This window comes from Hyphomonas sp. (genome assembly GCF_046313735.1).
GTDB lineage: Bacteria > Pseudomonadota > Alphaproteobacteria > Caulobacterales > Hyphomonadaceae > Hyphomonas.
The window spans coordinates 1-55587 of sequence record NZ_JBKBXW010000023.1 but is presented as its reverse complement, the minus strand read 5'-3'; the positions used below and the strand labels follow the sequence as shown (position 1 = coordinate 55587).

The window sequence follows — 55587 nt, the reverse complement described above, 5'->3', positions numbered from 1 at the left end:
CATAGCGTAGTTCCCTGGTTTTTCGTGTTCAGGTGACGGATGAAACCCTGCCGTACACGTATCAAAGACTTTTGGCGCACGGGCCATGCCCAAGCGTCAATTGGGCCGCAGCAGGGCGCTGTTGCGGTCACTGACCGAGGCCCATGAACGGAGAATGTTAATGGCCGATAATGCGAATGAAAGGACTGGGTCTCTGACAGGACTGACAGCGTCAGAAGCCCAGGAGTTCCACAAGATCTTCATGATGAGTTTCATACTCTTCACGTTGATCGCGATCGTGGCTCACTTCCTTGTTTGGTCATGGCGACCCTGGATCCCCGGACCCGGTGGTTATGCGATGATCGAGGACGGGCTCCGCCTTGCGGGCTCGTTCGTGAGCCTGAGACTGTAGGAGGACTGAGATATGTGGAGAATTTGGCTTCTCTTTGACCCCCGGCGCGCGCTGGTGGCACTCGCAGTTTTCCTGTTCGTGCTCGCTCTGCTGATTCACTTCATCCTGCTCAGCTCACCACGCTTCAACTGGCTCGGCACTGCGCCGACAGCTGTTGCGGAGCTGACGGTTGAAACCCCGATCCAGCAGGCCTGACCACTGGTGCAGGGCGAGCGGCCGAGTGCCGTTCGCCCTGTGCTCCCAACCGCAGGCACAGGCATGATCCCGGCCCGCTGAGAGGCTGGGACAGCCAGACGAAGGAATCCCTGAAATGGCGCTACTTAATTTTGAACGAAAGTACCGGATCCGGGGCGGCACGCTGATCGGCGGTGACCTCTTCGACTTCTGGATCGGCCCGTTTTATGTCGGGTTCTTCGGTGTGACCGCGGCTTTCTGCGCCTTCCTTGGAACGGCGCTGATTTTCCTCGGTGCATCGATGGGCGACACATGGAACCCATGGCTGATCAGTATCGATCCACCGCCCCTTGAATATGGCCTCCAGCTCGCGCCCATGGCCGAGGGAGGGATCTGGCAGATGGTGACGATCTTCGCGATCGGCGCTTTTGTCTCCTGGATCCTCCGCGAGGTCGAAATCTCCCGCAAGCTCGGAATGGGGCTGCATGTGCCCATCGCGTTCAGCGTTGCTGTGCTTGCCTATGTCACGCTCGTCGTGTTCCGCCCGATGCTGATGGGCGCCTGGGGGCATGGCTTCCCGTATGGCATCATGAGCCATCTCGATTGGGTATCCAATGTTGGCTATGCCTACGGGAACTTCCACTACAATCCGGCCCATATGATCGCGATCACGTTCTTCTTCACGACGACGCTCGCGCTCGCGCTGCATGGCGGACTTGTCCTGTCGGCGACCAATCCGGGCAAGGGCAATACGGTGAAAACGCCGGAGCATGAAAACGCCTTCTTCCGCGATTTCATCGGCTATTCGGTCGGCACACTCGGCATCCACCGCGTGGGGCTGTTCCTCGCGCTCTCCGCCGGCATCTGGAGCGCCATCTGTATCATCATCTCGGGCCCGCTCTATGACGGTTCCTGGGTCGCGTGGTGGGACGGCTGGAAAAACTTCCCCATCTGGCGCGTTTGAAAGGGGCCAATCCGATGGCTGACTATCAGAATATCTTCACTCAGGTACAGGTCCGCGGCCACACCGATTACGGCGTGGTCGAGGGGCCCGGCGACGAACCGCGCTACAAGATCACCTCGACGAGCCACCTGCTCGGCCGGATTGGCGACGCCCAGATCGGGCCGCTCTATCTCGGCTGGTCGGGGGTCGCCTCTCTGATCTGCGGCTTCATCGCCATCGAGATCATCGGCCTGAATATGTGGGCCAGTGTCGGATGGGATCCGATCAAGTTCTTCGGCCAGCTTCCCTGGCTGTCACTTGACCAGCCCCTGCCGGAGCATGGCCTCAGCCTGTTCATGCCGCTCAATGAAGGCGGCTGGTGGTTGATGGCGGGCTTCTTCCTGACCGCATCGATCATACTCTGGTGGGTGCGTTCCTACCGCCGGGCGATCCAGCTCGGTATGGGCACGCATATCTGCTGGGCGTTCGCGGCGGCAATCTGGCTCTATCTCGTCTGCGGGTTCATCCGTCCCGTGATGATGGGAAGCTGGGAGGAGGCGGTGCCCTTCGGCATCTTCTCGCACCTGGAATGGACCAATAACCTGTCATTGTGGTACGGGAACTTCTTCTACAACCCCTTCCACATGCTCTCGATCGTCTTCCTCTACGGGTCGGCGCTCCTGTTTGCGATGCACGGCGCCACGATCCTCGCGGTTGGCCGGTATGGCGGCGAACGCGAGATCGAGCAGATCACGGACCGTGGCACGGCGTCGGAGCGCGCAGCCCTGTTCTGGCGCTGGACGATGGGCTTCAATGCCTCGATGGAATCCATTCACCGCTGGGCCTGGTGGTTCGCCATCCTCTGCCCGATCACAGGCGGTATTGGCGTCCTGCTCACCGGCACCGTGGTCGATAACTGGCTGCTATGGGGCGTCGACAACGGGTTCGCACGCTTCTGAGTAGCTGGAGCCTCCCAGCTACCCTTGCCTGCCGGGCCTGCGAAAGCAGGCCCGGTCTTTTTATGGGATTTGCTTCCATACAGCGCGCAGCATCAGGATGTGGGTGACAAGGCTCGCCGCCAGCGGCAGGGCAATCACCTCACCCGCAGCCCCGGAGAGCGACAGCCGCAGCGCTCCGATCAGCAGTGCGCCGCTGAGCAGGAACCAGCCGAGCGGCGCAATCCAGCGCCCGCGCCGCAGCCGGTAGAGAATCCAGGCGAGAGCGGCAAACTCTGCCGCCACCCCGAGCATCACAAGATCGAGCATCCAGGGCGCTAGCATCACCGTTTCACCCGAACGGCCCGTTGAGCACGACAACCCGGTAGTTCAGCCAGGCCGCGAAACTCACCCAGGCGAGGTAGGGCGCGAGATACAATGCCGCCGCGCGGGAAAAGCGTACCGTCAGCACTATGAGCATCGCCACCGACAGCCACAGCATCGCAACTTCTGCCAGCGCCCAGTCGGGCCGGCGCAGGGTAAAGAATATCCCGCTCCATGCAATGTTGAGCAGCGCATTGAAAAAGAACAGCGAGATCAGCCAGGCGCGCTCCGCGCTCGTCCGCGCGGCTTTCCACCCGCTCACGGCAGCCAGGACGGCGAGCGCATAGATCACCGTCCAGGCCGGGGCGAAGGCCCAGTCCGGCGGGTTCAGCGCGGATTTTTCAAGGCCTCGGTACCAGTCATCAATGCGGGTCATCGCGCCGCCGGCAAAGGCGGTCACCAGCGCTGCGCCGGCGGCAACAATCAGAGGCCGCCGCGAGCTGCGGATACGTCCGCTCACGTCTCTTTCGGCCGGGGCGAAGCGAGGCCGAGAAGGTGCGCGGTATCCTTCAGGAAGATTCTGAGGTGCGCCATGTGATCGGGCTTGCCAAGGCGCTTGTTGAGATAGGCGTCCCAGGTCAGGCGCTGCACATCCTTGTCATTGCACATCGCCACAAACCCCTCGCGGCGCTTGTCGGAGCGGTACCAGAAATGCTGCATGATCCCGAGGATCATGAACACCTGCCCATGCGCCTTCATATAGCGTTTGCGCGTTTCGGCCAGCGCCTTCACATTCCCGGTCGCGAGCAGCGTCTCCACCGATCCGGCCGCTTCGCGTCCGCCGAGCATGGCATAATAGATGCCCTCGCCGGAGGCCGGCGCCACACACCCCGCCGCGTCCCCGGCCAGGATCACATCGCGGCCATTATCCCAGCGCTTCAGCGGTTTCAGCGGGATGGGCGCGCCCTCCTTGCGGACAAGTTCAGCGTCCGCCAGCCCTGCCTCCGCCCTCAGCGTACGGATTGCATCGCGCAGCGAGAATCCCTTCTGCGCGCTGCCGACACCGATGCTCGCCGTCTCGCCATGCGGGAAGATCCACGCATAGAAATCCGGAGACAGGCGTCCCTGATAGAATATGTCACACCGGTCCGGGTCAAATCCCTCGGTGCCGGCTTCGGGCGAGCGGATGATTTCATGATAGGCGAACACCGATTTCGTCTCGCCGCCGCCGGGGATCGCCTGCGCCGCCACGCGGGAGCGCGCGCCGTCTGCACCAATCACCGAGCGCGTACGGACGGTAACGATCTCGCCCGTCTCGTCTTTCGTCCGGTAACGGATCAGCGCCGTGCCATCTGCGTCCCTTGCAAATTCCACGAACAGCCCGTCGCGCCGCTCGGCGCCGGCTTTCGCGGCGCGCTGGCGCAGCCATTCATCAAAATGCTCTCGGTCCACCATGCCGACCGCGCCGCCTTCAACCGGCATCGTCACGCGCCGTCCGGATGGGGCGATCATCTGGGCCGCCCGTGCCTTCGCCACCAGCAGGTGGTCCGGAATGTCGAAATCCTGAATAAGGCGCGGCGGAATGGCGCCGCCGCAGGGCTTGATGCGGCCAGACTTGTCGAGCAGCAGCACGCGCCGGCCGTTTCGCGCGAGGTCATGCGCCGCCGTCGCCCCGGCCGGTCCGCCGCCCACGACGACCACATCATAAAGCTCTTCCGTATCCGGAGTTTGCATCGTCTTCACTCCCTTCGCTCTGCGGCTGCGAATTCTCCCGCCGGAAGCACCGGCAGGCGCCGGTCATCTGCTTCCGACCGCCCGACATGCAGGGCCAGCCCTGCCGCGATCAGGAACAGCGCGCCTTCGGCTGCAAATACCAGCGCAAAGGCCGTGGTCGGATCGGCGAGCGCAAAGCGCGCAGCGTCGGCCGCCACCGCGCCCAGCAATCCGCCGAGCCCGAAGGCAATCGCCTGCGATGCGCCCCACAGGCCCATCCGCGTACCCTCGCGCGAAGCGCGGCCCGAACTTGCCAGCGTCATCATCGATCCGATGGCAGCAACCGCAAAGGCGCCGTTCGCTGCTCCCAGCGCCAGCACATTCGGAACCAGTGCCCAGTCAGACCCGAACGCCCGCGTACCGGCGGCCAGCGTGATCAGCGCTGTCGCCGAAGCAATACATCCGCCCACGGTCCATGCCCGCATGAATCCGGCGCGCGATTTTCCGATCAGGGTACAGACGAGCGCCGTCACCAGCATACCCGCCAGTGTGCCCATGTTCTGCACGCCTGCCAGCTGGGTTGAGGCGCCCACGCTGTAGCCATAAACGATGCCCGCGAAAGGCTCCATGATCAGGTCCTGCGCGCTGTAAGCCAGCATCGACACGAACACGAAAACTGTGAACCGGCGCGCCTGGGTCTCGCCCCAGATTTCCAGGATAGCCGCCTTGAAGGCGCCGGGCTCGGGCTTCGGCGCGGCCTGTGCTGGCGCCGCGCTCGCAGCGCCTTCGAGCCGGTAAAGCGCCAGCGCCGCCAGCGTGACCGCGATCAGGCTCACCCCCGCCGTCACCAGGATCAGCCGCTCGAAGGTGAAAGGCTTCAGCAGCTGCCCGCCAATGCCGGCCGTCAGCACAAAGCCGAATATCATCATGATCCAGACGATTGCCGCAGCCGCCGCCTTGCGCGAAGGCTCGGTGCGGATCGCCAGCAGCGCCAGGAGGTTCGTGCCCGCCGCTCCCGCACCTGCGCCGATCAGCGTGAAGGCGGCCATGGCCAGGATCAGCCCCGGCACGAGCGACGCGGTCATCAATGCCGCCGAGGCTGCCGCCAGGATCGCCCCTGCCGCCAGCACGGTCATCCCGCCTAGAATCCAGGGCGTGCGCTTGCCTCCGGTATCGGCGCCATAGCCCCAGCGCGGCCGCGACATCTGCACGGCGTAATGCAGGCCCACAAGCAGGCCGGGGATCGCGGCCACAAGGCCCAACTCTACGACCATCACTCGGTTCAGTGTGGATGTCATCAGGATGATGATTGCGCCCAGCGCGGTCTGGACGAGGCCAAGCCGGACGATGCCCGCCCAGCCAAAGCCCGCGCCGCGTGCTGCGCCGCTCATGCCGCGCTCCAGGGGGCGACCGCAAAGGCAGAAATCAGCATACCGAGCACATAAAGGGTCACGCCCGTCGCGCTGTACCAGATCGCCTTGGCGCGCGGATCGGCCAGCAGGGGCCTCATCAGCCAGACCTGCGCCCCCAGCAAGGCAAGCACGCCGGCCGCGTGCAGCGGCTTGCCGATAATGATCAGCATCAGGATGACCGCCATCTGCGGCAGGGCCATCACGATGCACGCAAGCCGCGCCGCCCGGTCCGGGCCCAGCTGGACGGGCAGGGAGCGCACGCCCATCTTTGTGTCGCCCTCGATGGATTTGAAGTCGTTCAGCGTCATGATGCCATGCGCGCCGATGGAATAGGCAATCGCGAGGAAGAAGATCAGCCCATTCGGCAACGCGCCGAGCATCACCGCCGCCCCGGTCAGCCAGGCAATGCCCTCATAGGAAAAGCCGACCGCCGCATTGCCCCACCAGCCATTCAGCTTCAGCCGCAGCGGCGGCGCGCTGTAGGCCCAGGCGAGGAACACCGCCGCCAGCGTCGCACAGAATGCCCAGAAGCCAAGCGCCAGCCCGAGCAATAACGAGAGCCCGGACCACAGGATCGCAAGGTAAAGCCCCCACTGCCCGGGAATCCGCCCGGAAGGAATAGGACGGTTCGGCTCGTTGATCGCATCGACATGCCGGTCGTACCAGTCATTCACTGCCTGGCTGGAGGCGCACACCATCGGCCCGGCGAGCAGCATTCCGCCGAGCACAAGATGCCAGTTTCCAATGAAAGGCTGGCCGCTCGACACCGCTCCGCACATGAACGCCCACATCGCAGCAAACCATGTGACCGGCTTGAAAAGTTCGAGAACCGCCGAAGGCTCAGGCAGGCCGCGGGACGCGGCGGGTGCGGGCGTCTGGATCATGCCTGACGCTAGGATTGACAGATGAAAGTGTCAATCCAAATTGACGTAAAGCGCGGGTGAAATCGCTATTCCTTGTCCTCAAATCCGAAGCGGTTGAGCTTCGAATAGAGGCCCTGACGGCTCAGCCCGAGAATCTCGGCGGCCGAAGCGCGGTTGTCATCGGTCAGGCGCAGCGCCGCCTCGATACACAGCCGCTCGATCAGCGCTGTGGAATCGCGCACGATATCCTTCAGCGGCATCCGCCCGACCAGATTGGTCAGATGCTCGACCGAGCGCGGCAATTCCTCCGAGATCGGAGGATCAGCGCTCATCCGGCGCGCCACATTGCGGATCGAGAAGCCATAAAGCGCGCCCGCCGCATCCTCGGTGACCACGCCGGAGATTTCGACGTCTTCCTCTGCGCCAAACCGGTCATGCAGCACGGTGGCGAAATTGCGCGCGGCGCCATTCGTCCGGATCGCGGAGAGGAGCACGTTGAGATCGGTCTGCGACCGGCCGATGAAATCGGCGAGGCGTGCCCCGGCCAGCGCTGCAGGGTTTGAAACATGCACGATCTCGGCAAAGGCGCGGTTTGCGGTCACGATCCGCAGGTCGCGGTCCGCAATCACCAGCCCGTCGGGCAGGTTCTCGAGCGCCAGCAGCAGAGGCTGCGAGGTGCGCGCGGCCGCTTGCCCGCTGCGTCCGCCATTCAGGCGAAGGATGAGGCGCAGGTCCTTGCCTTGCCCGAATGTGCTGGCGGTCAGGGCAAAGCTCTGTCCGGCCTTTCCCTGAATTTCCTTGCCCGGAATAGTGTCCGGTCCTGCGCGGCCCTGCGCGATGGCGGATGCCGCCAGCCGTTCCAGAGGCCGCAGCGCGCCCGGCGCAAACAGGTCCGCAAGATCCGATCCGGCAAGGCTGTCAAACGGAAGGCCCAGCTCTTCCGATGCAGCGGGGTTTGCCGCGTCGACCCGCAGCGTATCGCCGTCCACGATCAGCAGGGGCTCGCTCACCGCTTCGAAGATGACCTTGTAGCGGGCCTCGGCCTGGCGCATCATCGCGTAATCGCGCTCCAGATCCTGCTGGGCCTTGATCAGCCGCTGCTGCAGTTCCGACGCCGCCCGAAGGTCCCGGCCGAGCGCAATCACGCCGCCCTTGCCGTCCACATGCACGGTCCGGTAGGCGACCGGCACATCCCGCAGGGCGCCCGAAGGATGGTTCACCTGCCGCGCGCGGGGGGGATTGTCCGGCCCTGTGCGTGTCAGCAGGGCTTCGATCTTGGCCCGGCTTTCGGGCGAGACCGTGTCGATCCAGGGCTTGCCGACCCAGCCGCTGCCAAATCCCGACTTGCTGAGTTCGTCCGAGGCGATGGAGATGTCCCGCACCTTGCCGTCCTCGATCACCAGGGCGATGTCGGCCGCGCTTTCGACCAGGGCAGCAATCGTCTTCGGATCCAGTCCCGAAAAGTTGGCTTCTGCGTTGCGGAACGCCAGATGCGAAGACTTCGGATTGGAAGAAGCGTCCATGTCTGTTCCAGATTTAAGGGCCCCCGACCGTACGCCCCTAGCAGTCAACCTATGGCATTGCCAACATATTCCTTGCGAGTTCGGGGGCCGTGCGGCCATCGTTCGCAATCAAGTCTGCCCCGATTTCCGCCGCCAGCGCCTGATTTTCGGCGAAAACCGGCCCGCCTGCCATCACCCGGACATCCGCATTGCGCGATGCGGCGCGTAGGTTGCCGATCAGGCTGACGAGTTCGGCGCGCGCCGAATCAGTGGAGGCTGACAATCCGATCACGTCGAATTCCTGTTCGCCTGCGAGGCGGCAGAGCGCATCCGGGCCGGAGCCCGGTTCGCAGTAAACGGTCCAGCCATCGCGCCGGAAGAATTCTGCGACCATGACGGCCCCGAAGACGTGCTGCTCGCCCGGCGCATTGCCGATCAGGATGCGCCGCTCGCCAGCCGTGCGCCGGGGCGCGGGCCGGGTCTCGGCTGACTGCAGATGGTGCATGGTCTCGTGCAGCCGGCACAGTCCGATGGTCACGTCGGTAAAGCTGCACAGGTCTTCTTCCCAGTATTCGCCCAGCCGCCGGGCGGACCAGGCCAGCAGGTCCACGAACACTGATTCCAGCGGAACACCCCGCCCGACAATGCTTTGCGCCTGCGCCTGAGCATCAATCGCGCTGTCATTCAGCAGGCTTTTGAGGAAGGCGGAACGCTCCGCCTCGGTCACATCCGCCGGTGTGTCCGCAACCGGCATCTTGCGCATCGCCACCGGTTCGCTCGCCAATACCAGGCGCGGCACGATCTCGGTCTCGATCGCGGCGAAAATCCAGTCGGCATTGCGCGGGGCGGCGTCAGGGGGCTGTTGCAGGGTCCAGAAATTGAGAACCGCAGCGAGGTGGCGCGCCGCCTCATTGCCTTCGGACGAGATGTTCCGGTCCCTGTCTGCCTCGAATGACACCGCTGCCTCCCTGCAAGCGGATTTGGTGTCCGCCTGCCATTACAGGCCGGACCCCTGATCCCTCAAACCACCGCCGGCACCATATCCGGAGGCTATATCACGCTACCTGTGCCGCAGACCGGGAAGGTCCAGGCACTATTCCAGTCAGGCAGGGCAGCCTTCTGGCCGCGCTGTCGGGAGAACGGGCCTCCGGGCACTGGCCCGCGCAGACGTCAAACAAGGTCGCGGGCGGCCGGAAGCTGGCTTATGCGGCAAGTTAGCACAGCTTTTACGCGGACGCCAACCCCGATGGTTGTATTCATCCAAGCCTTACACTCGCAAGTCTAGTTTTGTAAATTACATTAGACGTAAATCTACATTGACACTTTGCCCCTCGCAGCTATCCTGCCTGTCAGGAAACGAATGGGAGCAAAGCGGTAAACCGCATGTCAGGACGGCCCATCATCCAAGGGGAGAAGCAGCCGCTTTACACGCCGGACCAGCGCCGGCGCCGCGACGCATCTCCCTGGACCCTGGTGCAGGGCATCCTCGCGCCGCTGCAGTTCGTGGTCTTCCTCGTCAGCCTGGTTCTGGTGATCCGCTATTTCGCCACCGGTGACGGGCTTGGCCTCGCGACCGCCTCCATCGTGCTGAAAACCTTCTGCCTCTACGCCATCATGATCACCGGCGCGATCTGGGAGAAGGATGTCTTCGGCCAGCACCTCTTCGCGCCTGCCTTCTTCTGGGAAGATGCGGTCTCAATGATCGTGATCGCTCTGCACACGGCCTATCTCGTCATGCTCGTCGGCAAGCTCGGCTCGCCCGAATCGCAGCTGGCCGTCGCGCTCGCCGGGTACGCTGTCTACGTCCTCAACGCCGCCCAGTTCCTCTGGAAGCTGCGCATGGCCCGCCTCGAATCATCCCCGCTTCAGGAGGCGTCCGCATGACCACACTTCTCCCCCGCGTGAAGGATGACAGCCGGCCGGCCACAGCCCAGCCGGGCGGAATCCTCCGGGAGCGCGGGCAGCGGGAGGTGTTCTGCGGCCTCACCTCGATCATGTGGCTCCACCGCAAGATCCAGGACGCCTTCTTCCTGATCGTTGGCTCGCGCACCTGCGCGCATCTCATGCAGTCGGCTGCCGGCGTCATGATCTTTGCCGAACCGCGATTCGCCACTGCCATCATCGAGGAACGCGACCTCGCCGGCATGGCCGACATGAATGACGAGCTGCGCCGCACGGTCCTGCGCCTTATCGAGCGCCGCCCGGAGATCAAGCTCCTTTTCCTCGTCGGCTCGTGCCCTTCTGAAGTCATCAAGCTCGACCTCGGCCGCGCGGCAGAGCGCCTCTCCGGCGAGCTCTCACCGAATGTCCGGGTCCTGAACTATACCGGCAGCGGCATCGAGACGACCTTTACCCAGGGCGAAGATTCCTGCCTCACCGCGCTCGTCCCGGAACTGCCGGAAGACAGCGCCGCCGATCCCTCCCTGATGGTCGTCGGAACGCTCTCCGATGTCGCCGAAGACCAGTTCGCCCGCCTGTTCGAGCAGATCGGCATTCGCCGCGTCAGCTTCCTGCCGGGCCGGCGCGCCAATGCGATGCCAGCGGTGGGCCCGAACACCCGGTTCCTCCTCGCCCAGCCCTGGCTGCGCGATACCGCCCGTGCGCTCGAAGCCCGCGGCGCGCGCCATCTGCCCGCTCCGTTCCCGCTCGGCGCCGAGGGCACGACCGCCTGGCTGAAGGCCGCCGCCGACGCCTTCGGCATCTCGCCCGCCGCCTTCGCTTCCGCCACCGACATGCCGCGCGCCCGCGCCACCCGGGCCCTCCAGCGCTACCGCGAACAGCTCACCGGCAAGTCGCTCTTCTGCTTCCCGGATTCCCAGCTCGAAGTGCCGCTCGCCCGTTTCCTCTCGCGCGAGCTGGGTATGGACCTCCTCGAAATCGGCACGCCCTATCTCCACAGCCAGCACATGGCGCCGGAGCTCGCGCTCCTCGGCCCCGATGTCCGCCTCAGCGAAGGCCAGGATGTCGACCGCCAGCTGGACCGCTGCCGCGCCGAACGGCCGGACATTTCCCTCTGCGGCCTCGGTCTTGCCAATCCGCTGGAGCAGGAGGGCCTGACGACCAAATGGTCCATCGAACTCGTTTTCACCCCCATCCACGGATACGAGCAGGCCGGCGATCTCGCTGAGCTTTTTGCCCGTCCCGTCCTGCGCAAGCGGAGGCTCGCTGTCTGATGCAGCTCACCGTCTGGACCTATGAAGGCCCGCCCCATATCGGCGCCATGCGCATTGCCACCGCGATGGAGGGGTTGCATTACGTGCTCCACGCCCCGCAGGGCGATACGTATGCGGACCTTCTCTTCACGATGATCGAGCGGCGCGGCAAGCGCCCGCCCGTCACCTACACCACCTTCGAGGCCCGCGACCTCGGCTCGGACACCGCCGAAATCTTTATCCGCGCCCTCACTGACGCTGCCGAACGCTTCCAGCCCGAAGCGATCATTGTCGGCGCGTCCTGCACCGCCGAGCTGATCCAGGATGATCCGGGCGGCCTTGCAAAAACGATGGACCTCGGCATCCCGGTGATCCCGCTGGAGCTTCCGTCTTACTCCAAGAAGGAAAACTGGGGCGCCTCGGAAACCTTCTACCGCCTCGTGCGCGGCCTCGCCGCGCCGGAGCGGCGCCCGAACACGGGCCGCCTCGCGCGCCCGGTCTGCAACATCCTCGGGCCCACCGCGCTCGGCTTCCGCCACCGCGATGATGTGCGCGAGATCACCGGTCTTCTGGCCCATTGCGGCATTGGCGTGAACGTCATCGCCCCGCTCGGTGCCACCCCGACAGACCTTACCCGCCTGCCGGCGGCAGACTTCAACGTCGTGCTTTATCCCGAGATCGCCGAGGCCGCCGCCCGCTATCTCGAGAAACAGTTCGGCCAGCGCTACACGCGCACCGTGCCCATCGGCGTCGGCGCGACGATGGATTTCGTCGCCGAAGTCTGCGAACTCGCCGGCGTCGCCATGCCGGACCTGTCGGATTATCAGAGCAATCTTCCCTGGTGGTCGCGCTCGGTCGATTCCAACTACCTAACTGGCAAGCGCGTCTTCATCTTCGGCGACGCGACCCATGCCATCGCAGCGGCCCGCGTGGCTTCCGAGGAGCTTGCCTTCACCGTCGCCGGCCTTGGCTGCTACAACCGCGAATATGCCCGGCCCCTGCGCGAGGCCGCAGCGAAATACGGCGTCGAGCCGCTGATCACTGAAGATTATCTCGAAGTCGAAGCCGCCATCGCCGCAGCCCAGCCAGAGCTGATCCTCGGCACGCAGATGGAACGCCACATCGCCAAGCGCCTCGGCATTCCGTGTGCGGTCATTTCTGCGCCGGTGCACGTGCAGGATTTCCCCGCGCGCTACGCCCCGCAGATGGGCTTTGAGGGCGCCAATGTCCTCTTCGACACATGGGTCCATCCGCTTCTGATGGGCCTCGAAGAACACCTCCTCGGCATGTTCCGCGAGGATTTCGAATTCCATGACGAGGCCGGCGCCTCCCATCTCGGCGGCCACGGGGCAGTGGCCCAGCTGGAAACAGCCCCCGCCGCCGAAGCCGGCGAGGGGCTCCACTGGATGCCCGAGGCCGAGAACGAGCTCAAAAAGATTCCCTTCTTCGTGCGCGGCAAGGCCCGGCGCAACACGGAAGCCTTCGCCCGCGACCAGCACCTCGAAACCATCACCCTCGAAACTCTCTATGACGCAAAGGCCCGCTATGGCCGCTAAAGCCGCCCGCTCCGATCCGGCTGAAATCCGTGTGGTCATCCTCTCGCTGGATTCCCATCTCGGCACCGCGATCGATTCGGCTGGCGCAAAGCTGCGCAAGGTGCTGCCGGGCCTGAAGCTGAACTTCCATGCGGCGTCTGAATGGGACCGCACCCCCGGCCGGCTCGAAGCGGCCCGCACCGATATCGGCAAGGCCGACTTCATCATCGCCTCGATGCTCTTCCTCGAGGACCATATCCGCGCCGTCCTGCCCGCCCTCGAAGCGCGCCGCGACAGCTGTGATGCCATCGTCGGCTGCATGTCCGCCTCCGAAGTTGTCCAGCTCACCCGGCTCGACCGGTTCGACATGTCGAAGCCCGCCAGCGGCCCCATCGCGCTGATGAAACGCCTGCGCGGTTCCGGCGACAAGGCAAAGGCCGGCGAGAAGCAGATGCGCACCCTGCGCCGACTGCCGAAGATCCTCCGCTTCGTGCCCGGCGTCGCCCAGGATGTCCGCGCCTATTTCCTCACCATGCAATACTGGCTGGCGGGCTCGGAAACGAACATCGTCAATGCGGTGAAATTCCTGATCGACCGCTACGCCGCTGGCCCGCGCGCCCATCTTCGCGGCACGCTCAGCCCTCAGCCCCCGGAAGAATATCCCGAGACCGGGCTCTACCACCCGCAGATGTCCCCGCAGGTCACCGACCGGGCCGAGGCGCTGCCAAAGAGCCCTGCCGGCCAGCCCACCGTCGGCCTGCTCGTCATGCGCTCCTACATCACGGCGGGCGACACCGGCCATTATGACGGCGTGATCGCCGCGCTGGAGGCAAAAGGCCTGCGCGTCATCCCCGCCTTCGCCAGCGGCCTTGATGCGCGCGCCGCCATCCGGCGCTATTTCATGAAGGGCGAGCGCCCGGCGATCGACGCCCTCGTCTCGCTGACCGGCTTCTCCCTCGTCGGCGGCCCCGCCTTCAACGATGCAGACGGCGCGGTGGAAATGCTCACCAGCCTCGGCGTGCCCTACATCTGTGCGCTCGCCTCCGAATTCCAGTCCCTGTCAGACTGGGGTGCGAACGAGCGCGGCCTGACGCCTGTCGAAGCCACCATGATGGTCGCCCTGCCGGAGCTTGACGGCGCCACCGGCTCCATCGTCATCGGCGGGCGCGCCGATCATGGCACCGAATGCACCGGCTGTTCGCGCAATTGCAAGTTCACGGAGGATGCCCGCCGGATGCGCGCCTGCCCGGAACGGGCTGAAACCCTCGCCGCCCGCGTTGACAAGCTGATCCGCCTGCGCCGCAGCGCGCGCGCCAGCCGCCGCCTTGCCGTCACCCTGTTCAATTTCCCGCCCAATTCCGGCGCCGCCGGCAGCGCGGCCCACCTCGCCGTGTTCGAATCGCTGCACAACCTGCTGAAGCGCCTCGCCGCTGAAGGCTACGGCGCGGACGTGCCGGAAAGCGTCGAAGCCCTCAAGGCCGCGCTGCTGGAAGGCAACCGCGAGCGCTATGGCACTGAAGCCAACGTCGCTGCCCTCGTGCCGGTCGCCGAACATGTCCGCCGCGCCCCGCGCCTCAAGGCCATCGAAGCCCAGTGGGGCCCGGCGCCCGGCCGTCAGCTCACGGATGGCCGCTCGCTCTTCGTGCTGGGCGCAGAGTTCGGCAATGTCTTCGTCGGCCTCCAGCCGGGCTTCGGCTATGAGGGCGACCCGATGCGGCTCCTGTTCGAGAAGTCCTTCGCGCCGACCCATGCCTTCGCCGCCTACTACACCTGGCTGCGCGAGAGCTTCAGCGCCGACGCCGTCCTGCATTTCGGCACGCATGGCGCCCTCGAATTCATGCCCGGCAAGCAGGCCGGCCTCTCCGGCGATTGCTGGCCCGATCATCTGATCGGCGACCTGCCGAACATCTATTTCTACGCCGCCAACAACCCGTCCGAAGCCGCCATCGCCAAGCGCCGCGGCAATGCAACCACGGTCAGCTACCTCACCCCGCCGGTGACAGAAGCGGGTCTCTACAAAGGCCTCGCGGATCTCTCGGCCACCATCGGCCGCTGGCGCAGCCTCGGCCCGGACCAGGCCGCCGAGCGGGCTGACCTCGCCGCCCTCATCGAAGGCCTCGCCGCCGAACTCGACCTCTCGCCCCCCGACCATGCCGGCGGCCCCGAAGCCCGGATCGACGTCATCCGCGCCCGCCTCGCCGAGCTCGAATCAAGCCTCATCCCCAGCGGCCTTCATATTGCCGGAACCCCTCCGTCCAATGAGGATCTCGCCGGCCTCCTCGCGGCCATGCCGCCGGAAGAGGGCGAAGCCGCCCTGCCGCACGCTGCAATCCTCGCGCTCGCCGAAGGCCAGACCCCAGCGATCATCGCGCGCCGTCTCGGCCTCGAGGCCGCGCTGCCCGCGCTCCAGCGCCTCGCCCGCGCCCGCCAGCTCATCACCGGCGACCATGAACTCGCGGCCCTCATTCATGCCCTCGATGCCGGCTACACCCCGCCCGTGCCCGGCGGCGACCTGATCCGCGCGCCGGATATCCTGCCCGCAGGCCGCAACATCCATGGCTTCGACCCGTTCCGCCTGCCGAGCGCCTATGCCCTCGCCGATGGCCGCCGCCAGGCCGAGCGCGTCATTGCCCGCCACCTCGCCGACACCGGCGCTTTCCCGCAGGCCATGGCCATCGTCCTCTGGGGCACCGACAATCTGAAGAGCGAAGGCGCCCAGATCGCGCAGGCGATGGCCCTGATGGGCGCCGCCCCGCGTTTCGACTCCTATGGCCGCCTTGCAGGCGCAGACCTTGTGCCCCTGTCGCTGCTCGGCCGCCCGCGCATTGATGTGATGGTCACGCTGTCTGGCATCTTCCGCGATCTCCTGCCGCTGCAGGTGAAGATGCTCGCCGCCGCCGCGCTCGCCGCCGCCAGCGCCGATGAACCCGCGGAGATGAACTTCGTCCGCGCCCATGCGCTCGCCTGCCGGGACAAGCACGGCGTGGACCTCGCCACCGCCGCCCTGCGCGTCTTCTCGAATGCCGAAGGGGCCTACGGCGCCAACGTCAACATGCTCGTCGCTTCCGGCGCGTGGAACGAGGAAGACGAACTCGGCGACGCCTTCTCCCGCCGCAAATGCTTCGCCTACGGAGTTGATGGGCGGCCCACGGCCCAGCCGGTCATCCTCGCGAGCCTCCTGGCGGATGTGGAGATCGCCTACCAGAACCTCGAATCGGTCGAGACGGGCCTGACGACCATCGACCATTATTTCGACACCCTCGGCGGCATCACCCGCGCGGCCGCAAAGGTCCGCGGGCAGGGACCGGCGGTCTATATCGGCGACCAGACACGCGGCGACGGCATCGTCCGCACCCTGTCGGAACAGGTGGCCCTCGAAACCCGCACCCGCACCCTCAATCCCAAATGGTATGAGGGGATGCTGCGCCACGGCTATGAAGGCGTGCGCCAGATCGAAAGCCAGATCACCAACACGATGGGCTGGTCGGCCACGACCGGCCAGGTCGCCCCCTGGGTCTACCAGGAAATGACGGAAACCTTCGTCCTCGATGCGGCGCTCCGCCAGCGCCTGATGGACCTCAATCCCGCCGCCACCGCCAAGGTCGCCGGCCGCCTCATCGAGGCTTCCGAGCGCCGCTACTGGACGCCGGACCCCGAAACCCTCGCTGCGCTGCATGCTGCCAGCGCCGAGATCGAAGACCGCCTCGAAGGCGTCACCCCGCTGCAAGGAGCTGCCGCATGACGACACTCGCCCTCAATCGCCCCGGCGCCCGCCAGCCTGATGGCGAGGGAAGTGTCCAGGTCAAGCTGGACGCCCGCTTCGATGCTGGCACCGCCAAGGTCTTCGCCGTCTATGGCAAGGGCGGCATCGGCAAGTCGACCACCTCGTCAAACCTCTCCGCTGCCTTCTCCAAGATCGGCAAGCGCGTCCTCCAGATCGGCTGCGACCCGAAGCACGATTCCACCTTCACGCTCACCAAGCGCCTGATGCCCACCGTCATCGACGTGCTGGAATCGGTCGAGTTCCACTCCGAAGAACTGCGCACGGAAGATTTCGTCTTCGAGGGCTATAATGGCGTGATGTGCGTCGAGGCCGGTGGCCCGCCCGCCGGCACGGGCTGCGGCGGCTATGTCGTCGGCCAGACCGTCAAGCTCCTCAAGGAACACCGCCTGCTCGAGGACAGCGATGTCGTCATCTTCGACGTGCTCGGCGATGTCGTCTGCGGCGGCTTCGCCTCGCCCCTCCAGCATGCCGAGCGCGGCCTGATCGTCACGGCGAATGATTTCGACTCCATCTTCGCGATGAACCGCATCATGGCCGCCGTCCGCGCCAAGTCCCAGAACTATGCCGTCCGCCTCGGCGGCGTCATCGCCAACCGCTCGAAAGCCACCGACGAGATCGACCGCTATTGCGACGCCACCGGCATGAAGCGCATCGCGCATTTCCCCGACCTCGACGTCATCCGCCGCTCGCGCCTGAAGAAGTCGACCATCTTCGAGATGGAATCCTCGCCGGAGCTGACCGCCGTGCAGGAAGAATACCTCCGCCTCGCCGCCGCTCTCTGGCTCGGCAGCGATCCCGTCGACGCCGTCCCGATGAAGGACCGCGAGATCTTCGATTTCCTGGGGTTCGATTGATGGAAGCGGCCTACCACAACCGCCGGGCAGAGCTGCAGGCCTATTTCGGCGACACCGCCGCAGGGGCCTGGGACGCGCTCACCTCGTCCGCCCCGGTCAGCGGCATCCGCGCGGCCGTTCGGGCGGGCCGCGCCAACATGCACGACACGATCCTGTCCTGGCTGCCGGAGGACCTCTCCAGCCGCCGCATCCTCGATGCCGGCTGCGGCACGGGCACTTTCGCGATCGCCGCCGCCCGGCGGGGCGCCGAAGTCCTCGCCATCGACATTGCCGGCCCGCTGGTCGAGATCGCCGCCGAGCGCCTTACCGATCCCGCCCTGATTTCCCGCATCACCTGGCGCGTCGGCGACATGACCGCTGACGAACTCGGCGTCTTCGACCACGGCGTCGCGATGGATTCCATCATCCATTATGAAGAGGCCGACATGGCCGCGATGCTCGCGCGCATCCTTCCGCGCATCCGCCGCTCCCTCATCGTCACCCACGCCCCGCGCACCGCGCTCCTCAGCACGATGCACGCCGCAGGCAAGCTCTTCCCCCGCGCAGACCGCGCCCCCGCCATCATACCGGTCTCCGGCCCCAGCCTTGCCCGCCGCATCGAGGCGCTGACAGACGGCGCCTTCCATGTCGCGCGCACGCGCCGCGTCCATTCCGGCTTCTACTTCTCCGAAGCGATGGAGGTCGTGCGCAGATGAGCCAGCGCCCTCGCAGCTTCGCCGAAATCTGGATGACGGTCGGCACGCGCTTCCTGCCTTTTGCCGATGCGGCGAGCGACACGCTCCCGCTCGGCCGGCTCCTGCGCCTGTCGCTCTTCCAGGTCTCGGTCGGCATGGCGATGGTCCTGCTCACGGGCACGCTGAACCGCGTGATGATCGTGGAGCTGGGCGTTCCCGCCTGGCTCGTCGCGCTGATGGTGGCCCTGCCGCTCGTCTTTGCGCCGCTGCGTGCCCTCATCGGCCACAAGTCCGATATGCACAGGTCCGTCCTCGGATGGCGCCGCGGCCCGTATATCTGGTTCGGCTCGATGTTCCAGTTCGGCGGCCTCGCGATGATGCCCTTCGCGCTGATCCTGCTCTCGGGCGACACGACCGGCCCCGCCTGGATCGGCCCGGCAGGCGCCGCGCTCGCCTTCCTCTTCGTCGGCGCCGGTATCCACATCACCCAGACCGCCGGCCTCGCCCTCGCCAGCGACCTCGCCACCGACGACACCCGCCCCCGCGTCGTCGCGCTCCTCTACATCATGCTGCTCGCCGGGATGCTCGTCTCGTCCATCGTCTTCGGCTGGCTGCTGCGCGACTTCAACACGATGACCCTGATCCAGGTGATCCAGGGCGCCGCTGTCGTCACGATGGCGCTGAACCTCATCGCCCTGTGGAAACAGGAAACGCGCAACCGCGCCCTGACCGATCCCGCCCGCGCCCGCCCGGCCTTCCGCGACACCTGGCGCCGCCTGATGGCCGACGGGCCGACCGGCCGGCTGCTCGCCGCTTCCGGTCTCGGCGTCGCCGCCTTCAGTATGCAGGATGTGCTGCTCGAACCCTATGGCGCCGAAATGCTCGGCCTCAGCGTCTCGGCCACCACGCGCCTCACCGCGCTCTGGGCCTTCGGCGCGCTTCTCGGCTTTGCCCTCTGCTCGCGCCAGCTCAGCCGGGGCGGGGAGCCCCACCGCCTCGCCGGCATCGGCGCGGTCGCCGGCGCCGCTGCCTTCGCCCTCATCATCCTCGCCCACCCGGCCGGCTTCCTGCCCGCCTTCCTCCTGGGCACCTTCCTCATCGGTTTCGGCGGCGGCCTCTTTTCCGTCGGTACACTGACGGCCATGATGGCCATTGCCCGGCGCCATGATGGCGGCATCGCCCTCGGCGCCTGGGGCGCGGTTACGGCTACGGCCACCGGCATCGCGGTCGCTGTCGGCGGCGCGCTGCGCGACATCGTCTCCCGCTTCGGCGAAGCCGGCCATCTCGGCCCGGCCTTTTCCGGCCCCGCCGCAGGCTACACCACCGTGTATAGTCTCGAAATCCTCCTGCTCTTCGCAACACTCGCTGTGATCGGGCCGCTCGCCCGTCACTCTCTCGCTACTACCCACCCCCAAGCCACAAAGTTCGGTCTGGCAGCATATCCAGGCTGACCTGACCTCTGAAGGAGACCGGTCATGTTATTCAGTGGTGAATTCGTCAACGGCGTAGACCTCGTGGATGTCTGCCTATGGGCGTTCACGATCTTCTTCGTCATCCTGATCTATTACCTGCTGCGCGAGGGCGCCCGCGAGGGCTACCCGCTGGAAGAAGACACAACGGGCCGTTCCGAAGGCGAGGGGATCTTCTTCTTCCCGCCGAAGAAGACGTTCAACCTGCCCAACGGCCGCGGCACGATCGACATGAGCTACGGCCCTGCCGATACCCGCCAACATGCCCTGAAGCGCACCGCCCCCTGGCCCGGCGCGCCGATGGAGCCGGATGGCGACCCGATGACCGCCGGTGTCGGCCCCGGTTCCTATGCCGAACGCCTTGACGAGCCAGACCTGAACTGGGACGGCAGTGTCCGGATCGAGCCCTATCGTCTGAACCCGGACTATACGGTGTCGAAGAAAGACCTTGACCCGCGCGGCCTCCCGGTCGTCGGCGTCGATGGTGTTTCCGCCGGCAAGGTTGTCGATCTCTGGGTCGACAAGGCCGAGGCGATCATCCGCTATTTCGAGGTCGAGCTGACCGGCTCGGGCGCCCGCGTGCTCCTGCCGGTGCCGTTCGCCACCCTGTCGAAATCGAAGAAGCAGGTGGATGTCTGGGCGGTGAAGGCCGCGCATTTCGCCAATGTGCCGCGCACCAAATCGCCCGATCAGGTCACCCGTCTCGAGGAAGACAAGATCAGCGGTTATTACGGCGCCGGCACGCTGTATGCGACGCCTGAGCGTGTGGAGCCGCTGCTATGATCGGCTTCCATGACGAGGAAGATGGCGGGGGTGAGCCGGTTCGCGGCTTGCCCCAGGCCCTGCCGGAAGGCGAACGCCTGATCTGGCAGGGACGCCCGGATGCGCTCGCCTTTGCGGTGCATGTCTTCCACATCCGTTTCGTGCTGGCCTATTTCGTCATCGCTGCTGCCTGGCGGATGGCCCATGCCGCCTCCATCGGCGAAACGGCGGCCCTTGGCGGCATCGCGGCCAATACGGTGCTCAGCGCCGTGATCGGCCTCGGACTTGTCTTCCTCATCGCCTGGGCCATGGCCCGCGCGGCGATCTACACGATCACCTCCAAACGCATCGTGCTGCGGTATGGCGTTGCCCTGCCGAAATATGTCAGCCTTCCCTTCGCCCAGCTCGCCAGCGCCGACATGCGCACCTATGGCAGCGGCAAGGGCGATATCCGGCTGACGCTCTCCACCGGGGGCGGCCTCAGCTATATGAAGCTCTGGCCCTTCGTCCGTCCGCTGCACATCTCCCGGCCACAGCCGATGTTGCGCGGCCTGAAGGATGCAGCCAGCGTCTCGGTGGTTCTCGCCCGGGCGATCTCCGCCCATGCGCCCGACAAGGTCCGCGTCAAGGCGGCGCCCGCGCCCGCGCCGGCCGCCAATCCCGCCCTCCCGGGCATCACGCCCAGCCTGACCTGAAGAACTCAAGGAAGGATGCCTGCCATGCCCGCCCGCGCCCAGCCTGCCCCGCCCCCCGCGAAGGCACATACCCACAATCATGATGCATCCCCCCCCAAGGCGCTGCTGATTGCCTGTGCGGCGCTGGTGGTCTTTGCCCTGATGGGTGTATCAGTCGTCCGCCTCACCGGCACGACCCACACCTCCGACTGGCGGCCGATGACCGTCGAGACGCTGACCTTCCGCTTCGCCGATGCGGAAAACGGCGCCATCCTCGCCATCAATGACGCGACCGGCGCGCTGGTGCACCGCTGGGACCCGGCCACGGGCGGCTTCGTGCGCACATCGCTGCGCTCGCTGGCGCAGAAGCGCGACCGCAACGGCGTGGGGCAGGAGCCTGCCTTCGCGCTGCACCTGACCGCGAACGGCAACTACATCCTAGAAGACCCCTCGACCGGCCAGTGGGTCGCGCTCGATGCCTTCGGCAAGGACAATGTCAGCGAGTTCGACAAACTCTTCCACGAAGCGAGGATCCTGCATTGAGCCGCCGCACCTTCACCGTACCCTGCACCATCCGTATCCGGCACACGTTCGAGTCGCTGGAAGCGCATGTCGAACTTGACGGGGGCATCGAGCCCGGCATCGGTGACCGTGTCATCGTGCACGGCGCCCCGGTTTCCGTTCCCTTCGGCCAGGGCCTGACGCTTCGCCGCGAGGCGACCGTCACCCGCGCCAATTTCATAGAGCGGGCCTTCACCCGCCTTCACGCCATGTTCCTGCTCACCGAACTCTATGAGGTGAGTTTTTCTGATGGGAGGGTCTGACCCATGACCGCCGCTGCTGCCACACTCACGCCGGATGAAATGCGCGTTCTCGAAGCGCCTTCGAAAGCCTTCGACACAAACCGCATCGCGATGCAGGAAACCATGCTCGCGCCGCGCTTCTACACCACCGATTTTGCCGCCGTCGACAAGATTGATGTCTCCGGCGTGCGCGAGGAATGGGATGCGCTCCTCGCCGAGATGAATTCCGATCCCAACCGCACCCACTTCAAGCGCACCGATGAATTCGACAATATCCTCGACACGCTGCCCGAAGACCTTCGCGCCGAGTTCGTCGATTTCCTCGTCAGTTCCCTGACATCGGAATTCTCCGGCTGTGTCCTCTACCGCGAGATCACCCGCCAGGTTCAGAACCCGGACATGGCCGCCCTGTTCAAATATATGAGCCGCGACGAGGCCCGCCATGCCGGCTTCATCAACTTCGTGCTGAAGGATTTCGGCATCGGCGTCGATCTCGGCTTCCTGACGAAGAAAAAGAAATACACTTACTTCAAGCCCAAATATATCTGGTACTCGGTCTATCTCTCCGAGAAGATCGGATATGCGCGCTACATCACCATCTTCCGCCAGCTGGAGCGCCACCCCGAATACCGCTTTCACCCGATCTTCAAATGGTTCCAGCAATGGTGCAATGACGAGTTCCGCCATGGCGAGGCCTTCGCCATGATCATGCGCGCCAATCCGGACCTCCTGAAAGGCGGTAACCTCTACTGGATCCGCTTCTTCCTGCTGGCCGTCTACGCTACCATGTATGTGCGCGACCATCGCCGCCCGGCCTTCCATGCCGCCCTCGGCGTTGATCCGACGGAGTATGATTACGAAGTCTTCCGCGTCACCAACGAGATCGCCCGCCAGGTCTTCCCGGTGGAACTCGACATCGACGCGCCGGCCTTCCGCAAGGGCCTTGAAAAGCTCCGCCAGACAGCCGACAGGATGGACGAGGTAAAGGGCAAGGGCCCCATCGCCTGGCTCCGCCGCAAGGCGCTGGCCGCCTCTGCGGGCATGACTTTCATCGGGCTCTATTTCCTCCCGGTGCGTAAGAACAAGCTGCCGGAGACCGTCCGTCTCCAGCCGGTCTGGTAAGCGGGGGCGGGGCAGGGCGAGAGATATGCTGGATTACGCGCCCCCTGTGGTCTTTGCCGCGCTGGCCTGGTGGCTCAGCACGGGCGCAATCCTGTTTCTCATCGGCCTGCCGCGCGCCACCTTCCGCTGGACGGCGCTTGGCGCAACGGCACTCCTAGCGCTCGCCACGATGCTCGTCATTGCCCTGCGCAATGATACCAGCGTCACCGCCGCCTATGCCGGCTTCGCCGCCGGTCTCATGCTCTGGGCCTGGCACGAAGTCATGTTCCTCACAGGCTTCCTCGCCGGCACAACACGTGCGCCGTGCCCGGAAGGTCTCAGCCCCTTCGCCCGCTTCCGCGCCGGCGTCGCCGTCATTCTCCATCATGAGCTGGCTATAACGGCCCATGCCATCCTCCTGGTGGCGATCAGCTGGGGCGCGACCAACCAGTTTGCACTATGGACCTTCCTGATCCTCTGGATCATGCGCATCAGCGCCAAGCTCGTCGTCTTCTCCGGCGCGCCCAACATCGCAGACGGCTTCCTGCCGGGCCATCTCGACTACCTCAAATCCTATTTCAGCCGCTCCCGCCCGGGCCGCATCTTCGTGCTTGCCATCCTCGGCGTCACCAGCCTCTCGGTGCTCCTTGCGCTGACGGCTTTCGGCCACGCGCCCGGCACCTATGAATCCGCCGGCTTCCTGCTGCTCACCGCCATCGTGATGCTCGCCCTGATCGAGCACTGGGCGCTGGTGCTGCCGGTGCCGGACCCCTCGCTCTGGGGCTGGGCCATCAAGCCCGCCGCTCAGGACCCCGCCCTTCCGAAACCACAAGATAGCAGAAATACAATATAGATGGCATACAACTCCGACAACAGAGGGAGCATCCCCATGGACTTCGAAACCTATTTCCGCGACTCGCTGGATGCGCTCCGCAAGGAAGGCAACTACCGCGTCTTCGCCGATATCGAGCGGGAGCAGGGCGCCTTCCCGAAGGCCGTCTTCCACGGGCCGGACGGGCAGAAGCCTGTGAAAGTCTGGTGCTCGAACGACTATCTCGGCATGGGCCAGCATCCCGATGTTCTCGCTGCCATGCACGGCGTCCTCGACAGCTGCGGGGCCGGGGCAGGGGGCACACGGAACATCTCCGGCACCAACCACCACCACGTCCTGCTGGAACAGGAATTGGCCGACCTTCACCAGAAGGAAGCCGCCCTCCTCTTCACCTCCGGCTATGTTTCCAACTGGGCGACGCTCGGCACGCTCGGCGCAAAGATCCCGGGGCTGATCATCCTGTCGGACGCGCTGAACCATGCCTCGATGATCGAAGGCATCCGCCACAGCCGCGCCAGATGCGTCGTCTTCCGCCATAATGATCCGGCGGACCTGCGCGAAAAGATTGCCGCGCTCGACCCTGCCGCGCCCAAGCTCATCGCCTTCGAGAGCGTCTATTCCATGGACGGCGACATCGCCCCCATCAAGGAGTTCTGCGACATCGCCGACGAGTTCGGCGCGATGACCTATCTCGATGAGGTTCACGCCGTCGGCCTCTATGGCCCGCGCGGCGGCGGTATCGCAGAGCGTGAAGGCCTGATGCACCGCATCAGCATCATCGAAGGCACGCTCGGCAAGGCTTACGGCGTCGTTGGTGGCTACATCACCGGCTCATCCGCCCTCGTTGATTTCGTCCGCAGCTTCGCCTCCGGCTTCATCTTTACCACTGCCCTGCCGCCGCACATTGCCGCTGGCGCCCGCGCGTCCATCCGTCATCTGAAGGTCTCGGACTGGGAACGCCGCCAGCAGCGCGACCGGGTGGAAAAAGTCCGTGCACGCCTGCGCGCCATCGGCATCCCGACGCTGGAAAACCCCAGCCACATCGTTCCCGTCATGGTCGGCGATCCGGTGAAGTGCAAGATGATCTCGGACTGGCTGATGGAGCGCTACGGCATCTACGTCCAGCCGATCAACTATCCGACGGTCCCCAAAGGCACAGAGCGCCTGCGCATCACCCCCAGCCCCGTCCACACCGACGCCGACATCGACGCCCTCGTCAGCGCTCTGTGCGATCTCTGGTCCCACTGCGCGCTGGCACGGGCGGTGGCGTAGTCCCCTTCGCCGCTCTCCCGCGCGGAGCACTTGTCCTCCCCCGCTAGCGGGGGAGGTGGCAGTCGGCTTGGCCGGCTGACGGAGGGGGGAGCCCCAACCCCTACCGGTCAAACAGCTTCGAAACGCTCTCTTCATTCGCAATCCGGCGGATCGCTTCGCCCAGCAGCGGCGAGATCGGCAGCACACGGATTGTCTTGGATTTCCGCGCCGCCTCCGAAGGCTGGATTGTGTCGGTCATCACGAACTCATCCAGCACCGATTTTTCGATCCGCTCCACTGCCGAGCCTGACAGCACCCCGTGCGTCACATAGGCCGAGACAGACGCCGCGCCATTCTCCTTCAGCGCCGCGGCCGCATTCGCCAGCGTGCCGCCGCTGTCGCAGATATCATCCAGCATGATGCAGCGCGCGCCCTTCACGTCGCCGATGATGTTCATGACTTCCGACTTGCCCGCCTCCGGCCGCCGCTTGTCGACAATCGCGAGGTCAGCATCGTTCAGCCGCTTGGCCAGCGAGCGTGCGCGCACCACCCCGCCCACATCCGGCGAGACGATCACGATCTTGTCGCGCCCATAGCGCTCCTTGATATCGTCCACCATCACCGGCCCGCCGAACAGATTGTCGGTCGGGATATCGAAGAAGCCCTGGATCTGCCCGGCATGGAGGTCCACCGTCAGCACGCGGTCGGCGCCAGCGGTAGAGATCAGGTTCGCCACCAGCTTGGCGGAGATCGGCGTGCGCCCATCGGTCTTCCGGTCCTGCCGCGCATACCCGAAATAGGGGATCACCGCCGTGATCCGCCTTGCCGAGGCGCGCCGCAGCGCGTCCATCATGATCAGCAGCTGCATCAGATTGTCATTGGCAGGGTAGGAGGTCGACTGGATGACGAACACATCCTCGCCGCGCACATTCTCGTCGATGCGTACGAAAATCTCCTGGTCGGCGAAGGTTTTCACCTCCGAGCGCGTCAGGCGCATGTCCAGGTAATCGGCAATCGCTTCTGAAAGCGGCCGGTTCGCATTGCAGGAAATAAGTTTCATGACCCTAGCCCTTGTCTGCCCGCCCGGTTCGCGACGCTTTTGTAACAGCCTCGGCTGACTCGCAAGTCACAGGAAACTGGAATCCCGGGCGCTTCAGCAGCCCTCATGCAAGAATCGTGACCACCGAGGCATTGCGGCCATAGTCGGCCTCCCCGCGCAGGTGGCGACGGCGGTTCGAGAAGTAGGCCGCCTCCATCCCGCAGGTATCATGGCCAAGATTGAAGATCGCGCCCACGCCCGCCCGCTCCAGCTGCCTCTGGCAGAAGCCCGGCAGGTCAAAGTGCAGCCGGTCGCCCCGGCCCGGCCGGAACAGGCCTTCGCAGCTCGAATCCCCGGCGAGGAACGCCTCGCGGAATTCCGGGCCCACCTCATAGCTCTCCTGCTGGATCGCCGGGCCGATGGCCGCCCGGATGCGCTCCGGCTGTGCCCCCAGCACCGCCATCTCGCGTACCGTGTTGACCAGCACGCCCGCCAGCGCCCCTTTCCAGCCCGCATGTGCCGCCCCGATCACGCCTGCCTCGGGATCAGCGAACAAAACCGGCGTACAATCAGCCGACAGCACGCACAGCGCGATGCCCGCCACATCCGTCACCATCGCGTCCGCCTTCGGCCCGGTCTCCCATGGCGCCGTCACGCGCACCACATCCGGCGAATGCACCTGATAGCACGAGACGAGCGCGGCCGCGCCCGCAATGGCCGCAATCCGCGCCCTGTTTTCCTTGATGTTTTCCGGCGCATCAGCTGAACCCGGCCCGGTATTGAGGCTCTCATACAGCCCTTCCGAAACCCCGCCCCGGCGCCCGAAAAAGCCATGGAACAGGCCCGGAAAGCCGGTCAGGATCGGGGCAGACTCATAAGGCGGATGCATCCCCACCAGAGCTGCCCCCCGGCCCCCGCCGCGTCAAGGGGCAGGGGCCCGGCCACCTGCCTGCCGCTTCGGCATGGTCAAACGCCCGTGTCTCTGCTAGGCGGGCGCCAAATCCACCTCACAGCGCCTGTTTCCTCCCCAGCCGCCCGCCCGCCGGAAAGCCTTTTCTTATGACCACCGCCCTCGAAAAGATGCGCAACATCGCCATCATCGCCCACGTTGACCATGGCAAAACGACCCTCGTCGACGAGCTCCTGAAACAGTCGGGCACCTTCCGCGCCAATGAAAAGACGGCCGAGCGGATGATGGACTCCAACGATCTCGAGAAAGAGCGCGGCATCACCATCCTCGCCAAGACCACCTCGGTCGAATGGAACGGCTACCGCGTCAATATCGTCGACACCCCCGGCCACGCCGATTTCGGCGGGGAAGTCGAGCGCATCCTCGATATGGTGGACGGCGTGATCGTCCTCGTCGATTCGGCCGAAGGCCCGATGCCGCAGACCAAATTCGTCGTCTCGAAAGCGCTGAAACTCGGCCTGCGCCCCATCGTCGCGATCAACAAGATCGACAAGGCCGAGCGCCGCGTCGATGAAGTGCTGAACGAAGTCTTCGACCTGTTCGCAAATCTCGACGCCACCGACGACCAGCTCGATTTCCCCGTCCTCTATGGCTCGGGCAAGATGGGCTGGATGTCGAAACAGTATGAGACGCCCACCGCCAACATGGACGAGCTGTTCCAGCTGGTCGTTGACCATGTGCCGGTGCCGAAAGTCGCCGAAGGCCCGTTCCGCTTCCTGGCGACCACGATTTCCGCCGATCCCTTCCTCGGCCGCATCCTGACAGGCCGCATCGCGTCGGGCACAGTCAAGCCGAACCAGACCATCAAGGTGCTGAACCGCGAGGGCGAACTGGTCGAACAGGGCCGCGTCTCGAAAGTCCTCGCCTTCCGCGGGCTGGAACGCGTGCCGGTGGACGAGGCCTCCGCCGGTGACATCGTGTCCCTCGCCGGCATGACCAAGGCGAACGTCGCCGACACCTTCTGCGATCCGTCCGTGAGCGAACCACTCGCCGCCCAGCCAATCGACCCGCCGACCATCTCGATGACCTTCCGCGTCAACGATTCCCCGCTCGCGGGCACCGAAGGCACGAAAGTCACGAGCCGGATGATCTGGGACCGCCTCCTGAAAGAAGCCGAAGGCAACGTCGCCCTGAAGGTCGAGCGCGCCACCGATGCCGAAGCCTTCACCGTCTCCGGCCGGGGCGAGCTTCAGCTCTCCGTCCTCATCGAAACCATGCGCCGCGAAGGCTTCGAGCTCGGCGTCTCGCGCCCGCAGGTCGTCATGCAGGAAGGCCCGAATGGCGAGAGGCTCGAGCCGATCGAGGAAGTCATCATCGATGTCGATGACGAACATTCCGGCATCGTCGTCCAGAAACTGTCAGAGCGCAAAGCCGACATGCTCGACATGCGCCCCTCGGGCGTCGGCCGTACACGGCTTATTTTCCATGCGCCGACGCGCGGCCTGATCGGCTATCAGGGCGAACTCCTGTCCGACACGCGCGGCACCGCCATCATGAACCGCATCTTCCACGAATACGCCCCCCACAAGGGCAAGATCCAGGGCCGCCATACCGGCGTGCTGATCGCGATGGAGCAGGGCGAGGCGGTTGCCTTCGCGCTTTGGAACCTTGAAGATCGCGGGCCCATGATGATCCATCCGGGCGACAAGGTGTATGGCGGCATGATCGTCGGCGAGCATAACCGCGACAACGATCTCGAAGTGAACGTCCTCAAGGGCAAGAAGCTCACCAACATGCGCGCTTCGGGTTCTGACGAGGCTGTCCGCCTCACCCCGCCGCTGATGATGACGCTGGAAAAGTCGCTTGCCTATATCGCGGACGACGAACTCGTCGAGGTTACGCCGAAAAACATCCGCCTGCGGAAAATCCACCTCGACCCCAACGTCCGCAAGCGCTTCTCCAAGCAAAGCGCCGACGCCTGATCGGCCGGCAACCGGGCAGTGAGGCCGGCGCAGCCTGCGGGCGGCGCCGGCCCGATGCTCACTGCACCTTGAACTCCAGCGGATAGATTGCCCCGGTCTGCGCCACGGGCCGGCCCTCGCGGATCGCGGGCAGGAATTCGGAGCGGCGCACCGCGCGTTCCGCCTCGGACCGGAAGATTTCATCCGTACACAGCGCGCTCACATTCTGCGGCCGCCCGGACACGTCCACATCGAAGCGCACCTCGCAACTGCCGGACACGCCCCGCCGCAGCGCCGCCTCCGGCATCACCGGGGCCGGCGCGCGCACCGGCGTCAGATTGCGCACCTGCACAGGGCTGACCGGGCCGATCATTGGCTGCAGCCCGCCCGGCAGGGGCGTCGGCGGCGCCTCGCCGCGCCAGCCCGTGTCGAAGATCAGCCCGCCCGTCTGCGGCGGCGCGGTGCGCTCCATCGGCGGCGGCTTGGGGACCACATGCGCCACCGGCGGCGGTTGCTTCGTCCGGCCGCTGAGCTTGTCCGGCATCTGCGGCGTGATGATGCCCAGCGCGCGCTGCTCGCCCTTGGCAAGCTCGATCTCGCGCACCTTGATCAGCGCATTCGCGGCCAGGAACAGCCCATAGACCAGCGGCGCCGCCAGCATCGCGGCCAGCGCCAGGCGTCTCGAACCCGTGTCAAAGGGGCCCCTGCTGAAAGGTGCGGTGCTGAGTGCGGGGGTGTGGGCAGTCATGTGGCGTCTCCTCCAGCCTGCGGCAGCGCGCCGGTTGCCGGCCTCTGACTGCCTTGCAGTTTACGCTAGGGAAGGTGCCGCGCCTGTCAAGCGAAAAGAGACTGCTTCTCAATTTCAGCGTGCTGCAGCGCAGAAATGCAAACGAAGCGAGGGGCCATTACTGGCCGGGAATGGCCCCTCCAGCGCCGCGGACCGGGAGGAAACGTGGTCTGGCGCTGTTTCGTAAAGGTCAGAGGCGGGAGATCAGTTCGCCTCGGCGTAGTTGACCGTCACGAGGCTTTTGAAAGCCGGCGACAGCGCGCGCCCAGCCGCGGACTGGTCCGCATGGATCTGCTGGATCGCTTCCTTGACGAGCGAATCGGCGCAGGCCTGATCCACCATCGGCGCACCGATGACCAGCAGGCGGTGCGTGCACAGCTTGCGGGCTTCCCGGCGCAGTTCGCTGACGATCTCGGCCGTTCCGGCCTCGGTCTCCAGCTTTTCTGCGTCGTAATTCATCGTCAGGGTCACTTGGGTCAGGCCGCTTGCGGCCGCGACCGGTGAAAGGATCAGGGCGGCCGCCAGGATCGTTGCAACAGGTTTGAACATAGGTCAGGTCCTTCAGAGTTAGCGCCGGGGTGAACCGGCCGGAAACTCCTCCCGCAGCTGTCCGGGATTGGTGCCTTCTGCGGATCGGGGCCGTGCGGGTGTCCCCGCCCGCGCGCCCCCGTGGCCTCTCCGCAGCGGCCCGGCTCGTGCTGCACCGCAGCAATTATCTCGCATGTGCAACACGGCAATGACGGAGTGCGCCGGGCGGGCGAATAGCAGCCATGCGCGGCCTGCATGCCTCCCCCGCGGGCAGGGGTGCCTGAACTTTGAACAGGTGTTGAAACCTGTCCCCGGAACCGGGGGCCGGAACAGGACCCCGGAACAGGGGATGGACGAGCCGTCCGCAGACTGTAATTTCAAAGGGTTAGCTTTCCCGGGAGTCCTCCGATGCCGATTCGCGCCACTCTTCTCGCCGCCGCTGCGCTGATATGCGGCCTCAGCGCGCAGGCAGAAACGCCCCCCGCCTGTCCGGCAGAGGCGGCCCAGATACTCATCAATATTCAGTATGCGGCGCTTACCGGCCAGATGACGAACTCGAAGGACATCTATGACAATGCCGTCCTCGCGCATCGGCTGTGCCCGGACGATCCGGATGTGCAGGGTCTGTCCGCGCAGCTCTTCGGCCTTCTGGGGCAGGGCATCGAGGATCCTGAGCTGAAAACCGCGCTCTTCGGCCATGCCTATACGGCGGCCATCCAGCAGGATCACGTCTTCCACAATGGTACCGGTACGGAGGTTACCCTGCCGGACGGGACACGGAAAAAGATCTACCCCTTCAGCGACACCTGGAACCTGCTGGAAAAGACTGCCTTCCCGGCCCTGATGGACCTGCTCAATCAGGGCCAGTCGTCCCCGATCTATCAGGACGCGCCGATGGAGGCCTGCCCCTACCAGCGCAATTACAGCCGCGGGATGGAGTATGAAGTCCGCGCCATCCGTGAACGGATGCCCTCCCAGCTCAGCAAGCCGGACACCGTCGCCGCCATCTCCGGCCGGCTCACCCGCCTGCGCGAAGCCTGCCCCGATCAGGCCGGCTATCTCAGCCATGCGCTCGCCTTCCTGCACAACCGCGCCGTCTACGGAATGCTGGCGAGCGAGCCTGCCGAAGCGCGCGAAAACGCCCGCCGCGCGCTCGCCTATGCTGCAGAATACGGCCGCTCGGACCCCGACACGCGCGGCGCCTATCCCGCTGCCGATGCCGACTGGCTCACCCGCATGCGCAATGAACTGCTCAATCGCTATCCGGATCTCGCCGGCGGCTGACCCGCCCCAGCCCTCAGAACAGGAACCGCTCGCGCAGGCCCAGCCCCGACGGCCGGGCGAGCGACACTTCGCCGTCCGCGCTCCGGTTCAGCCGGAAGCGTGCCTGCTCGAACACCCGGTATTGCTCCGCCTGCACCGTATCGACCGCAATGAACCGCGCCTCGCCTGCCTCCGGCGTCAGCGTCAGCTCCAGGTATCCATGCGTCTGCCCACTGACATATCTCACCGCCTTGTTGTCGCGGTTCACCAGCAACGCAAAATCCCGCCCCCGGTCGCCCAGCAGCGCCGGCGAGAAGGGCGAGGGCGAGGTCACCGAGCTCCCGCCGAGTTCCACGCCCGCCTTGCGCACCTCTGCCGTGTAAAGATCATTCGCCCACCAGGCATGGGTGTCCCCGGTCAGCACCACCAGCCCGCGCGCGCCTGCTTCCTCTGCCAGCGCAAACAGCCGCTCGCGCTCAGCCGGATAACCGTCCCACGCGTCCAGCATGACCGGGAGGCGCGCTTCCGCAGCCGCCAGGAACCCCTCCGCCCCGTCCCAGCGCGCGCGCAGCTCGGCAAGGTTCTCCTCTGAAAGATAAGGCGAAATATCCGGCGTGATCACTTGCCCCATCATCGTCTGGTTCGCCAGCAGCGCCCAGCGCCCGCCCGCGCCGGCCAGCGCCGCTTTAAGATGCGCCCGCTGCGCCGCGCCCAACTTCTCCCGCGCGGGGTCTGAAATCCTCGCCCTCAGCGCGTCAATATTATCCGCATACGCAGCAATATCCTCAAAGCCGATGCTGGCGTCCCGCGCCGATACCCGCGTCTCCAGAACGCACAGCCGCGCCACGCGGCCAAGGTCCATCGCCTTGAACCGGTCCGTCCACGGTGCATTCTCCGGCCGGCGCACAGGCATCCATTCATACCAGGCGCGCAGCCCCGCCTCCCGCCGCGCCGCCCAGTCCTCCGCGCTGCCCGCATGGTCCGGTGCGCCGTTGCGGGAGGCGTTGTTCGCAAACTCATGATCGTCCCAGCTCGCAATCATTGCATGGGCCGCGTGCAGCGCCTGCAGCGCCCCGTCCATGCGGTACTGGCCGTAGCGCCGGCGATAGTCCTCAAGGCTCACGGCGTCGCGCGGCGGATCATGCCGCCGCCCGGCCAGTTCCTGCGGCCCGCCTTCATAGCCGCCCGGCGCCGTCTCATAGATGTAATCGCCAAGGTGCAGAACGAGGTCGATATCCTCCCGCCGCGCCAGATGGTCATAGGCATTGAAATAGCCGAGGCTGAAATTCGCGCAGGATAGCGCCGCGATCCGCACCGCGTCCGCTTCCGCTGCCGGCAAGGTCCGTGCACGTCCCGTGGGCGAAACATGGCGCCCCGCAAGGAAGCGATAAAAATACCGGCGTCCCGGCGCGAGCCCGCCCGCATCCACATGCACCGTCCAGTCGCAGGATGCATCGGTCAGCGCGCCGCCCTCGCTGACAACCACCGCAAAATCCGGCCGCTCCGACACCTGCCAGTGAACCTCGACCGGGCCTTCTGTGCCCGCCTGCGGGGTGATCCGTGTCCAGAGGATGATGCGGTCCTCTCGCGGGTCGCCGCTCGCCACGCCATGCGCGAAGGGCAGGGGCGCGGGTGCGCGCGCCGAGGAAAACACCTGCCCGGCGGGCATGTTCGCGCACGCCGCCGGCGCCAGGCCGAGGGCGGTTAAAAGTCCGCGTCTTGAAAGTGAAAGCGCCATCCTGAAGCCGATAGGCACAGGAAACTGAACCTCTGGCAACCCCGTTCTCCGGCGGGTCTATCCACGTTTTTTGGGCGCTCGCCTGAGGCCAATTCTCTGAAAAATATGGAAATAAAAATTTCTTCCGGAAAACTTATCCTCCCCCTCTCCGGCGGGTGCATACTGCGTTCATGAGTTTCGCCCTGTCCGCCGCGGCCCGCAGCCTTCTCATCTTCGCCCAGGTCGCGGCGGAGATGCTGGCCCTCGGCCTTGCGCGCCGCCTTGGCTTCGGCCGATTCGGTGCGGCGGTCTTCCTGCCGCGCGGGCAGCACCGCGCCCTCTCGCGCGAGCTTGCCGATCTGGAAGCCCTCACGCGCCGCACGCTTTACATGATCGCCGCAAATGCGGGCCCCCTTCCGCCCACGGAGCAACCGGCAGCACGCGCACCGCGCCCTGTTCCGGCGGCAACCCGCCCGGAGTCACACGCGCCGCGCGCCGCCCGGCTTCCAAAGTTCCGCCTCACAGAGCCCCAGCCCCGGCAACCCGCGAACACCCCGCCAGCGCCAACTCCGCTCGCGCGCCGGGAAGATCCCATCCGCGCCACCGACCTCATCCCTGCCGCCCGTCTCGTGCGCCGCTTCCGCGCGCTGACCGGCGTGTTCGAGGCGCCGGAGCACCACATCCTCCGTATGCGGCACCTGATCTCCGCTGCGCCCTGCGCCGTCCTGAACCTTCCCGCGCCGCAAAGGCCGCCCGCCCGCACAAAGCCCGGCACAGCGGCGCATCTCGCCCGCCTCCTCGAAGCGCCATGTGCGCATCTGGAACGGCTCGTGCTGAGCGAAGCCGAAGCACGCGCCGGGACCAGTGACGGCCCTGAGCCGCCCATCCTCCGCCTTCGCTCGGGATGAGCGCGGGAAACTCTCCCCGCTGCCCGCAATAAAACCTAGACACCTCGCCGGGCGCGCAGCGCTGCGGCCAGCGTGCCGTCGTCCAGATGGTCGAGCTCGCCGCCCACGGGCACCCCATGCGCCAGCCGCGTCACCTCAACGCCCTTGCCGGCCAGAAGGTCTGCCACATAATGCGCCGTGGTCTGACCATCGACGGTGGCGTTCAGCGCCAGGATCACCTCGCGCACACCGCCCGCATCAATCCGTGCAAGGAGGGACGCGATCCCAAGATCCTCGGGCCCCACGCCATCGATGGCCGAGAGCACGCCGCCCAGCACATGATAGCGCCCGCGAAACGCGCCCCCGCGCTCCAGCGCCCAGAGGTCTGGCACATCCTCGACCACGCAGATCAGCCCGTCATCGCGTCCCGGCATCTGGCAGACGGCGCAGGGCTCGACCGTGTCATAATTCCCGCAGATGCTGCACTTGCCGATTTTCGCGCCCGCCTCCGCCAGCGCCTCGGCCAGCGGCTTCAGGAGCTGCTCATTGCGTTTGAGGAGGTGCAGCGCCACGCGCCGCGCCGACCGCGGCCCGAGCCCCGGCAGCTTGGCGATCAGGTCAATCAGCCTCAGAAGTTCAGGACCAGCAGAGCGTTGCGACATGGCCGCGCTATCTGCCTGAGTCTGGGGCCCGTGTCATCGCCTTTGCCCATCTGTGCCCGGGCGTGACGAACCATCAAGGTCGAAGCGCGACCTGCCCCCCTCTCCCAAGGGAGAGGGGGCTCGGTGACAGGTCACATCGGCTCGGTCCGCACGGGCGCGAGATCCGGGAACACCGGTTCGCGCTTCTCCGCCCGGGCCGCAAAGGCTTCGGCCATGTGCGGGGGCGGGAACATTGCGGCGTTCCATAGGCCGATATAGTCCAGCGTCTCGGCCGTCGTATGGTCGCGGCCATAATTGATGAGCACCTTCGATCCCGTCACTGCCAGTGGGTTCTTCGAGGCGATCTCGCGCGCCGTTTCCATCACATAAGCGAGCAGCTCTTCCTGCGTGTCGAACACATCATTGACGAGGCCGATTTCCTTCGCCTTGGCCGCATCGATGCGCCGGCCGGTATAGGCAAGCTCCTTCGCCCAGCCCTCGGGGATGTAGCGTTGCAGGCGCGGGAAAGTGCCGACATCGGCGGTCATCGCGATGTTGATTTCCATGACGCAGAAGAACGCATCTTTCGTGCACCAGCGGATGTCGCCGGCGGTAATCATGTCGATCGCCCCGCCGATCACGCCGCCATGGCAGGCGAACAGCACCGGCATCCGCGCCTCCTCGAGGCAGTTGAAGCTCTCCTGGATCGCCTTCACCGTGCCGCGAAAGGCCTCGGCCAGCACATAGCGGTCATGGCTCGCTTCGGCGCGGGGGCTGGTGAACACGCTCGTATCCATGCCGGCGGAGAAATGCTTGCCGGTGGAGGAAATGACGATCACGCGGGCGAGGGCATTATTGTCGATGGTGCGCACGATCTCCGGAAGCTCGTTCCAGAACGCCTTGTTCATCGTGTTCATCGCCTCGGGGCGGTTCATCTGGATATGGGCGATCTTGTTCTCGATCGTCACATGGAAGGCTTCATAGGACGGGCGCAGCATGGGGGGATCCTCCGTTTGGGGCGGAGTGTAGCAGGCGGGCGCAGCGCGGGGAGGGGTGACGCTGGGGGAGGGCGGTGTGACCGCCCATCCTTCGACTTCGCTCAGGATGAGCTCCGAAGCGCGGTGTCAGAGAAGCTCATCCTGAGCGAAGTCGAAGGATGAGCGGGCCTCGCTGCACCCTACCGCGCTTCCGCCTTCACCGGGCGCAGCAGCAGGCCGAGGATGGCTTCATCCACGCTCGTCTCGCCTTCGATGACCGTGGCGACAGCCTCGCAGATCGGCATTTCGATGCCTTTGGCGCGGGCAAGCTCGCGCAGCACGGGCGCGGTGGCGACGCCTTCGGCTACCGTGTGGCGCGCGCCGAGGATGGTTTCGAGCGCTTCGCCGCGCCCGAGCGCGAGGCCGAGCGACATGTTTCGGCTCGTTTCCGACGAACAAGTGAGCACAAGATCGCCCAGGCCCGAGAGCCCGGTCAGCGTTTCTGCCTCCGCCCCCAGCGCCAGCGCGAGGCGTGTCATCTCCGCATAGCCGCGCGCGATCAGCGCGGCATGGGCCGAGCGCCCGAGCCCCTTGCCGAGCGCGATGCCGCAGGCAATCGCCAGCACATTCTTCACCGATCCGCCAATCTCCGTACCCAGAAGGTCCGTGCCCAGATAAGGCCGGAACGTAGGGGTCGAGATCGCCTGGATCAGCTCCGCGCCGACGCCCGCATCGGCCACCGCCAGCGTCACCGCCGTCGGCAGGCCGCGCGCCACATCAATCGCAAAGCTCGGGCCGGACATCACCGCCGGCAGCGCGCCGGGCAGTTCCTCGGCGAGCACATCGGTCATGAATTTCCGGCTGGAAAGCTCGATCCCCTTGGAGCAGAGCACGACCGGCGTTCCGGGCCTCAGCGCAGGCGCGAGCGCGCGCAGCGTTGCGCGGGTGTGCTGCGCCGGGGCGACGGCAAAGATCGCATCCGCCGCGCCGAGATCATCGAGGCGCGTCGTCGCGCGGATTTCCGGCTTCAGCGCCACGCCGGAAAGGAAAACGGTATTCTCCCGCTGCGCATTGATGGCGTCTGCCACTTCGGGCTCGCGCGCCCAGAGCAGCACGGACTGCCCCTCCCGCGCCAGCATCTGCGCAATCGCCGTGCCCCAGGCGCCCGCGCCAATCACCCCGAATGTCTTGAAATGCATTGTCATGCGCGCGTTGTGGCCGAAGCCGGGGAATGGGGCAAGCGGGGGCTGCCGGTAAGGCCCTCACCTCCCGCCGCCTGCGGCGGCGGGCCCCTCCTCTCCCACAAGTGGGAGAGGGGTTAAGGGGCGCACCTGACCCCTCTCCCTCTGGGAGAGGAGGGGCCCATCGCAAAGCGATGGGAGGTGAGGGCCTCTGCCCTGTCAGACGAAAACAAACGTCCCGTTTTCGTCCTTTACGATCACGCGCACTTTCCGGCCCACAGGGCTTGCCTCTTCGCGCAGCACGGCGAGTTCATCTGGTCCCGCATTGTTCGCAAGGATGCGGCGGCCATCGGGAAGGCGGGCGAAGATGATGCCGCGTTCGGGGCCGGTCTTGCCGTGGGTGACGGTGAAGGTTTCCAGCGCGCCCTCGCAGTCTTCGGCGGCGAGGGTGACCTGCTCCTTCGGTTTGGCGGGGGCTTCTGCGGGGGTGAAGGATTTGGGCGCGGTGGTTGAATAGACGCCGGCGGATTCCTTCGTCATCCAGCCGCCATTGGCGAGGATGAGGCCGAAATCGCCGGGGTTTCTGCGAAGCGTGGCCGCCATCTCCGCAATTCCGTGCAGGGAGTAATTATTGCCGGGGCCGCCGAAGAAGGGCAGGCCGCCGGTCAGCGTCAGGGCGCGCTTGTCCGTCTTCGGATCAATGCCGAGGGCGGCGGCGCCGGAGAACACGGCGCAGGGAAAGCAGGAATAAAGGTCGAGATGTTTCATCTCCGCTGCGCGCCGGCCAGCCTGCTGAAGCGCGCGGGAGACGGCGACATCCATCGCCCAGGACCGGTCGAGCACGGGCCGAACGGAGATATGGTCGTCGCCTGCATCGCCGCCGCCATGCAGGTAGACGCGCTTGCCTTCCGGAATGCCGAGCGCATCGGCCTTGGAGGAGGATACGAGGATCGCGGCGGCGCCCTGGTTGACGGCGTCCTGCGCGATGAACCATTTCAGGAACGGATCGGCATATTCGTAATTCTCGCGCGAGGGCGCCGCGAGGAACTCCACCGAATGTTCCTGCGGAAACTGCGCATACGGATTATTCGCCGCCACCGCCGAAAAGGGCTGGAACAGCTCTGCCATCGCGCGGCGCTGGCCGGAGCGGGTGCGGCCCTCGCGGGCGGCAATGGCGTTTTCGAACAGGCCGTAGAAGTAAGCGGGCGTGACAAGGCCGTGCTTGATCTCCGGCCGCGAGAGCAGCATCGGGCCGAGGCCGCGATCCTCGAAGGCGCGGGCGTCGCCATCAGCCCAGTTGATCTCCACGCCATGCTTGCGCGCGCCCTTGGAGGCGCGGTTGGCTTCCGAGCCGGAGATGAGGACAGCCTCGAACTCGCCCTCATGGATGCGGCGGGCAAACTCGTTGACGAGGGCCTGCGGGCTTTGTCCGCCTACGGATTCGTAAAGCAGGTAGGCCGGGTTCGTGCCGGTCTCGCGGGCGAGCGTGCCGGGAAGGTTTGTGTTGTGGCCATGGGGATGGCGGTCGCCGGGCACCGAATCCTCGAAGATGCGCACGACGGCGAGCGCGTCGATGGCCGCCGCAATGCCGCTGGCGCCGGTGTCGGCGAGGGTCGCTTTCGAGGCATCCGCCATCAGGGAGAGGGGCGAGGGCGCGCCGGCCGCACCGCCTTTGCCATCCCATTGGCTCATCGCCTGGCCGACGCCGACCAGAACCGGAAGATCACCCTTTGCCATGGCCGCATTCCTCTTGAGTTACCGCAGTTTCCGGCGGTGTAACGCGCGCGCGCCGCAGCGGCGAGGGGGGACGTTGGGGAAAGAGATGCGTCCCCTTTTCCGCGAACCTGAACCGTTTCCCGGCCGCCTCACGCCTTGTCTGGTATGAGGCGGCACCGGGCTGGTCCGGGTGAGGCCGCCGCCATACGGAAAGGTGCTGTCATGAAATCCAGGTTTGCTTGCTCCCTAATTGCCATGATGTTTGCCCTTGCAGGGGGCACAGGGCTTTCCGCTGCGGCCGATGGGGCGACAAAGGGCGAAGCGCATTACGAGAACTGGCGGGCGGCCTGGGACGGGGGCGACATTCCCGGCGCGATGGGCGTGCTGAAGACGTCCTGCGAGGCTGGCTATGCCGATGGCTGCACGATGATGGGCTTCCTGAACCAGTCCGGCCTTGCCGGCGAAGTGGATGAGGTTGCCGCGTTCGGCGCGTTTTCGCGGGGCTGTGTTCTTGGGGATATGAACGGCTGCGATTCGGCAGGCACTCTGCTCCTCATCGGCGGGGCGAGTGTGCGCAACTATGCCCGCGCACGCGAGTTGCTCCGCGCCCGATGCGAGCAAGGCTCAGCGGTCGCGTGCAGTGATTATGGGCTGAGCTTTCATCTCGGACTGGGCGTTCCGGCAGAGCCCGCCAAGGCTGCGTTCCTCTACGGGGCGGCCTGCGAGGGTGGCCTTGCGGCCGCCTGTTCCAATCTTGGCCTTCTGTATGCGGAAGGAAACGGTGTTGAGGTTGATCTGCAGCGTGCGTCAGAGCTTTTCACCCGCGGATGTGAAGGCGGGGAAATGGCGGGCTGCTCCAGCCTCGGCCACATGCTGCTGAACGGCATCGGCGGTCCTGAGGACCGGGACGAAGCGATCCGCCTGTTCCAGATGAGCTGCGATGGCGGCAACGAGCACGGGTGCAACAATCTCAACTTTGCCCTTCGCGCCAGTGGCGTGCCCGGAAAGCCGCATTGAAAAATTCCTGACCCGTTCCGGCCCCGATCTGCGCCGGAGAAAGTGAGGGCAGGGCCTGCCCGGTGACAGGAAGGGATCAGGAAGATGCGCAGGATGATCAGGGCTGGGCGCGTGGCAGCGGTGATCGCGGCCGGGATGGCGGGGCTTGCGCCGGCCGCTTCGGCGGTGCCGCCCCCCAACAACGGGGCCCGCGAATTCAAGGAAGCGGAATTCTGGTTGCAGATGGGCCGCACAGATGTCGGGATCCCGTTGCTGGACCGGTCCTGCACCCTGGGCCATGGGCTGGCCTGCACCTATCTTGGGCTGATCTATCTTCAGGAATTCTATCCGACTTACGGCGCCTATGAATCTTACCTGATGATCGTGCCGAATTACGATGGCGCGATCCGGACGCTCGAGCGGGGCTGTGAGCTGGGCCAGGCCTATGCCTGCGCGCGGCGGGGACATATGCTCCGTACCGGGACGGGAGGCGCCACGGACCGGGAAGGCGCGCTGGGCTTCTATGAACGCGCCTGCGCGCTGAATCACGCCGAGAGTTGTCAGGTGGCAGACGAGCTGCGCTGAGCAGCGGCGAGGTCTTCAAGGATCGCTTCCGGTAGGGCGGGGTCCATCACGGCGGTCAGGTGGTTGCCGGTGAGGGCTTTATAGCGCGCGCCGGGGATCTTTGCGGCGAGGCCAGGGCCGGAGCCATTGTCGAGATCATCCGTGCCCGTCACGACAAGGGTGGGCACATCGAATGTCGCCAGCAGGTCTGCGGGCGTATAGACACGGGCAGAGAGCGCGCCGAGATAGCCTGTCAGGCTGCCGCCAGTGGATTTTGCGCGTGCGCGGATGGTTTTGGCGGCGGGCGTGTCCTTGCCTTCAATGGCCTCCTCGATGGCGGCGCGGAAGGCGGTGTTGCGTGCGGCGTTCCATTCATCGGCCACCGCGTCGCCAATGCCGCCGAGGATGAGGCGCCCGGTGTTGCGGCTGAGGAGGTGGAAGCGCAGGGCCGAGATGGCGCCCATCGAATAGCCGAGGGTGGCGAGGGGTGTTTCGCCGAGATGAGCGAGGAGCGCGATCTGGTCGCGGGCGACGGCGTCTGCGGGCCAGCGCTCGGGCGGAGCCTCGAAGGGCGAGGCGCCATGGCCGCGCAGGTCCGGCGCGATGACGCGGTAGCCGGCCGCGGCGATCTTCTGTGCGATGCCGGGCTGCAGCCAGTTGATCTCTGCATTGCCGGAAAAGCCGTGCAGCATCAGCACAATCGGGCCGCTGCCGAGGTCGTAATAGGCGATCTGGGTGCCGTCGAAGGAGGGATAGGTGTGCATTCGCCAAGGGTGGGCGAGGCAGGCAGGGGCCGTCAAGCCGGGCGCTTCACAGGGGCGCGGGGCCCCGCTAAGCTGGCGGCGTGCCCGCAGGTGCCGGGCCGGGGGCGCGCTTGGCCAGGATCTTCATTTCGTACCGCCGGGAGGACTGCCAGTATCAGGCAGACAAGCTGCACGGCGCGCTGAAACCTTATGTCGCCGATCCGCGCGCGGACATTTTCATCGATGTCGACAATATCCCGCTGGGGGTCGATTTTGCCGATTATCTCGACAGCAAGGTCGGGCAGACGGATGTTCTGCTGGCGCTGATCGGCCATGGCTGGCTGAGCGCGCGGGACACCAAGACCGGGGGCCGGCGGCTGGACGATCCGCAGGATTTCGTGCGGCTGGAGATTGCCTCAGCGCTGCGGCGGGGGATTCCGGTGGTGCCGGTGCTGTTTGATGGCGCGCCGGTGCCGGAGGCGGCCGAGCTGCCGGAGGATCTGAAACCGCTGGCGCGGCGCAATGGTATCCCGGTCAACCGCGCGAGTTTCGAGGCCGATGTCGCCCGCCTCGTGCGCGGCCTGCCGGTGGATTTGAAGGGGAGGCTGGCGGCCAAGCCGGAGAAGCCGCGCCGGGGTGTGGGTGTTCGGCTCGGCCTGTTCGGATTGATTGCCGCAGTGTTCCTGGGGATGGTGCTCGTGCCGAGGCTGTTTCCGGCGGACGAGGCGCCGCCCCTTGATAGGGGGGAAGTCCCTCAGGAAAGTCCGGGCTCCGTGCCGGTTGTACCACCGGAGCGCGCTGCGGCAGACGACACCGCGATGGACACGGGCGCGCTGCAGGCTGCAGCTGATGCGGCGGCGATGGATTGCCCGCCGGTGGAGCTGGTTGTTTATTTCGAGTGGGACAGGCCGTCGCTGACCTCGGACGGATTGCGGGCCATCGAGGCGGCGGTGGAGGATGCGCGCGGCTGCCGGACGCGCGAGGTGCGGATTGTGGCGCACACGGACACGACCCATTCGGGCGCCTATGCGGTGGGCCTCAGCCAACGGATGGCGGATTCAGTGGCTTCGGCGTTCACCGGTTTCGGGGTCCCTGCGGAGCGGATCGTGACAGAAGGCAGGGGGGCAAGCCAGCTGGCCGTTCAGACCGGCCCGATGGTGCGTGAACCGATGAACCGGCGCGCCCGGATAGAGTGGACGTTCGAACCTTGAATGTTCCTGCCCGGATCATGAATGCGGCCCGGACCGGATCGGTGAAATTTCACCGACAACGCGAACCTTGATTTTGTCTGTATCGGCTAGTTTCGGCGAAATTTCCATTTGCCGGAGAGCCCTGCGCCGTGCTGTCTGTGAAACGCGCCCTTGCCACGCTGGTCAGCCAGTACCGGCTGAATACGGACGATAAGGACCTGTGCCGTGCGCAGTTCCGCGAATTCGTGCACCAGGTTCCGCTGATGTACTTCATCGTGTCGTGGAATGCGGTGGCGCTGGCGTTTACGTTCCGCGATCTTGCGGGAGTCCTGCTGAGCTGCGGCCTGGCGATCGTACTCTGCGCTGTGTCGGCTGTCCGTGGCATCTGGTGGATTCGCAACGGGCGGCGCAGCTTCACCGATGCGGAAATCATCCGGACGATCCGCATGACGGGTATACTGGCGATCCTGCTGACGGGCTTGTTTACGGCCTGGGGCGTAACGCTTTATCCGTACGGGGACCTTCAGGCCAAGGCGCATTTGACCTTTTTCCTGGCGCTGACCCAGATCAGCGCCGTGTTTTGTCTTTTTCCCCTACGTTCGGCGGCCCTTTCGGTGGCGACGGTTGCAACGGTTCCGTTTTTTCTGTTCTTCTCGCAGGTTGATGACGGGATGATGCTGCCTGTGGCGATCATGCAGACGCTGGTATCTGCCGGGATGGTCGTGAACCTATACAAATACAATATTACGTTCTCCAAACTGATCACCTCGCGAAAGGTGCTGCGCCATCGGCAGCTGGAGGCGCAGAGGCTGAGCGATGAGAACCGCAAGATTGCCTTCAGCGATCCGCTGACGGGGATGCCCAACCGCCGCGCGCTGCTCTCGCGGCTCGAGGAGATTACCGCTGCGCCGCGCGAATGCGCCGGCCGGCTGGCGATGGCGTTCATTGACCTGGATGGCTTCAAGGAGATCAATGATGTCCATGGCCACCAGCTGGGCGATGAGCTGATTACCGAAGTGGGCCGGCGGCTGTGTGCGCTGCGCGACGAGGGGGCGATGCTGGCGCGGATGGGCGGGGACGAGTTTGCGGTCCTGTTCGAAGGCGAGGCGGCCGATGCCCAAGCGGCGCGGTTCTCCGATGAAGCGCTTCGCCAGCTGGCGGAGCCGGTGCGGATCGCGGACCGGCTGTTCCAGATCGGCGCGAGCATCGGCATTGCGGTGGATACGGACGGTGTGACCGGCCCGTTCGAGCTGCTGCGCCGCGCGGATACGGCGATGTACGCCGTCAAGGCGAATGGCAAGCGCGGGGTACAGGTTTATGAGCCCGGCCTCGATGAAGGCAGCATCTGGCGCCGGCGGATCGAGCAGGAAATCGCCGAAGGCCTCGGCCGCAGCGAGTTTGATGTGGTTTACCAGCCGATTGTCGATGCGCGCACGCAGACAGCGGTGTGTGTCGAGGCGCTGGTGCGCTGGCCGGGGCGGCCGGATGGTCCTCTGAGCCCGGATGAATTCATCGGCATTGCCGAGGGCAGCGGATCAATCCAGGCGCTGGGCATGTATGTGCTGGAACGCGCCTGCCGGGAGACGCGCGGCATTCCGGGCCTGCGCCTCAGCGTGAACGTTGCCCCGACGCAGTTCAAGGATCCGGATTTCTGCAATCATGTGCGCGAGATTCTGGACCGCACGGGGTTTGATCCGGAGCGGCTCCAGCTTGAGATCACCGAGCGCCACCTTATTGACTATCCCGAGCGCGCCTCGGCGGCGATTGATGCGCTGCGCGCAATCGGCGTGCGCTTTGCGCTGGATGATTTCGGCACGGGCTTTACCAGTATCGCTTACCTGCAATCCTTCGGTTTCGGCTGTGTGAAGATCGACCGCTCCCTGACGAGCCGGCTTGAAAGCGACCCCAAGGCCGGGTTCCTGATCGCCGGGCTGATCCAGATGGCGCGCGGGCTGGATGTCAGCGTGGTGGTGGAAGGCGTCGAGACGGCGCGCACGGCGGCGCTTCTGAAGACGGCCGGATGCCGGGAGCTGCAGGGCTATTATTTCGGCCGTCCGGGGCCGCTGGAAGGCGTGCTGGAGACGCAGGTCCTGATGGGCGACAGCGCGGTGGTGGCCTGAGTTTCCTGGCACCCCGGCGGATGCCGGGGCTCAGGGATGTGTTCCGTTGGCTGAGGGCTGGTTCCCGGCTTTTGCCGGGATGACATGGGGCGGCGTTGCGGCCCCTCATCCCCAACCCCTTCTCCCGAGGGAGAAGGGGCTTTTCGGGGGTGTCAGAGAACGTCGAGCATTTCTGCGACGAGCGGGTGTCTGACCACGTCTGCCGCTTCCAGCTTGATGACGGCGGCGCCGGAGAGGGCGCCGAGTTTTTCGGCGGCTTTGGCGAGGCCGGAGAATTCGGGCAGCAGGTCCGACTGGTTCGGGTCGCCCGTGATCACCATGGTCGAATGCCAGCCGAGGCGGGTCAGCAGCATTTTCAGCTGGGTGTAGGTGCAGTTCTGCGCCTCGTCGATCACGATGAAGGCATTGTTGAGCGTGCGCCCGCGCATGAAGCCGATGGGGGCGATCTCGATGATGCCTTCGGCGAGCATGTGCTTCAGCTGGCCGGGCGAGAGCCGGTCGGACAGGGCGTCGTAAAGCGGGCGCAGATAGGGCGCGAGCTTGTCTTCCATGCCGCCGGGCAGGAAGCCGATCTGCTCGCCGGCCTCGACCGCAGGTCGGGAGAGGACGATCTTGGAGACGCGGCCTTTCTGGAGGGCTTCGACCGCCTTGCAGATGGCGAGGTAGGTCTTGCCGGTGCCCGCCGGGCCGAGGGCGCAGACGAGGGCATGGCTGTCCATGGCGTTCATCAGCTGGGCCTGGTTTTCCGAGCGCGGCTTCACCGTCTTCTGGTAGCGCTGGGTGCGTTCCGGCGCCCGGGTGTTGGTGATCGTCTCGCCATCATCGGGATGCCAGGCGCGGCCCCCCTCGATGGCGTGGAGATGGGGACCCTTGCCGCGTGCCGGTTCATCGAACCAGCCGGAAGGCCGCACGTCTGATGCGGACTTCATACGCTTGGCGGCGTTGCGTTTACCCATGGGAGGCCTCCTTGCTTGCAGGCATTAAAAAAGCCGCTGGCAAAATTGCGCAGCGGCCCGGTGGAAAGGAAGAAAGAGGGGAAGGGCGCCCTGACAGGGGCGGGCTGCCCGTATCCGGACGGCGAACCTCCGGCGGTGAGGGGAAAATGGATGCCACTCCGGCCATTGCCTCTCCGAATCTGGAATGACTATAGAATAGCAGTCTTATCGGACGGTTAAGTGACATTCCGCAGGCGTAATGATCTGGCGGGCATAGAGGGCAAGAGGCAGGGGAAACACGCATGGCCATTTACGAGATCGACGGGGTGCGCCCCAGCCTGCCGGGGGACGGCAAATACTGGATTGCCCCCAGCGCGGAGGTGATGGGCCGGGTGATCCTGAAGGCGAACGCCTCGGTCTGGTATGGCTGCGTGCTGCGCGGCGACAATGACCCGATCACGATCGGCGAGAACACCAATATCCAGGATTTGAGCGTCATTCACACGGACATTGGCGCGCCGGTGACCATCGGGGCGAATGTGACGGTGGGCCACCGGGTGATCCTGCATGGCTGCGAGATCGGGGACGATACGCTGATCGGCATGGGCTCGACCATCCTCAACCGGGTGAAGATCGGCCGGAACTGCATCATCGGCGCCAACACGCTGATTGCCGAGGGCAAGGAGATCCCCGACAACTCCCTCGTGATGGGCGCGCCGGGCAAGGTGGTGAAGGAAGTCTCGGAGGTTCAGCGCCAGGTGATCGCCATGTCCGCGCATCATTATGTCGAGAACTGGCAGCGCCATGCGCGCCAGCTGAAGCGGATCGATTAGCTTTCCGCGGCTTCGCCCGGCCGGGTGAGGGCGGCGTTCCAGACGGTGCGGACGGTATCGTCCAGCTCGTCGCCGAGGCCGGACCAGCCGAGGCGGCCCTCGCGGGCTTCCATCAGCACATACTGGACATGACGCGGCAGGCCTTCGTCCAGCGCGGCGCGGACCGAGGCCATGGAGCGGCAGGTGCGCAGCAGCCAGGCGCCGGGCATCAGCATCACCGACTTGCCGAGCGGCGACAGGCAGCCGGGCATCTGGGCGGCGAGGGCGGCTTCGGCGGGAAGCGGCGCGCGGGCCATGATGAGGTAGTTGGAGGCTTCGGCGCGGCGGCGGGCGCGCTCGGCGAAGGCGTCCGAAAGGGTCTGGTAGAGGCGCGGGATCTCGGCAACGGCGCGGAAGGTGTCGGTCTCGCCCTGCGCCACGCGCGAGCGCGGCGAGATGCGGCCCTCTATGGCGAATTGCTGCAGCTGGCCGATTGTGTAGGGGCCGAAAGTCTTGCGGCCCGAAAGAAGGTGCCAGACGGCCGGGTCCACCCGGGCGAGATCCACCACCGCAAGGCCGGCAGCGGCGTGTTTGCCGCGGGCAGGCTGGGGGGAAAGGCCGGGCGCGAGGGGCATGTGGGTCAGCTCCGGGACGGTTGCGCTTCTGTCCCGTGCAAGTAGCGTACCGCGAATTTGTTACCGGTGACCCGGACCACTTCTGCGGTGAGATTGCCGACCGTGACTTTCTCCCCCACGAAGGGCGGCTTGCCGAGCGCCTCGAAGGCCGCGCCGGTCAGGGAGATGTCGGTGACGCTGCATTGAAGCATACGGCCACCGGAGAGGGTGAGGATGGCTTCGCCGCTGGCGCGGTAGCGGTCGGAGGCGCGGTCTTCCTCCTCCTCCAGGCCGAGGGCTTCGCGGTTGAGCAGCCAGGTCAGGCGGTCGGCGAGCTTGTCGCGCTTGTGCGGCGAGGTGTGGAAGCGCACGGCAAAGCCGTCGCCGGTATGGCGCACGACATTGGCGACGACGCGGCCGACCTCATCGAAATAGCAGATGACCTGCTGGTCGATGCCGGGCTGTTCCCTGGAGACGATGAAGGCGCCGTCGCAGGAGACGTCCGAGGTGCGCAGCTCATGGTCTTCATTCTCGCCGGTCAGGAAACGGCCGGTGAGTTTCAGCTCGATGCGCTTGAAGCTGCGCCGGTCGCGGCCGGTGCGGCGGCCCGGCTCCGGGCCGGGATTGGAGGTCAAGGGTCGCGTCATCGGCGGGTCCTGATTGCCTGTCCTGCCGCGCGTGCGTCAGGTCCGGGCAAAATGTCACGCCTCTGCGATAGCGCAGGAAGATTTAGAATTGGTTGCCCGAACGGTGGAAGGCGTTAGGCTCTGCACAAGGCAAACATGCCGGCAGAAGCCCGGTATCTGGAGGAAATGCAGCGTGATGCAGGATTTTGACTTCATCATCGTCGGGGCGGGCAGTGCCGGCTGTGTGCTGGCCAACCGGCTCTCGGCGGACCCTTCCGTTAAGGTATGCCTGATCGAGGCGGGCAAGAAGGACACGTCCCTGCTGATCCGGATGCCGGCGGGCGTGGGCGGGCTGATCAAGCAGGCGAATGACCAGAACTGGGGTTTCTGGACTGCACCGCAGCAGCATATGGATGGGCGGAGGCTCTACTGGCCGCGCGGCAAGGGCTGGGGCGGCTCGTCCTCGATCAACGGGATGGTCTATATCCGCGGCCATGCCGGGGACTTCGACCAGTGGGGCCAGATGGGCCTCAAAGGCTGGAGCTTTGCCGATGTGCTGCCTTATTTCCGGCGCTCGGAGCGCTATGAGGGCGGGGCCAATGATTTCCATGGCGGCGAGGGGCCGCTGAACGTGACCGAGAGCCCGCTGGACGGGGCGGTTTTCCGGGCCTTCCTTGAGGCCGGCAAGAGCGCCGGTCATCCGTCTACAGAGGATTTTAATGGGGCGCAGCAGGAAGGCTTCGGCCGCTATCAGCGCACGATCTACAAGGGCGAGCGGTGGAGCGCGTCGTTTGCCTACCTCCGGCCCATCGAAGGCACGCGGCCGAACCTGACGATCGTGTCGGCGGGCTATGTGACGAAAGTGCTGATCGAAGGCGGGCGGGCGACCGGCGTGGAGGTGGCCGATGCGAAGGGCGGGGCAACGCGCACGATCCGGGCCGCGCGGGAGGTGATCCTGTCGGCCGGGGCGGTGCAGTCTCCGCAGCTGCTCATGCTGTCGGGCGTTGGCGATCCGGAGGAGCTTAAACGCCACGGCATCGAGACCAAGGTGAAGGCGCCGGGCGTCGGCAAGAATCTGCAGGACCATCTCGATGTGTCGGTGATCCATGAGATGACTGAGCCGCTGTCGGCCTATTCGCAGCAGAAGGGGCTGAAGAAGCTGGGTGTGGGTATCCGCTACCTCGTCAGCAAGACAGGTCCGGGGGCGGACAATTTCCTGCAGGCGGGCGCCTTCCTCAATTCGCGCTCCGGCCTCGCGATGCCGGACCTGCAGCTGCATATCGTCAATGCCATCATGATCGATCATGGCAATCATGATCCGGGTAAGGACGGTTTCACGATCCATGGCTGCCAGCTGCGCCCGGAAAGCCGGGGCGAGATCAGGCTGGCTTCAGGCGATCCGTCAGCGGCGCCGGTGATTGATCCGAATTACCTGGCCGCCGAGGAAGACCGCCGGGCGATGCGCGAGGCGGTGAAGATCATGCGGGACCTGTGCGCGCAGCCGGCGCTGAGGGCGCTGGCGGGGCCGGAAATCCTGCCGGGCGAAAGCGTGCGCACGGACGCCGAGATCGACGCCTTCATCCGCCAGCGCGGGGAGACGATCTATCATCCGGTCGGCACGGTCGCGATGGGCGCCGGCGAGGCGAGCCCGCTGGATGACCAGCTGCGCGTGCGCGGCGTGGAGGGGCTGCGCGTGGTGGACGCCTCGGTGATGCCGACGCTGATCGGGGGCAACACCAATGCGCCGACCATCATGATCGCCGAGAAGGCCGCCGACCTGATGCTGGGCAAGGCGCCGCTGGCGCGCGAGGAGCCGCGCGCCGCAGCAATGGCGGGTTAGCGCGAGGCGACGAGGCGGAGTTTGGGGCCGGCGCGGCGGGTGTCGGGCGGCACGATCATCGAGACGCGGTGACGGAAGAGGGGCTGGCCGGCGAGCGCGGCTTCGCTGCCGAGCGGCTGGTAGAGGCCGAGCATCCGCGTGCGCGGGGCCTGGGCGGCGCCGGCATCGAGCGGCATCAGGGTGATCTCGATTTCCGCGCGCTGGCCGTTCAGGGTCTCGCCGACGCCGCGCACCACGCCGGGGCCGCCATCCAGGCGCACGGCCTCAAGGAAGGCGCCGGTCATCGTGCGGTCGGGGCCGGACCAGAGATCGAGGAAATTATGGTTGACGAGGCGGCGGCCGATCAGCGCGTCAAGGCGGCTGCCGGCCGAGCGGACGAGCCAGGTGCGGTCCTGCATCAGCTCGAGCACGAAGATGCGCTCGATCAATTCTTCGTTACCGGCGACGCGCGGGCCGGAGGCGCCATGGCCTTTCGGATCGGCCTGCATACGGCGCCAGGCGTCCAGCAGGACGCGGGTATTCGGATGGATCGACTGATCGATCATGGGGCGGGGTAACTCCTGCAGGTCTCGAGGGGACCCGCAGGGCGGGCCGTCTGGCCCCTACAGTCGCAAGGCCCATACCAGAGTCTGCCATTCGCGCAGCAGGCGAGCCGGAACGCGATTTCGTTCGGTTTTGGCCGGTTATTGCCTCTGTCGCGGTATGTAAAACTTTCCTGCCGGGCGAGTTGTGTCCCGTGTCTGCGGTGTCAGTCCGGAACATTCCGGGCATGTTTCTCGAGGGGATGACGTGGCGTGGGGGGCTTGTCATCCGCAGAATCACTGGTTTCTATGGGAAATCATAACAAGAAAATGGCGCATCCGGAGCCTGCCAGGGTTACCGTCTGCGACCGTTTCACCGTGAAACCCGCCTCCCAGGAAGGAAACACCCGTGTTGAAATTCGAAGTTACTGCCGCCGGCCACAAGGCCTGGCGGACCGCTCTTACTTTTGGCGTCAGCCTTGGGGCCATGGCCGCGATGTCGGCGCCCGCCCTCGCGCAGGAACAGGCCCAGGACCAGGAAGCTGAATCGACCCGCACGCTGCAGACGATCACCATTACCGCCACCAAGCGGGAACAGACGCTGCAGGATGTGCCGATCGCGGTGTCGGTCGTCGATGATGCGACGATCGAGCGGGCGGTGATCGTTGACCTCAACGACCTGCAATCGCTCGTGCCCTCGCTGCGCGTCGGCCAGCTGCAATCTTCTGCGAACACCAACTTCATTATCCGGGGCTTCGGCAACGGGGCCAACAATGCCGGCATCGAGCCGTCGGTCGGCGTGTTCATCGACGGCGTTTACCGCTCGCGCTCGGCGGCGCAGATCTCCGACCTGCCGAACATCCAGCGGGTCGAAGTGCTGCGCGGGCCGCAATCGACGCTGTTCGGCAAGAATGCTTCGGCCGGCGTCATCTCGGTCGTCACCCAGCGTCCCGACTTCGAGTTCGGCGGCTCGGCGGACCTGACGATCAGCAATGAGAATGGTTACCGGGCGAATGCCTATGTGACCGGGCCGCTGGCGGAGAACCTCGCCGGTGCCTTCAGCGCTACCTGGAACACGCGTGACGGCTATGTCGATGATGTCGGCTCCGGTCTCAAGACGAATGAGCGTGACCGCTGGGGCCTGCGCGGCGACCTGCTGTTCGAGCCGACGACGGACACGACCTTCCGCCTGCTGGCCGATTATGACCGGATTGACGAGCTGTGCTGCGCGGCCGGGAATATCGTGGATGGCCCGACGGGCGACATCGTCCGCGCGCTGGGCGGCAATATCATCTCGCAGGCGCCGTTCGCTTACCGGGTGGCATATAACTACGGCTCGACCAACAAGATCGACAATGGCGGGATCTCGCTTCAGGCCGATCACGAGTTCTCGAACATGCGGCTGACCTCGATCACCGCCTACCGGGAATCGAAGCTGCGCACGAACCAGGATTCGGACTTCACGAGCGCCGACCTCCTGTCTGAAAACTCCAACCGCACGGATATCGAGACCTTCACCCAGGAGATCCGCCTCGCCTCCACGGGCGGCGACCGGCTCGACTGGATGGTCGGCGGCTTCTATTTCGATGAGAAGGTGACGATCGAGAACGCACTGCTCTATGGCACGGATTTCCGGGGCTATGCGGACATTCTCAGCCTCGTCCTGTCGGGCGCGCCGGGAACGCCGCAGCAGCTCCTGCAGGCGATCAATGCGGGCCTCGTCGCGCCGCCCTTCGCGCAGGTCGAGGGCGCTCTGGGCCTGCCGGTCGGCACGACGTTCGGCCAGGCCGGGCAGGGCATGCGCGAGCAGTTCGGCCAGGACAACGAGTCCTGGTCGATCTTCGGCACGGTCGACTACCGCGTGACGGACCGGCTGACGGCGACGGTGGGCCTGAACTATACCGAGGACAAGAAGGCGGCCTATGGCAACATTGCCAATACCGACCTGTTCTCGTCGCTGGACTTCGTGGCGATCGGCTTTGCCCAGACGCTCGCAGGCTTTGGCGTGAATGCGCAGGACCCGGCCCAGGTGGCAGCGTTTGCGCAGGCAAACCCGGCGGCCTTTGGCGCGATCCAGGCGGCGGTGCAGGATCCGGCGCAGAACCCGCTGCTGGCGCTGCGCCCGCTGCAATTCCTGCCGCCTTTCCTCGGCTTCCCGAATGCGGTCGAGAGCGGCCGGACGAAGGACACCAACACGACCTACACGCTGCGCCTTGCCTATGACATCAACGACAACCTGAACGCCTATGTGTCGTATGCCACCGGCTTCAAGGCGACGTCGTGGAACCTGTCGCGCGACGCGCGGCCCTTCGCGAGCGACTTCATCCCCGGCTCGCCGGTGACCAGCCCGCCGGGCTCGCCCATCCGCAATGCCGGGCTCGCCCTGCCGAACCTCGGCAACGGTACCCGGTTTGCCGGGCCGGAAGAGGCGGCGGTGTTCGAGATCGGCCTGAAGGCGGCGTATTCCAACGTGGCGTTCAATGTGGCGGTGTTCGACCAGCAGATCGAAGGCTTCCAGCAGAACGTGTTCACGGGCACGGGCTTCGCGCTCGCCAATGCGGGCAAGCAGTCCAATCGCGGCCTTGAATTCGATGTGAACTGGTCGCCGGTGGATTCGCTGCGCCTTGTCTATGCCGGCACGTGGCAGGACCCGAAATATGACAGCTTCCCGGACTCGCCGAGCGGCGACCTGTCGGGCCGCAAGCCGTCGGGCATTCCGGAATATACGAGCTCGCTGATGGCGACGTATTTCTACACGCTGAATGGCTGGGACGGCTTCGTGCAGGGCGACTGGCAGTATGAGAGCCCGGCCGACTTCTTCGACAGCCCTGTCGATCAGGCCGGTGTCGGCATCCGCAAGGAGGTGAACACCTTCAATGCCTCGACCGGGCTGAATTTCGGCAATGGCCTCGGCGCAACCCTGTGGGCACGCAACCTGTTCAATGACGAATACATCACGACGGCCTTCGTCGGCGTCGCGCAGCAAGGCACGTATCTGGGCTATCCGGTCCAGCCGCGCAGCTATGGCATCACGCTGCGCAAGACGTTCTGATCCGCAGGCAGAGCACATAAAACGGAAAGCCCCGCCCTCACCGGCGGGGCTTTTTTCCGGGCGGCGTGCTCAGTTGTTGCGGCGGGCAAACAGGCAGAGCGCGGCGCCGAAGAGGACGGCCGCCTCGAAGGCGATGAAGCCGGTATAGGCCGAGGTCGGCGCCGGGCCCATCAGCAGGGCGGCGGCGCGGGCGAAGATGTAGCCGCCCATATAGGTGACGAGGAACCAGAGCGCCGGGGCGCGCAGGCCGGCGCGCAGCACGCCGCCAAGGCAGAGGAGGCCCGCGCCGAGGCTGACCCCGCCATAGATGCCGCGCAGCTCATAGGCGCCGTTGGGGCCTGAGACCTCGACACCAAGGCTTGCGGCCATGCCGATCGGGTTCAGGAAGGAGACCGCCGCAAAGGCGAGGAAGAGAAGGCCTGTGAGGCCAAGGAAGGCACGTGTCAGCATGACCCTCACATAGAGGGAGAGATAAAGGGAGGCAAATGCCTGCCGGAATGCCTAGATGGACGGGGTAACATGAACCTCGCCGCGCGCCCGCTGCTGGCAGGCGCGCCGGAGAGGCAGCAGGAGACAGTATGACCGAACCTGGCATGACGCCGCCGGGAGGGCGCGCGCCCCTCATCAACGCCCCCTTGCCGCTGACGGTGTTTGCCGTGCTGCTGATCGCGCTGCACGGGGTGCGCGAGTTTGCGCCGCAGGGCTTCCAGAACGAGATCCTCTATCATGGCGCGCTGATCCCGGAGCGGTTCTGGGGCTGGCTGACCGGGGCGTTTCCCGGGCCTATCGGCGTGCCGGCCTATGGCAATGCGCTGGAGGCGGCGGCGCCGTTGGCGCTCAGCGCGCTCATCCATGGCGACTGGTTCCATGTGGTGCTGAATGCGGCCTTCTGGGTGGCGGTCGGCAAGCCGGTGCTGGAGATGATCTCCGGCCTGCGCGGGCGCGGCGGGGCAGGGGCGGCAGCGGTTCTGTTCATCCTGTTCTTCCTGTCACAGGCGGCCGGCGGCGCGGTCTATTATCTCGTGCACAATCCCTATGGGCCGGTTGCGGTCGGCGCCTCGGGCGGGGTCAGCGGCGTGCTGGGGGCGCTGTTCCTGATGCGGGACGGGGCGCGGGCACGCATCCTGTCGCGCAATTTCATCTCGGTGGCTGTGATCTTCACCATCGCGAACGCGCTGCTGGCTTTCATGGGCCCGGCGATGCTGGGCGCGGGGATTGCCTGGGAGGTGCACCTTGGCGGATTTGCAGCGGGCGCGCTGATCGGGCGGTTCCTGATCTGGGACGCGCTGCGCCGGGCGGGGCCGTGAGGGCTGGCGGCCCCCGATTCGCTTTCCCGGTCGCCTTCGCGCGGCGCGTGTGATAGCTTCGCGTAAGGTGAGATGGCCCCTGAAGGCTGCCGCCGGAACGGGAGGATGGAATGATCATAGAGCAGATTCTGAAAGACAAGGGCCGGGAAGTCGTGACCCTGAAGGCTGGCCAGAGCCTGCGCGCCGCTGCGCAGCTCCTCGATGAGCGCCGGATCGGCGCAGTTGTGGTGGTCGGCGAGGATGACGGCATTGTCGGCGTGCTTTCAGAGCGGGACATTGTGCGCCAAGTGGCGCGCCTCGGCGCGGAGGCGCTGGACATGGAAGTGGGCAGCGCGATGACGCGCGCGGTCGTGACCGTGGAAGCAGAAGAGCCGATCCGCAGCGCCCTGCAGCTGATGACCGACCGCCGGATCCGCCATTTGCCGGTCGTGCGCAATGCGCGCCTGACCGGATTTGTCTCCATTGGCGACCTGGTGAAATGGAAGATCGCGGAGACCGAAGCCGAGGCCGAAGCGATGAAATCCTACCTTTCAGCCCAGTTCTGAAAGGCTTTTTTAGTCGAATCTCCGGGTTGCAGGCTCCGGTACAGGGCTGATCCCGCTGGCGCGCCGCCGCAAGAAAATGCGGTGAAGCTGTGAAATTCGATGATTCAGCTCTTGCGGTGCGAAGAAGGGGTGGCTACATCGCGCACTTCGCTGAAGCAGCCCACGGGCCGCCGACGCGATGACCCCCAGATGGTCGCTCGATGCAAGAAAGGGCTTGCCCTTTACGCCGAACAGCGGCTATATGTGCGGTTCCTCTGAATGCCTGAACGTTTGGGCCGAGACATCGGCTTAAGGGTTCTTTTGGCCCCAAAATCCAGCTCTCCGATGGTAAATCGGAAAACTGCAGAAGGGTCAAAAAAGTCGGTTGACGGGGAAAAACGCGGCTGTATAAGCCGCCACTTCCGGACGGGGCCGCGGGCTTCTGAAGGGCACCAAAGGGACCTCGGTTCCGGCTGTTTGACATCGTAAGAGATAGGAAGAGAAACGCAGGCGGCGTAATTGCTTGCGGACCTCGCAAGAGGTCCAAAAGATTACGACGATTTGTGTTTCTTGAGAATTCTTTTTCCATCGGCCAGGTCTTCGGATCTGTCCTTTGTGACAAAGGGTTCTCGTCAAAGAACGCAATACTTATGCTTTTAGCAAAGTGACCGTCCCATTTTCCTGGGATGGTATCGTCAGATCAACTCAACTTGAGAGTTTGATTCTGGCTCAGAACGAACGCTGGCGGCAGGCCTAACACATGCAAGTCGAACGATATAGTGGCAGACGGGTGAGTAACGCGTGGGAACGTACCTTTCGCTACGGAATAGCACCGGGAAACTGGTGGTAATACCGTATACGCCCTCCGGGGGAAAGATTTATCGGCGAAAGATCGGCCCGCGTTGGATTAGCTAGTTGGTGAGGTAATGGCTCACAAAGGCGACGATCCATAGCTGGTCTGAGAGGATGATCAGCCACACTGGGACTG

53 protein-coding genes and 1 rRNA gene (1 of these 54 only partly in view) are annotated in these 55587 nt (G+C 65.5%); 32 read left to right on the top strand and 22 right to left on the bottom strand.

The features are described from left to right. The 5 genes from ACK4SV_RS12170 to pufM all read left to right on the top strand — a co-directional run. A protein-coding gene (locus tag ACK4SV_RS12170) for a hypothetical protein (protein ID WP_409918104.1) crosses the window boundary here: on the top strand, positions 1–36 show its end. It extends 192 nt beyond the left edge of the window; 36 of the gene's 228 nt are visible here — the last part of the coding sequence; its start codon lies off the left edge, out of view; the stop codon is at positions 34–36. A gap of 49 nt (positions 37–85) precedes the next feature. Continuing rightward, a complete protein-coding gene (gene pufB / locus ACK4SV_RS12165; RefSeq protein WP_409918103.1) occupies positions 86–391 on the top strand; it encodes a light-harvesting antenna LH1, beta subunit in 306 nt (101 codons plus the stop codon). Between the two features lie 12 nt (positions 392–403). Continuing rightward, positions 404–586 carry a light-harvesting antenna LH1, alpha subunit gene (pufA, locus tag ACK4SV_RS12160; RefSeq protein WP_409918102.1) on the top strand — a complete coding sequence of 61 codons (183 nt, stop codon included), beginning with the start codon at positions 404–406 and terminating at the stop codon, positions 584–586. A gap of 115 nt (positions 587–701) precedes the next feature. After that, complete coding sequence (gene pufL / locus ACK4SV_RS12155; protein ID WP_409918101.1) at positions 702–1529, top strand: photosynthetic reaction center subunit L; 828 nt, start codon at positions 702–704, stop codon at positions 1527–1529. A gap of 14 nt (positions 1530–1543) precedes the next feature. Then, positions 1544–2467, top strand: coding sequence for a photosynthetic reaction center subunit M (gene pufM, locus ACK4SV_RS12150; RefSeq protein ID WP_409918100.1), 924 nt, complete (start codon positions 1544–1546; stop codon positions 2465–2467). Between the two features lie 60 nt (positions 2468–2527). On the opposite strand, the gene ACK4SV_RS12145 is transcribed toward pufM, so the two are convergent. The 7 genes from ACK4SV_RS12145 to ACK4SV_RS12115 form a co-directional block, all read right to left on the bottom strand. After that, a complete protein-coding gene (locus tag ACK4SV_RS12145; protein WP_409918099.1) occupies positions 2528–2788 on the bottom strand; it encodes a hypothetical protein in 261 nt (86 codons plus the stop codon). Between the two features lie 7 nt (positions 2789–2795). Continuing rightward, a complete protein-coding gene (locus ACK4SV_RS12140; RefSeq protein WP_409918098.1) occupies positions 2796–3287 on the bottom strand; it encodes a TspO/MBR family protein in 492 nt (163 codons plus the stop codon). Then, on the bottom strand, positions 3284–4501 hold the full coding sequence (locus tag ACK4SV_RS12135) for a geranylgeranyl diphosphate reductase (RefSeq protein WP_409918097.1): 1218 nt from the start codon (positions 4499–4501) through the stop codon (positions 3284–3286). Before ACK4SV_RS12135 ends, ACK4SV_RS12140 begins: the two co-directional genes overlap by 4 nt. A gap of 5 nt (positions 4502–4506) precedes the next feature. Further along, positions 4507–5871 (bottom strand): BCD family MFS transporter, encoded by a 1365-nt coding sequence (locus ACK4SV_RS12130; protein ID WP_409918096.1) that lies wholly within the window; start codon positions 5869–5871, stop codon positions 4507–4509. Beyond that, positions 5868–6776, bottom strand: a complete 909-nt coding sequence (gene chlG / locus ACK4SV_RS12125; protein ID WP_409918095.1) for a chlorophyll synthase ChlG — start codon at positions 6774–6776, stop codon at positions 5868–5870. The genes ACK4SV_RS12130 and chlG overlap by 4 nt, the downstream gene beginning before the upstream one ends. Before the next feature lie 65 nt (positions 6777–6841). Beyond that, positions 6842–8278: a transcriptional regulator PpsR gene (ppsR, locus tag ACK4SV_RS12120; RefSeq protein WP_409918094.1), complete on the bottom strand. Its 1437-nt coding sequence runs from the start codon at positions 8276–8278 to the stop codon at positions 6842–6844. Positions 8279–8327: 49 nt separating this feature from the next. Then, complete coding sequence (locus ACK4SV_RS12115) at positions 8328–9215, bottom strand: B12-binding domain-containing protein (RefSeq protein ID WP_409918093.1); 888 nt, start codon at positions 9213–9215, stop codon at positions 8328–8330. Between the two features lie 425 nt (positions 9216–9640). Here ACK4SV_RS12115 and bchF point away from each other — a divergent pair, with 425 nt between their 5' ends. From bchF to hemA, 14 genes are read left to right on the top strand one after another with little or no spacing between them, the layout of a single operon-like run. Continuing rightward, entirely contained in the window at positions 9641–10141 is a 501-nt protein-coding gene (gene bchF / locus ACK4SV_RS12110) for a 2-vinyl bacteriochlorophyllide hydratase (RefSeq protein WP_409918092.1), read from the top strand. Beyond that, positions 10138–11430 (top strand): ferredoxin:protochlorophyllide reductase (ATP-dependent) subunit N, encoded by a 1293-nt coding sequence (locus ACK4SV_RS12105; RefSeq protein ID WP_409918091.1) that lies wholly within the window; start codon positions 10138–10140, stop codon positions 11428–11430. The genes bchF and ACK4SV_RS12105 overlap by 4 nt, the downstream gene beginning before the upstream one ends. Then, positions 11430–12965 carry a ferredoxin:protochlorophyllide reductase (ATP-dependent) subunit B gene (bchB, locus tag ACK4SV_RS12100; RefSeq protein WP_409918090.1) on the top strand — a complete coding sequence of 512 codons (1536 nt, stop codon included), beginning with the start codon at positions 11430–11432 and terminating at the stop codon, positions 12963–12965. Before ACK4SV_RS12105 ends, bchB begins: the two co-directional genes overlap by 1 nt. Next, positions 12955–16686: a magnesium chelatase subunit H gene (locus tag ACK4SV_RS12095; protein WP_409918089.1), complete on the top strand. Its 3732-nt coding sequence runs from the start codon at positions 12955–12957 to the stop codon at positions 16684–16686. The genes bchB and ACK4SV_RS12095 overlap by 11 nt, the downstream gene beginning before the upstream one ends. Next, positions 16683–17582 carry a ferredoxin:protochlorophyllide reductase (ATP-dependent) iron-sulfur ATP-binding protein gene (gene bchL, locus ACK4SV_RS12090; protein ID WP_409918088.1) on the top strand — a complete coding sequence of 300 codons (900 nt, stop codon included), beginning with the start codon at positions 16683–16685 and terminating at the stop codon, positions 17580–17582. Before ACK4SV_RS12095 ends, bchL begins: the two co-directional genes overlap by 4 nt. Next, a complete protein-coding gene (gene bchM, locus ACK4SV_RS12085) occupies positions 17582–18277 on the top strand; it encodes a magnesium protoporphyrin IX methyltransferase (RefSeq protein ID WP_409918087.1) in 696 nt (231 codons plus the stop codon). The genes bchL and bchM overlap by 1 nt, the downstream gene beginning before the upstream one ends. Beyond that, entirely contained in the window at positions 18274–19707 is a 1434-nt protein-coding gene (locus ACK4SV_RS12080; RefSeq protein WP_409918086.1) for a BCD family MFS transporter, read from the top strand. The genes bchM and ACK4SV_RS12080 overlap by 4 nt, the downstream gene beginning before the upstream one ends. A gap of 24 nt (positions 19708–19731) precedes the next feature. Then, on the top strand, positions 19732–20508 hold the full coding sequence (puhA, locus tag ACK4SV_RS12075) for a photosynthetic reaction center subunit H (protein WP_409918085.1): 777 nt from the start codon (positions 19732–19734) through the stop codon (positions 20506–20508). Then, positions 20505–21182, top strand: a complete 678-nt coding sequence (gene puhB / locus ACK4SV_RS12070; RefSeq protein WP_409918084.1) for a photosynthetic complex putative assembly protein PuhB — start codon at positions 20505–20507, stop codon at positions 21180–21182. The genes puhA and puhB overlap by 4 nt, the downstream gene beginning before the upstream one ends. A gap of 24 nt (positions 21183–21206) precedes the next feature. Then, positions 21207–21704 (top strand): photosynthetic complex assembly protein PuhC, encoded by a 498-nt coding sequence (gene puhC, locus ACK4SV_RS12065; RefSeq protein ID WP_409918083.1) that lies wholly within the window; start codon positions 21207–21209, stop codon positions 21702–21704. Then, positions 21701–21985, top strand: a complete 285-nt coding sequence (locus ACK4SV_RS12060; protein WP_409918082.1) for a hypothetical protein — start codon at positions 21701–21703, stop codon at positions 21983–21985. The genes puhC and ACK4SV_RS12060 overlap by 4 nt, the downstream gene beginning before the upstream one ends. 39 nt (positions 21986–22024) lie before the next feature. Then, positions 22025–23086 (top strand): magnesium-protoporphyrin IX monomethyl ester (oxidative) cyclase, encoded by a 1062-nt coding sequence (gene acsF, locus ACK4SV_RS12055; RefSeq protein WP_409918114.1) that lies wholly within the window; start codon positions 22025–22027, stop codon positions 23084–23086. Positions 23087–23111: 25 nt separating this feature from the next. After that, complete coding sequence (gene puhE / locus ACK4SV_RS12050; protein ID WP_409918081.1) at positions 23112–23918, top strand: putative photosynthetic complex assembly protein PuhE; 807 nt, start codon at positions 23112–23114, stop codon at positions 23916–23918. Positions 23919–23954: 36 nt separating this feature from the next. Continuing rightward, positions 23955–25169, top strand: a complete 1215-nt coding sequence (hemA, locus tag ACK4SV_RS12045; RefSeq protein ID WP_409918080.1) for a 5-aminolevulinate synthase — start codon at positions 23955–23957, stop codon at positions 25167–25169. 100 nt (positions 25170–25269) lie between these two features. Here the strand turns inward: hemA and ACK4SV_RS12040 are convergent, their stop codons facing one another. Further along, positions 25270–26208: a ribose-phosphate pyrophosphokinase gene (locus tag ACK4SV_RS12040; protein WP_409918079.1), complete on the bottom strand. Its 939-nt coding sequence runs from the start codon at positions 26206–26208 to the stop codon at positions 25270–25272. A 103-nt stretch (positions 26209–26311) separates the two neighbouring features. Continuing rightward, positions 26312–27076 carry a peptidoglycan editing factor PgeF gene (gene pgeF, locus ACK4SV_RS12035; protein WP_409918078.1) on the bottom strand — a complete coding sequence of 255 codons (765 nt, stop codon included), beginning with the start codon at positions 27074–27076 and terminating at the stop codon, positions 26312–26314. Between the two features lie 170 nt (positions 27077–27246). Between pgeF and typA the strand changes: the two genes are divergently transcribed. Beyond that, the gene (gene typA, locus ACK4SV_RS12030; protein ID WP_409918077.1) at positions 27247–29079 is read left to right on the top strand and encodes a translational GTPase TypA; all 1833 of its coding nucleotides are present in this window, start codon (positions 27247–27249) and stop codon (positions 29077–29079) included. A gap of 58 nt (positions 29080–29137) precedes the next feature. On the opposite strand, the gene ACK4SV_RS12025 is transcribed toward typA, so the two are convergent. Then, positions 29138–29806 (bottom strand): TonB family protein, encoded by a 669-nt coding sequence (locus tag ACK4SV_RS12025; protein WP_409918076.1) that lies wholly within the window; start codon positions 29804–29806, stop codon positions 29138–29140. Positions 29807–30049: 243 nt separating this feature from the next. Beyond that, the gene (locus tag ACK4SV_RS12020; protein ID WP_409918075.1) at positions 30050–30394 is read right to left on the bottom strand and encodes a UrcA family protein; all 345 of its coding nucleotides are present in this window, start codon (positions 30392–30394) and stop codon (positions 30050–30052) included. Positions 30395–30781: 387 nt separating this feature from the next. Here ACK4SV_RS12020 and ACK4SV_RS12015 point away from each other — a divergent pair, with 387 nt between their 5' ends. Continuing rightward, positions 30782–31657 (top strand): hypothetical protein, encoded by an 876-nt coding sequence (locus ACK4SV_RS12015; RefSeq protein ID WP_409918074.1) that lies wholly within the window; start codon positions 30782–30784, stop codon positions 31655–31657. 13 nt (positions 31658–31670) lie between these two features. On the opposite strand, the gene ACK4SV_RS12010 is transcribed toward ACK4SV_RS12015, so the two are convergent. Further along, a complete protein-coding gene (locus ACK4SV_RS12010) occupies positions 31671–33305 on the bottom strand; it encodes an alkaline phosphatase D family protein (protein ID WP_409918073.1) in 1635 nt (544 codons plus the stop codon). A 239-nt stretch (positions 33306–33544) separates the two neighbouring features. Between ACK4SV_RS12010 and ACK4SV_RS12005 the strand changes: the two genes are divergently transcribed. Continuing rightward, complete coding sequence (locus ACK4SV_RS12005) at positions 33545–34261, top strand: hypothetical protein (RefSeq protein WP_409918072.1); 717 nt, start codon at positions 33545–33547, stop codon at positions 34259–34261. Positions 34262–34296: 35 nt separating this feature from the next. Here the strand turns inward: ACK4SV_RS12005 and recR are convergent, their stop codons facing one another. The 4 genes from recR to ACK4SV_RS11985 form a co-directional block, all read right to left on the bottom strand. After that, positions 34297–34902: a recombination mediator RecR gene (recR, locus tag ACK4SV_RS12000; protein ID WP_409918071.1), complete on the bottom strand. Its 606-nt coding sequence runs from the start codon at positions 34900–34902 to the stop codon at positions 34297–34299. Between the two features lie 131 nt (positions 34903–35033). After that, the gene (locus tag ACK4SV_RS11995) at positions 35034–35879 is read right to left on the bottom strand and encodes a crotonase/enoyl-CoA hydratase family protein (protein ID WP_409918070.1); all 846 of its coding nucleotides are present in this window, start codon (positions 35877–35879) and stop codon (positions 35034–35036) included. A gap of 179 nt (positions 35880–36058) precedes the next feature. Further along, positions 36059–37063: an NAD(P)H-dependent glycerol-3-phosphate dehydrogenase gene (locus ACK4SV_RS11990; protein ID WP_409918069.1), complete on the bottom strand. Its 1005-nt coding sequence runs from the start codon at positions 37061–37063 to the stop codon at positions 36059–36061. 195 nt (positions 37064–37258) lie between these two features. After that, positions 37259–38776 carry an acetyl-CoA acetyltransferase gene (locus ACK4SV_RS11985; RefSeq protein ID WP_409918068.1) on the bottom strand — a complete coding sequence of 506 codons (1518 nt, stop codon included), beginning with the start codon at positions 38774–38776 and terminating at the stop codon, positions 37259–37261. 201 nt (positions 38777–38977) lie between these two features. Between ACK4SV_RS11985 and ACK4SV_RS11980 the strand changes: the two genes are divergently transcribed. Both ACK4SV_RS11980 and ACK4SV_RS11975 read left to right on the top strand, forming a co-directional pair. Continuing rightward, positions 38978–39772, top strand: coding sequence for a tetratricopeptide repeat protein (locus ACK4SV_RS11980; RefSeq protein ID WP_409918067.1), 795 nt, complete (start codon positions 38978–38980; stop codon positions 39770–39772). Positions 39773–39865: 93 nt separating this feature from the next. Beyond that, the gene (locus tag ACK4SV_RS11975) at positions 39866–40336 is read left to right on the top strand and encodes a hypothetical protein (RefSeq protein WP_409918066.1); all 471 of its coding nucleotides are present in this window, start codon (positions 39866–39868) and stop codon (positions 40334–40336) included. Here the strand turns inward: ACK4SV_RS11975 and ACK4SV_RS11970 are convergent. Further along, a complete protein-coding gene (locus ACK4SV_RS11970) occupies positions 40312–41115 on the bottom strand; it encodes an alpha/beta fold hydrolase (protein WP_409918065.1) in 804 nt (267 codons plus the stop codon). The two genes, ACK4SV_RS11975 and ACK4SV_RS11970, sit on opposite strands and share 25 nt — an antisense overlap. Positions 41116–41189: 74 nt before the next feature. Here ACK4SV_RS11970 and ACK4SV_RS11965 point away from each other — a divergent pair, with 74 nt between their 5' ends. After that, entirely contained in the window at positions 41190–42269 is a 1080-nt protein-coding gene (locus ACK4SV_RS11965) for an OmpA family protein (protein ID WP_409918064.1), read from the top strand. A 128-nt stretch (positions 42270–42397) separates the two neighbouring features. After that, entirely contained in the window at positions 42398–44368 is a 1971-nt protein-coding gene (locus tag ACK4SV_RS11960) for a putative bifunctional diguanylate cyclase/phosphodiesterase (RefSeq protein ID WP_409918063.1), read from the top strand. Between the two features lie 152 nt (positions 44369–44520). On the opposite strand, the gene ACK4SV_RS11955 is transcribed toward ACK4SV_RS11960, so the two are convergent. Beyond that, on the bottom strand, positions 44521–45324 hold the full coding sequence (locus tag ACK4SV_RS11955) for a PhoH family protein (protein WP_409918062.1): 804 nt from the start codon (positions 45322–45324) through the stop codon (positions 44521–44523). Positions 45325–45605: 281 nt separating this feature from the next. On the opposite strand from ACK4SV_RS11955, the gene ACK4SV_RS11950 reads away from it, so the two are divergent. Beyond that, entirely contained in the window at positions 45606–46136 is a 531-nt protein-coding gene (locus ACK4SV_RS11950) for a gamma carbonic anhydrase family protein (RefSeq protein ID WP_409918061.1), read from the top strand. On the opposite strand, the gene ACK4SV_RS11945 is transcribed toward ACK4SV_RS11950, so the two are convergent. Together ACK4SV_RS11945 and ACK4SV_RS11940 are read right to left on the bottom strand one after the other, a co-directional pair. After that, a complete protein-coding gene (locus tag ACK4SV_RS11945; protein WP_409918060.1) occupies positions 46133–46750 on the bottom strand; it encodes a DUF4339 domain-containing protein in 618 nt (205 codons plus the stop codon). The two genes, ACK4SV_RS11950 and ACK4SV_RS11945, sit on opposite strands and share 4 nt — an antisense overlap. Positions 46751–46755: 5 nt before the next feature. Further along, positions 46756–47376, bottom strand: a complete 621-nt coding sequence (locus ACK4SV_RS11940; protein ID WP_409918059.1) for a PilZ domain-containing protein — start codon at positions 47374–47376, stop codon at positions 46756–46758. A gap of 175 nt (positions 47377–47551) precedes the next feature. Here ACK4SV_RS11940 and ACK4SV_RS11935 point away from each other — a divergent pair, with 175 nt between their 5' ends. Then, positions 47552–49195: a choline dehydrogenase gene (locus ACK4SV_RS11935; RefSeq protein ID WP_409918058.1), complete on the top strand. Its 1644-nt coding sequence runs from the start codon at positions 47552–47554 to the stop codon at positions 49193–49195. On the opposite strand, the gene ACK4SV_RS11930 is transcribed toward ACK4SV_RS11935, so the two are convergent. After that, positions 49192–49740, bottom strand: coding sequence for a PAS domain-containing protein (locus ACK4SV_RS11930; protein ID WP_409918057.1), 549 nt, complete (start codon positions 49738–49740; stop codon positions 49192–49194). The two genes, ACK4SV_RS11935 and ACK4SV_RS11930, sit on opposite strands and share 4 nt — an antisense overlap. Positions 49741–50128: 388 nt before the next feature. Between ACK4SV_RS11930 and ACK4SV_RS11925 the strand changes: the two genes are divergently transcribed. Next, positions 50129–52768 (top strand): TonB-dependent receptor, encoded by a 2640-nt coding sequence (locus ACK4SV_RS11925; RefSeq protein WP_409918056.1) that lies wholly within the window; start codon positions 50129–50131, stop codon positions 52766–52768. Between the two features lie 69 nt (positions 52769–52837). On the opposite strand, the gene ACK4SV_RS11920 is transcribed toward ACK4SV_RS11925, so the two are convergent. After that, positions 52838–53218 (bottom strand): DUF4345 family protein, encoded by a 381-nt coding sequence (locus tag ACK4SV_RS11920; RefSeq protein ID WP_409918055.1) that lies wholly within the window; start codon positions 53216–53218, stop codon positions 52838–52840. Between the two features lie 128 nt (positions 53219–53346). On the opposite strand from ACK4SV_RS11920, the gene ACK4SV_RS11915 reads away from it, so the two are divergent. From ACK4SV_RS11915 to ACK4SV_RS11905, 3 genes are all read left to right on the top strand, one after another. Continuing rightward, positions 53347–54075, top strand: a complete 729-nt coding sequence (locus tag ACK4SV_RS11915; RefSeq protein WP_409918054.1) for a rhomboid family intramembrane serine protease — start codon at positions 53347–53349, stop codon at positions 54073–54075. A 110-nt stretch (positions 54076–54185) separates the two neighbouring features. Then, a complete protein-coding gene (locus ACK4SV_RS11910) occupies positions 54186–54620 on the top strand; it encodes a CBS domain-containing protein (RefSeq protein ID WP_409918053.1) in 435 nt (144 codons plus the stop codon). 685 nt (positions 54621–55305) lie between these two features. Continuing rightward, positions 55306–55587: ribosomal RNA gene (locus tag ACK4SV_RS11905) — 16S ribosomal RNA — on the top strand; the annotation flags it as partial.

What these genes read in the sequence shown, in the direction of transcription:
- ACK4SV_RS11915 (WP_409918054.1), top strand. Translation starts at nt 53,347, where the DNA reads ATGACCGAACCTGGCATGACGCCGCCGGGAGGGCGCGCGCCCCTCATC.
- puhA (WP_409918085.1), top strand. Translation starts at nt 19,732, where the DNA reads ATGTTATTCAGTGGTGAATTCGTCAACGGCGTAGACCTCGTGGATGTC.
- ACK4SV_RS11930 (WP_409918057.1), bottom strand. Translation starts at nt 49,740, where the DNA reads ATGATCGATCAGTCGATCCATCCGAATACCCGCGTCCTGCTGGACGCC.
- puhB (WP_409918084.1), top strand. Translation starts at nt 20,505, where the DNA reads ATGATCGGCTTCCATGACGAGGAAGATGGCGGGGGTGAGCCGGTTCGC.
- ACK4SV_RS12135 (WP_409918097.1), bottom strand. Translation starts at nt 4,501, where the DNA reads ATGCAAACTCCGGATACGGAAGAGCTTTATGATGTGGTCGTCGTGGGC.
- bchL (WP_409918088.1), top strand. Translation starts at nt 16,683, where the DNA reads ATGACGACACTCGCCCTCAATCGCCCCGGCGCCCGCCAGCCTGATGGC.
- ACK4SV_RS12020 (WP_409918075.1), bottom strand. Translation starts at nt 30,394, where the DNA reads ATGTTCAAACCTGTTGCAACGATCCTGGCGGCCGCCCTGATCCTTTCA.
- bchM (WP_409918087.1), top strand. Translation starts at nt 17,582, where the DNA reads ATGGAAGCGGCCTACCACAACCGCCGGGCAGAGCTGCAGGCCTATTTC.
- hemA (WP_409918080.1), top strand. Translation starts at nt 23,955, where the DNA reads ATGGACTTCGAAACCTATTTCCGCGACTCGCTGGATGCGCTCCGCAAG.
- bchF (WP_409918092.1), top strand. Translation starts at nt 9,641, where the DNA reads ATGTCAGGACGGCCCATCATCCAAGGGGAGAAGCAGCCGCTTTACACG.
- ACK4SV_RS11985 (WP_409918068.1), bottom strand. Translation starts at nt 38,776, where the DNA reads ATGGCAAAGGGTGATCTTCCGGTTCTGGTCGGCGTCGGCCAGGCGATG.
- chlG (WP_409918095.1), bottom strand. Translation starts at nt 6,776, where the DNA reads ATGATCCAGACGCCCGCACCCGCCGCGTCCCGCGGCCTGCCTGAGCCT.
- ACK4SV_RS11990 (WP_409918069.1), bottom strand. Translation starts at nt 37,063, where the DNA reads ATGACAATGCATTTCAAGACATTCGGGGTGATTGGCGCGGGCGCCTGG.
- recR (WP_409918071.1), bottom strand. Translation starts at nt 34,902, where the DNA reads ATGTCGCAACGCTCTGCTGGTCCTGAACTTCTGAGGCTGATTGACCTG.
- pufA (WP_409918102.1), top strand. Translation starts at nt 404, where the DNA reads ATGTGGAGAATTTGGCTTCTCTTTGACCCCCGGCGCGCGCTGGTGGCA.
- ACK4SV_RS11945 (WP_409918060.1), bottom strand. Translation starts at nt 46,750, where the DNA reads ATGCCCCTCGCGCCCGGCCTTTCCCCCCAGCCTGCCCGCGGCAAACAC.
- ACK4SV_RS12025 (WP_409918076.1), bottom strand. Translation starts at nt 29,806, where the DNA reads ATGACTGCCCACACCCCCGCACTCAGCACCGCACCTTTCAGCAGGGGC.
- ACK4SV_RS11980 (WP_409918067.1), top strand. Translation starts at nt 38,978, where the DNA reads ATGAAATCCAGGTTTGCTTGCTCCCTAATTGCCATGATGTTTGCCCTT.
- pufM (WP_409918100.1), top strand. Translation starts at nt 1,544, where the DNA reads ATGGCTGACTATCAGAATATCTTCACTCAGGTACAGGTCCGCGGCCAC.
- ACK4SV_RS12015 (WP_409918074.1), top strand. Translation starts at nt 30,782, where the DNA reads ATGCCGATTCGCGCCACTCTTCTCGCCGCCGCTGCGCTGATATGCGGC.
- pufL (WP_409918101.1), top strand. Translation starts at nt 702, where the DNA reads ATGGCGCTACTTAATTTTGAACGAAAGTACCGGATCCGGGGCGGCACG.
- ACK4SV_RS12080 (WP_409918086.1), top strand. Translation starts at nt 18,274, where the DNA reads ATGAGCCAGCGCCCTCGCAGCTTCGCCGAAATCTGGATGACGGTCGGC.
- ACK4SV_RS11935 (WP_409918058.1), top strand. Translation starts at nt 47,552, where the DNA reads ATGCAGGATTTTGACTTCATCATCGTCGGGGCGGGCAGTGCCGGCTGT.
- ACK4SV_RS12010 (WP_409918073.1), bottom strand. Translation starts at nt 33,305, where the DNA reads ATGCCCGCCGGGCAGGTGTTTTCCTCGGCGCGCGCACCCGCGCCCCTG.
- pgeF (WP_409918078.1), bottom strand. Translation starts at nt 27,076, where the DNA reads ATGCATCCGCCTTATGAGTCTGCCCCGATCCTGACCGGCTTTCCGGGC.
- puhC (WP_409918083.1), top strand. Translation starts at nt 21,207, where the DNA reads ATGCCCGCCCGCGCCCAGCCTGCCCCGCCCCCCGCGAAGGCACATACC.
- ACK4SV_RS12145 (WP_409918099.1), bottom strand. Translation starts at nt 2,788, where the DNA reads ATGCTAGCGCCCTGGATGCTCGATCTTGTGATGCTCGGGGTGGCGGCA.
- typA (WP_409918077.1), top strand. Translation starts at nt 27,247, where the DNA reads ATGACCACCGCCCTCGAAAAGATGCGCAACATCGCCATCATCGCCCAC.
- ACK4SV_RS11975 (WP_409918066.1), top strand. Translation starts at nt 39,866, where the DNA reads ATGATCAGGGCTGGGCGCGTGGCAGCGGTGATCGCGGCCGGGATGGCG.
- acsF (WP_409918114.1), top strand. Translation starts at nt 22,025, where the DNA reads ATGCGCGTTCTCGAAGCGCCTTCGAAAGCCTTCGACACAAACCGCATC.
- ACK4SV_RS12005 (WP_409918072.1), top strand. Translation starts at nt 33,545, where the DNA reads ATGAGTTTCGCCCTGTCCGCCGCGGCCCGCAGCCTTCTCATCTTCGCC.
- ACK4SV_RS12040 (WP_409918079.1), bottom strand. Translation starts at nt 26,208, where the DNA reads ATGAAACTTATTTCCTGCAATGCGAACCGGCCGCTTTCAGAAGCGATT.
- bchB (WP_409918090.1), top strand. Translation starts at nt 11,430, where the DNA reads ATGCAGCTCACCGTCTGGACCTATGAAGGCCCGCCCCATATCGGCGCC.
- ACK4SV_RS11920 (WP_409918055.1), bottom strand. Translation starts at nt 53,218, where the DNA reads ATGCTGACACGTGCCTTCCTTGGCCTCACAGGCCTTCTCTTCCTCGCC.
- ACK4SV_RS11995 (WP_409918070.1), bottom strand. Translation starts at nt 35,879, where the DNA reads ATGCTGCGCCCGTCCTATGAAGCCTTCCATGTGACGATCGAGAACAAG.
- pufB (WP_409918103.1), top strand. Translation starts at nt 86, where the DNA reads ATGCCCAAGCGTCAATTGGGCCGCAGCAGGGCGCTGTTGCGGTCACTG.
- ACK4SV_RS11940 (WP_409918059.1), bottom strand. Translation starts at nt 47,376, where the DNA reads ATGACGCGACCCTTGACCTCCAATCCCGGCCCGGAGCCGGGCCGCCGC.
- ACK4SV_RS11955 (WP_409918062.1), bottom strand. Translation starts at nt 45,324, where the DNA reads ATGGGTAAACGCAACGCCGCCAAGCGTATGAAGTCCGCATCAGACGTG.
- ppsR (WP_409918094.1), bottom strand. Translation starts at nt 8,278, where the DNA reads ATGGACGCTTCTTCCAATCCGAAGTCTTCGCATCTGGCGTTCCGCAAC.
- ACK4SV_RS12105 (WP_409918091.1), top strand. Translation starts at nt 10,138, where the DNA reads ATGACCACACTTCTCCCCCGCGTGAAGGATGACAGCCGGCCGGCCACA.
- ACK4SV_RS11950 (WP_409918061.1), top strand. Translation starts at nt 45,606, where the DNA reads ATGGCCATTTACGAGATCGACGGGGTGCGCCCCAGCCTGCCGGGGGAC.
- ACK4SV_RS12130 (WP_409918096.1), bottom strand. Translation starts at nt 5,871, where the DNA reads ATGAGCGGCGCAGCACGCGGCGCGGGCTTTGGCTGGGCGGGCATCGTC.
- ACK4SV_RS11910 (WP_409918053.1), top strand. Translation starts at nt 54,186, where the DNA reads ATGATCATAGAGCAGATTCTGAAAGACAAGGGCCGGGAAGTCGTGACC.
- ACK4SV_RS12095 (WP_409918089.1), top strand. Translation starts at nt 12,955, where the DNA reads ATGGCCGCTAAAGCCGCCCGCTCCGATCCGGCTGAAATCCGTGTGGTC.
- puhE (WP_409918081.1), top strand. Translation starts at nt 23,112, where the DNA reads ATGCTGGATTACGCGCCCCCTGTGGTCTTTGCCGCGCTGGCCTGGTGG.